The following is a 50784-nucleotide window of genomic DNA, read 5'->3' as shown; positions in this document are numbered from 1 at the left end:
AAGGTTGAGATAAGGAACGGAATAGATGGTTAAAAAACGATTAATTGTTAATCAATTTTGAACAAAAGGATAGATCTACCCTGTCGTGAGTTTTTATCGCCACCGCAAACAAGCCAGATCATGGTGACGTGCCATAAGTTCTTTACGATTCAATCCAAAATTCATTCCTGCGAAAAGTAATTTTTCCACATAAGAGACAAGCAAGTGGATCGACTTTAAAGACGTGTTGATACATGTTTCGCCAGGTGATTTTTTTAGCGGTTTTTTATCTTGCTGGGCTAAAGGATAAACAACCTCCGTTAACATTTTTCGCATCCGTGCTGATGGACTTAAAAAGCCGTAATAGCGGATCATGTGAAACCATTTTTCTGGCACATGAGACGCAAACAGGGTAATAAATTCATCGGATTTCATGACCAGGTCTTCCTGTTTTTTCGTGCGGTGGCTCTTATAGCGTAACGTGATGTTATCTTAGCCGGAATAATGTTTTAAGCGACTGAGCGAGACAGGGGTTTCTTTAGATAAAATCAGAGATAAAGGGTGACATGGGTAATATTGGAAAGAATATCAGAAAGATTAATATTCCACCCGCGCTTGTAGTGAGTGTTAAGTAATTGATTCCATGATGCTTTACTTCTTACTTCAGCTTTAAGCTCATCGGGAATGGTGAGCGTGTAATAATGTTTCTCAATAATGCCGTTATCGCCACATTGTCATAATGTTTTCGCGATAAAAAGCTGATATCCCGCCAGGTATTCTTTTTAGTCACGCCGGCTGTGGTTGAAAAATGAATATGCGGATGCCATTTTTGGTCTCGTCCCCAGGTATGGATGGCAGTGAAAACGCCCGGGTGATATTGAGGTCACGGCAGATGGTTAATATCACATCAGCGGCTAATCGATTCATTTCACCGAGAAGCCAACGGTTGGCACGAATAATAGGCCAATATTCACAAGGCATGGTAAAAGTGATGTGCTGTCAAGGAGCTTCGGGTAACCAAGCTAGCGTATTGTTAATCCATTGTAGGCAAGCTTTGACGCCACAATGTGGCAGCTTTGACTTTTGCAGGTAAATTTAACCCGTTTCTCAGAATTACATTGAGGGTCAGGACAGCGCCAAATTGACCACCCCATAAGCGAAGTGCCGCAAGCCATAATCTTTACCATGGTTTCCATCACAACAGTTCGGACACTATCAGGGGGTTGGCGATTAAGCCAATTGAGCCAGCGTTGACCAAATTTAAAAACATGACTAAAACGCGGTGACATAAAAGGGACCAAAAGATTGAGACAATAGGTATCGGGTTATACCAGTACTAACAAGCAATGAAAAGTCGTCGCCATAGACAACCATCTTGCTTGTCTCTTATGTGGGAAAAAATTATTTTTCGCAGGAATGAATTTTGGATTGAATCGTAAAGAACTTATGGCACGTCACCATGATCTGGCTTGTTTGCGGTGGCGATAAAAACTCACGACAGGGTAGATCTATCCTTTTGTTCAAAATTGATTAATAATTAATCGTTTTTTAACCATCTATTCCGTTCCTTATCTCAACCTTCAACATAATTTTGGCAAAATTTAGAAGAAAATAAAAAGGATTTCATCATGGCGCAGGTTAATGAGTAACCATTTCGGGTATTAATTTCTTATACATGAACAATTTTGAATCTTTTTTATTATGAATATTGTTATTTTCATTCTGCTCAACTAAAGATTGTATTCCTGCCATTGTTTCAACCATTTTGTCATTTTCCATCGCCTTTACTGCAGGAGATAGAGAAAAGAAAATAATGGAATATAAATGAAAAAATAAGAGAAAATAGGTAGTAATCTTATTACGATTTGTTTTTTTGTTAACATAACAAATTCCATGAAAGATTTAAAATATTCATCAAAAATAGATTCTCTATACCCTAACAAAATTAATTACAAACAATTTGAAATTTAATTATTCTTATTTTTAACAATGTAATACATATTTTAATAAAATTAATTATGTTGAATATAAAAATTTTACTTAAATAAGTCTCTAGCTTTAGATAATTTTAGTAATCTTAGATAAAACCCCACATTAAAAACAAATAACATTTTGTTATTTTATGTAAAAGTAAAATAAAATATTAAAATAATTCATATTTTAATGAATTGTTAAATGCAAAAATTTAAATATTTCTAATTTAAAAATTACTTATTATTAACCTGAGTTCGGGATAAGAAATAAAGTGAAAGTCTTGATATTCAAATAGTTGAATGCGCATATTTCGTTAAAATACTCTAACAATCTGGTTAAAGAGTAGAGCATTGTTAAACAATCATGGAAAATCTTACCGAACTTTATTGCCTGATGGATGATTTTTGTAAAGACTTCGAGCCCAAAATGCATGAAATTTTGCTGAATAACGGCAGTAAGCGTCGTAGACGGTCTATTCAACTTTCATTGGCTGAAATGATGACACCGGTTGTTTTGTTTCATCAACTCCGATTCAGCCAATTCAAGGTATTTTACCTCTATCATGTCCGTTTATATCCCAGGAAGGAATTTCCTAACTTGCCATCATATTCACGCTGCGTAGGGTTACTTCCGCGCAGTGCCTTAGCTTTCAACGGCACTGTTTGAGTCAATTAAGGGAAAGTGCACGGGTCTGTCGGTTGCCGATTCTACTCCGATAGCTGTGTGTGATAACTTACGGATTCGCCGGCATAAAGTCTTCGATGGGATAGCTGAACGAGGAAAAACCTCAACAGGTTGGTTCTTTGGTTTCAAACTTCATGTAATCACGACACGAGTTTCGCACAGGCATATAAAATTCCAGAAATGGCTTAAAAGCAATGGTTAATTTGCAAGTTACTAAAACGTATAAATTTGTTTAAATTACAATAAGTTGATTTTAATTTATAAGATTTTGTCTATTTATATATTATGCTGAATTAAACTTAAAAATAGAGCGTTTTTTATTGGTGCGAAACTCGTGACTGGAACGACTGGAAGCAGAAGGTAACGACAGGGGCATTGAGGCTCTGGCCCTGATATCACCTGTGGCCTGGCAGCATATTTTGCTGAACGGGCATTACACCTTCCAGAGCAACAATGATATTATTGACCTGGATGTGCTGGTTTCCGGACTAAAGCTGAAGTAACGTAAATTGCAGTGGTTGCTGCGTAGAATACATGAGAGGGCAATCAATTCTCGATGGTGCTGCGCCCGTTTGAAAAGATAGCGTTCTGGTGATGCCGGGAGACAGTTTGTCAGCCCGGCCAACAATAACCCGAAATGTCACTCTGCTGCATTCATAGCGTTAACGAAGCAACGTGTGATTTGCTGTGGACGAGTAATTGCCCCTCCGACCACCACCGCATGTGCGCCCAACTCAAGGCAATGTGCGGCCATTTCTGGTGTAGAGACATTACCTTCGGCAATCACAGGAACTTTAACAACGCTGATGACTTCCTTCAGAAATCTGAAATTCTCATCAGCCAGCTTCATACCTTTTGTCTCTTCTGTATAACCATGAAGCGTTGTGCCGATACAATCAAACCCCAGTATCTCCGCCTGATGAGCCTCCTCGACGGTGGCAATATCAGCCATCAGCAACAGCTCAGGGTAACGTGCACGAATAGCCGCAATCAATTCCGGTAGTTGCAGTTTCCCCGGGCGGGTATGGTGGGTTGCATCCATGGCGATCATCGGCGGGCAGGCTTCCATCAGCTCATCGACCTCCTGAAGTGTTGCTGTGATATACACGTCACTTCCAGGATAGTCACGTTTAAGGATAGCAATCACTGGCAGGTCGACAGTTTCCATAATTTTTCGGATATCCAGAAGACTGTTCGCCCTGATCCCTGCAGCCCCTCCCTCCAACGCGGCGACGGCCATGCGCGACATGATATATGGGCTATGGAGAGGCTCGCCTTCCAGAGCCTGACAAGAAACGATCAGTTTTCCTTTAATCTGAAGCAGCGTGGGTTGTTTCATAGTGCAAGTAATTCCTCAACTTCGTTTTTAATAATGGTAACGTGGGGACCGTAGATCACCTGAACGCCATTCCCGCGTATTACAACCGCGCGTGCACCGGTTGCTTTCAGCCCGTTTTCGTCCAGTTTAGTACCGTCAGAAAGCGTAATGCGCAAACGTGTAGCACAGCAGTCCAGCTCGACAATATTTTCCTTTCCGCCCAATGCTGTAATGATCAGCTGCGGGCGTTCTCCAGCTTCCACCATTGCACCTTCAACCGTTTCATCCTCACGCCCCGGCGTTTTAAAATTAAAACGTTTAATCAGCACCCTGAAGGTGAAGTAGTAGAGGAAGAACCACGGAATACCTATCATCGGTACATACAGCCAGTGAGTTTTCGCTTCTCCCTGCAGCACGCCAAACAACATGAAATCAATCAGGCCACCCGAGAACGTCTGTCCGATAGTGATGTGCAGTATGTGGGCAATCATGAAGGCCAGACCATCAAAGAGGGCATGAATCACATACAGCGCGGGGGCAATAAACAGGAATGAAAACTCAATGGGCTCTGTGATACCTGTAAGGAATGAAGTTAACGCTGCGGAAAGTAGCAGACCGGCAACGCGCTTGCGATTCTCAGGCTTTGCGGTGTGATACATCGCCAGGCAGGCGCCGACCAGACCAAACATCATGGTAATAAAGCGTCCGGACATAAAGCGCGATGTCCCGACGTAGAACTGCTGTACGGTAGGGTCGGCGAGCTGAGCAAAGAAAATACGCTGTGTGCCTTCAATCAGCTGGCCGTTGACAAGCTCGCTGCCACCAAGCGCGGTTGTCCAGAAAGGGAGATAAAAAATATGATGTAAGCCAAACGGACCCAGCATGCGCAGGATAAAACCGTACAGGAAGGTGCCAAGATAACCCGTGGCGTCTACCAGTCCACCGAGACCAAAAATCAGCTTCTGAAAATGTGGCCACAAGACTGTCATGGCTGCGCCAATCAGCATTGCTACCAGTGAGCTAATGATAGGGACAAATCGAGACCCGCCAAAAAAACCCAGGGACTGAGGGAGCGCAATTTTGTTATAGCGATTATGGAGCAGTGACGTGACAAGACCGACAACAACCCCACCGAATACCCCCGTTTCGAGAGTCTGGATCCCCAACGCCATACCCTGACCAACGGAACTCAGATTTGTTGCAACCAGTGCTCCGGTCAGCTTCAACAGCGCATTTATGGTGGCGTTCATCACCAGATAGGCGAGGAGTGAAGCCAGACCCGCGGTACCTTTGTCGCCTTTTGCCAGGCCGACAGCCACACCAACGGCAAAGAGGACGGCAAGATTCGCAAATGCCACCGAACCAGCACTGGCCATGATGGTAAATATGCCCTGCAACCAAGCGACATCCAGGAACGGATAAGCCTGAATGGTGTTAGGGTTAGAGAGTGCACCGCCAATACCCAGCAAGAGACCCGCTGCTGGCAGGACCGAAATCGGCAGCATAAATGATTTGCCGAATCGTTGCGCCTTTTCAAACCAGCCCTCTGAAGAGGTTCCACTGAAAAGTGACATTAAATTTTTCCTCTAAAATCTGTTGAGATAAAAATAATTACCACATTGCGATCGTGATAATAAAAATAATCACCACAACTGTGATCATGCTCACTCAATTTTAGAAGTTGCTGGCACAAAGGAGAGGCTTTACGCACACTATGTGTCATGCTTAAAAAGAACACCGGAAGAGCCGATGAAGGAAAATGAGAATATTTTGTTGCACTTGCGCCAGGGATTGTCTGTAGTGGCATACTAAATTTGGCCACCTAAGTTGAGGTGATATGCTTACCTCATAATTTTTATAGGTGCCGAAATGAGTAAAATAATTACTGCTGAATTTAAATGTGAAACCGCCAAATTAGTCCTTGACCAAAATTACACCTACCAGGAAGCCGCGAAAGGCATGAACGTCAGTCTTTCAGCGATTAGCCGGTGGGTAAGAGCCCTTCGTTTAGAACGTCAAGGGAAAACATCGCCTGGTCTGCCATTAACACCTGAACAAATTGAGTTCAGAGAAATGAAGAAAAAAATCCACCTGCTGGAAATGGAGAATGACATCTTAAAAAAGGCTACTGCGCTCTTAATGTCCGACTCACTGAAAAATTTTCGGTAGTTGAAAAGCTAAGAGTGCTTTATCCGGTGAAAACTTTGTGTCGTATTTTTAATGTTCACCGAAGCAGTTATCGCTATTGGTGTCGGCCTAAGGAGCCAGATATTGAGCGGACGATAAAACGTAGCCTAGTCAGCGAAGCGTGGAACGTTAGTGGCGGCTCTGCTGGTGCAAGGACTATCGCCACGATGGTTATAGCTAGGCGACTTAATTTTGATTACAGCATATGTATTAAAAACAGGTCATCGATAGTGCATCCTGTTTCCATCTTTTTACGTTTAGCTTGAGACCATTTATGTTCTATAGGATTTAAATCTGGTGAATACACAGGCAAATATTATATCTGGTGTCCTGCGTTTATAATTGCCTGTTCAATATTCTTACCTTTGTGAAAGCTAGCGTTGTCCATAAAAATAACAGAATTTTCAGGAAGTTCTGGGAGCAATATTTTTGTGATCCAAACATAAAAAACATCACGATTAATATTGCAATCAAATAATCCGATAGCAAAAAGGGTTGTTCCCAATAAAGCGCCAATAACATTTGTTCTTCCCTTAGCGCCCCCAGTTTTTCAGGCCAAAACAACGGTGACCTTTTGGGGAATAGCCGTGAGTTCGTGGAGTGTCATGTGAAAAACCACTTTCATCAATAAAAACAACAGATTTATCTTTTTTTTCATACTGTTGTCTTTTTTGCTGATGTGCCAGCCTGTCGCTTTCGTTGGTTTTTGGATGGAATAGAAAAATAGTTGCTGAATAGAGACTTGCATTTTTTGTCACGCTATAGACAATAAAAAGAGGTTTATAGCTAGGCGACTTAATTTTGATTACAGCATATGTATTAAAAACAGGTCATCGATAGTGCATCCTGTTTCCATCTTTTTACGTTTAGCTTGAGACCATTTATGTTCTATAGGATTTAAATCTGGTGAATACACAGGCAAATATTCTATCTGGTGTCCTGCGTTTATAATTGCCTGTTCAATATTCTTACCTTTGTGAAAGCTAGCGTTGTCCATAAAAATAACAGAATTTTCAGGAAGTTCTGGGAGCAATATTTTTGTGATCCAAACATAAAAAACATCACGATTAATATTGCAATCAAATAATCCGATAGCAAAAAGGGTTGTTCCCAATAAAGCGCCAATAACATTTGTTCTTCCCTTAGCACCCCAGTTTTTCAGGCCAAAACAACGGTGACCTTTTGGGGAATAGCCGTGAGTTCGTGGAGTGTCATGTGAAAAACCACTTTCATCAATAAAAACAACAGATTTATCTTTTTTTTCATACTGTTGTCTTTTTTGCTGATGTGCCAGCCTGTCGCTTTCGTTGGTTTTTGGATGGAATAGAGTTTTTTTTATAGGTTAATCCCAGCTTTTTAAGGGATTGCCAAATAGTCTTTTTACAAACACCGAATCGCTCTGCCCGTTCCTTTTGGTAAGCATCTGGATACTGTTCCACATCTTTTGCTAAAGCATTTTTATCGAGCTTCCTCTTACGTGGCGTTGAATTTTTTGGCTCTGGTCGTTTAAGCCAACGTACTAAAGACGCTTTTCCAATACGGAATTGTTTCGCAGTTTCTCGAATTGTTAAACCTTCGGCTTTCCTTACAGATATTACTTTACGTCGAAAATCAATTGTATAACTCATAACACACCTTGTAATCAAAATTAAGTCGCCTAGCTATAACTTAGAAAATAACGGTTTGAAATGATCAACAAAGAGCGGTTGTTACGAGATAATCGTTTATGTAAAGCAATCATTGGATTATCAGTCGAAGAATTGAAAAATTTAGCCGCTGAATTTTCAGCTTGTTATTTGATTTATCGGAAAAAGAATCGAAAAGATCACGAGCGGCAGATGGGTGCAGGGCAGAAAGGATTTATCCCAACCCCATTAGATAAACTGCTTTTTATTTTATTGTATTTAAAATGTTATCCGACCTATGATTTGCAAGGACTTCTTTTTGGTTTAGATAGAACACGGGTATGTCGCTGGGTAAAAATATTATTGCCGGTTTTAGAGATGACCTTGGGGCGAGAATGTGTTTTGCCCGCTCGTCAAATTCGCTCTGCTGAGGAATTTTTTCGCGCCTTTCCTGGAGTTAAAGACGTCTTTATTGATGGGACAGAGCGACCTGTCCAAAAGCCTAAGAATCTGCGTCGGCGAAAAAAAATGTATTCGGGAAAGAAAAGACAGACCACTCGAAAAGGGCTTATTATGACTGACGAAACGAGGAAAATTGGATTTATCCCCATGATCAAAAATGGGCGCCGTCACGATAAACGCTTACTCGATAAAGTCGATATAATTCGCCATATTCCCCCTGAGGTAACCATCTGGGCCGATACCGGTTTTCAAGGTATAGATAAACAGCATCCTAATACACAAATCCCAAAAAAAGGAACTCGAAAAAGACCTTTATCGCCTGAACAAAAACAAGAAAATAAAATAATCTCGGGCATCCGTATTACGGTTGAACACGCCATCGCGGGTATCAAGCGCCTCGGTTGTATGACCCAAATTTTACGGAATCGTAGACCCTTTATTGATGATACCTTTTTACTCCTTAGTGCCGGTCTTTGGAATTTCCATCTCAGAACAGCCTAAAATTTACTTCAATCACCGAAATACCCTTATTTCACTATTAAGCAACACGCTTATTATACCAGTCGTCAGTATAGGCAGGCATTGTGGCGTTATCAGATGATCCAAAGTATCAGTCGCAGAGGGAATTGTTGGGATAATAGTCCGATGGAACGATTCTTCCGTAGTCTGAAGACCGAATGGGTGCCAACGACTGGCTACCAAAGCTTTAGTACTGCTCAGTCAGCCATTATTCGCTACATAACCCACTACTATAGCGATATAAGACCTCACTGGTATAACGGTGGATTAACGCCAAACGAATCAGAGCGACTGTTCCGTGAACAGTCAGGTAGGGTGGCCAATTTTAGTTGACCACTACACATGTGCCAGAAAAATGGTTTCACATGATCCGCTATTACGACTTTTTAAGTCCATCAGCACGGATGCGAAAAATGTTAACGGAGGTTGTTTATCCTTTAGCCCAGCAAGATAAAAAACCCGCTAAAAAAGTCACCTGGCGAAACATGTATCAACACGTCTTTAAAGTCGATCCACTTGCTTGTCTCTTATGTGGGAAAAAATTACTTTTCGCAGGAATGAATTTTGGATTGAATCGTAAAGAACTTATGGCACGTCACCATGATCTGGCTTGTTTGCGGTGGCGATAAAAACTCACGATAGGGTAGATCTATCCTTTTGTTCAAAATTGATTAATAATTAATCGTTTTTTAACCATCTATTCCGTTCCTTATTATCTCAACCTTCAACATAATTTTGGCAAAATTTAGAAGAAAATAAAAAGGATTTCATCATGGCGCAGGTTAATGAGTAACCATTTCGGGTATTAATTTCTTATACATGAACAACATAAACGTCGTATATCTGAAAAAATAACCCTTTATCAACAAAATTGGCATGTAATCAAAAATGCTATTACTGAGCACATCCGTGTTTTATTGGCGTACCCAAATTAGTTTTGTGCGAAACTCGTGAATACTTTTTTTGAAGAAAAATATTATATAAATATAAATTTGATGATCACTGGCCTTTGACATTTTATTCAGAAGGTATATGAATAATTTTTAATTCTGTGGCTAACTTTATAGCATGTTTAGCATTATAAACTCCTAGTTTTTTTACTATATTGCTCATGTGAAATTTTATGGTGCCAGGTTTAATACCAAGTATCTTGGCAAGATCTTGGTATGATCTACCAATACTAACCCAATATAAAATCTCATTTTCTCTATGAGAAAGCACTGAGGATTTAAATTGACTACTATTTCTTTCTATTTCTTCATAAAGAGATAAAAATTTTTGATGTGTTTTGACAAGTAATTGTTGTAATTTTTCTTTATTATTATGTATGATATCTTCAATATTATTATCTGATTTTGTATGAAATATAGACAAAACCGCTAAATTAGCATTGTAATCATGAAGTGTGAATGTATGCCCTTTTTTGATATTATATTTTTCTGCTTTTTTGAAAATCTTCGGTAGTGCCATTTCTGAATATATCATGATTTTATCATCCCACTCGAAATCATCAACTCTTTCCATCGCATTTATAATTACAGGGTCGATAAGTTGGTAATTTCCTTTTATATAAAATTCAAACCAATCAGGATGATTGTTAATTATTATTACATTCATTGGATTGGTCTTATTCATAATTAAATAAGCATATTTAATATCGCCATATTTTTTTATTTCTTCTTCTAAATAATTCTTGATTTGTTTATTTATTAATTTATTTCCAAAAAATTTGATTTTCATTTTTATCTCTCAATTAATATTTTATAGTAAAACGACTTAATTTTGATTACATAATAAATATGAGTTATTCATTAGATTTTCGACGAAAAGTCCTTACGATCAAAAAAGACAAAGGCTTAAGCATTAGAGAAACCGCTAAGTGCTTTTGTATAGGTTCTGCAACTGTGTCACGCCGGATTAAGCAAATTGACCCTAAACCCGGTAGTTTTCCGTAAGACACGAGTTTCGCACAGGCATATAAAATTCCAGAAATGGCTTAAAAGCAATGGTTAATTTACAAGTTACTAAAACGTATAAATTTGTTTAAATTACAATAAGTTGCTTTTAATTTATAAGATTTTGTCTATTTATATATTATGCTGAATTAAACTTAAAAATAGAGCGTTTTTTTATTGGTGCGAAATTCGTGTAAGAGAAAGATTAATAAATTCCCATTAAAAAAAGATGTTGAACGATATCCAGATGCTTATCAAAAGCAAAAGGAGCGAGCGGTTCGCTTTGGTGTTTGTCAAAAAGCCATTTGGCAAGCCCTTAAAAATTATCTATTACCTATAAAAAAACATTCAGCCATCCTAAAGCAGATAAAAATCTACGAAAGTCTTTTTTCAAAAAATAGAAACTTATCAAGAATAAGAAAAGCCGCTCGTCTTCATTGATGAAAGTGGATTCTCTAATGATCTTCCTCGCAATCATGGTTATTTTCCGAAAGGCTAACCCTGTTATGGTTGTAAGGACTGGTTAACTAAAGGACGAACCAACGCCATTGGCGCTCTCCTAGGAACAACATTACTGACAGTAGCGTTATTTGACTGAAATATTAATAGTAATGTGTTTTATTCATGGATTACTCAACGCCTTATACCTGTTCTTTCACAAAAATCGGTGCTCTTTATGGATAATGTTAGTTTTCATAAACGTGAGGATATTTTACAAGCCATTGAAAAAGCAGGACATGAACGTAGCACGCTCCGCATGAGCGGCGCAGCTACGCTGCTTCGGGAATGTTAATGAGCTGAGTACTGTTTTATACTCTGCGAAAAGATACCCATAGGGTAATTTACTCAGATGTATATCCCACGTCCTGCTAAACTGCTTTTCACCATCGATGACGGCTGGAATAAATTCCTCGAAAAACACGGTGACAGCGTCAGTTCGTGGGCGCGTCTATCTGTCGAGCGTATGCTTGCCTGCGGCACTTGTTCCATGGGTGTCCGACGCTATTGTTGCGCTTCGCCTGATTATTCTCACAGCCGTTTTTTCTGCCAGAGCTGTAAATCAAAAGCCTGCAGTTCCTGCGGTGTTAAATCCACCGAGCAGTGGTTAGCGCAGCAGGTTTTTTGCCCGACTGCGACTGGCAACATATTACTTTCACCATCCCCATCTCCTTTGGCCTTTTTTCAACAATAACTGGCCGCTACTTAACGCCCTGTTTCGCGCCGCTTCCAGGGCTATGCTGCAGTGGGCGCGTAAACAGGGTAGTGAAATCGGTATCTTTTGTGCCTTGCACACTTATGGCAGACAGCTCAATCAACATCCGCATATCCATATCTCCGTCACACGGGGTGGTTTGGATAGTAAACATGGTGTATGGCGTGAGCTGTTCTTCAAAAAAGGAGCGCGAAGAAATTTGGCGAGTCGCTGTCATCAGGCTGCTGCGTCACAGTTATAACCTGATAAATCCTGGCCGACTTCCCAGTCTGGGGCATATCCGTGACCGCAAGCATGGCAGCGTTACTTAAAGGCGCAGTACGGGACGTTACTGGAAAGTGCACTTTGCCAAGAAAACGAAAGGGGTGTGGCATAGCGTAAAATACCTAGGTCGTTACCTTAAACGCCCACCGATATCTGCGTCAAAACTGCGGCATTACCGAAGGGGAGCGGTTGTCCATCATTACTATGACCACCGGACTGGGCAGCACCGGCAACAGACCCTGACGCAGGAAGAGATGATTAGGTGTTATATTAGCCATATTCCGGCGAGGCATTTTAAGATGGTGCGTTACTACAGTTTTTTGTCGAATCTACGAGTTTCGCACCAATAAAAAAACGCTCTATTTTTAAGTTTAATTCAGCATAATATATAAATAGACAAAATCTTATAAATTAAAAGCAACTCATTGTAATTTAAACAAATTTATACGTTTTAGTAACTTGCAAATTAACCATTGCTTTTAAGCCATTTCTGGAATTTTACATGCCTGTGCAAAACTCGTGGAATCGTAAAAGAGGCACATTATTGCCGAAGGTGTATAAGGCGCTGGAGATGACGGCGCGTAAAAAACCGGAGAAACCCGGGTTTGCCGTGCTAATGAAAGGGTTTCTGCGCACCGATCCGTACAAATGTATTCTGTGTGGCGACAGGCTACTTTTTACCAGCGCCCAGGCTGGCTGGCAAGCAACGGAATTGTTGTCAGAAAGACTAGATAACCTGGAGAAAAAACGAGGGTTACTTAGCCAAACCTAGGGTTAATGTCTCTAAAATTAGGGTGTTAGATGAAAAAAACACACTATCTGATGAAAATTCGACCTACAACAGTTCCAATAAACGGATTCTCTCTCCTTTTAGCAATAAGGGATGGCTTTTACTCCTCACTTTAAGAGCGATTCAATTTCCTAACCATGAACACCCATACTTCTGTGTTCTGCCTTCCAGACACTCTGGAAGAAATCCAAATTGTATCAACGAGACGAAAAACGACGTTGACGGTTAAAGAGCAAAATCCGCGTAAAAAATCAGGTAAAAATGAATTCGACAATTATCACAAATTGTTTTTTTTGTCAATAATTCAATCATTTTCAATGACTTATACAAAATCCATTATTAAAATAAAGTGATCTAAATCAATAACTTACGTTATTAAAAATCTTATTTTTTTGAAATTTCAAATTTGCAATCAAAAATCGCTATTTTGAAATTTTTCATGTATAAGAAATTAATGCGCGAAATGGTTACTAATAAACCTTTACCCTGATGAAATCATTTTTATTTTTTTAATTTCTCCAAAATTATTTTGAATGTTGGTTAGAGCCTACTGAATGCGGATACATTCAGTAGGCTTGCTTGTTTAATAAAAAAGCGATTCGGCTTTATTGCTATAGCTAGGCGACTTAATTTTGATTACAGCATATGTATTAAAAACAGGTCATCGATAGTGCATCCTGTTTCCATCTTTTTACGTTTAGCTTGAGACCATTTATGTTCTATAGGATTTAAATCTGGTGAATACACAGGCAAATATTCTATCTGGTGTCCTGCGTTTATAATTGCCTGTTCAATATTCTTACCTTTGTGAAAGCTAGCGTTGTCCATAAAAATAACAGAATTTTCAGGAAGTTCTGGGAGCAATATTTTTGTGATCCAAACATAAAAAACATCACGATTAATATTGCAATCAAATAATCCGATAGCAAAAAGGGTTGTTCCCAATAAAGCGCCAATAACATTTGTTCTTCCCTTAGCACCCCAGTTTTTCAGGCCAAAACAACGGTGACCTTTTGGGGAATAGCCGTGAGTTCGTGGAGTGTCATGTGAAAAACCACTTTCATCAATAAAAACAACAGATTTATCTTTTTTTTCATACTGTTGTCTTTTTTGCTGATGTGCCAGCCTGTCGCTTTCGTTGGTTTTTGGATGGAATAGAGTTTTTTTTATAGGTTAATCCCAGCTTTTTAAGGGATTGCCAAATAGTCTTTTTACAAACACCGAATCGCTCTGCCCGTTCCTTTTGGTAAGCATCTGGATACTGTTCCACATCTTTTGCTAAAGCATTTTTATCGAGCTTCCTCTTACGTGGCGTTGAATTTTTTGGCTCTGGTCGTTTAAGCCAACGTACTAAAGACGCTTTTCCAATACGGAATTGTTTCGCAGTTTCTCGAATTGTTAAACCTTCGGCTTTCCTTACAGATATTACTTTACGTCGAAAATCAATTGTATAACTCATAACACACCTTGTAATCAAAATTAAGTCGCCTAGCTATATATATTATGCTGAATTAAACTTAAAAATAGAGCGTTTTTTTATTGGTGCGAAACTTGTGTTGAAAAAGCCACCGGTATCAGGTTGCCGTTTGGCGCACTATGACGGAGGATCCAGTATCACTCTAAGTTTTTTTAACCATCGCACAAATCATCATGAAAATTTGGAATTGCCCCAACGTGAGTTAATTTTACGACTGATTAAACATATCTCGGAGAAACACTTCCGGATGATACGGTACTTTGATTTTCTGGCGAACCGAGCTGTGGGTGTAGTGGCATACTAAATTTGGTCACCTAAGTTGAGGTGATATGCTTACCTCATAATTTTTATAGGTGCCGAAATGAGTAAAATAATTACTGCTGAATTTAAATATGAAACCGCCAAATTAGTCCTTGACCAAAATTACACCTACCAGGAAGCCGCGAAAGGCATGAACGTCAGTCTTTCAGCGATTAGCCGGTGGGTAAGAGCCCTTCGTTTAGAACGTCAAGGGAAAACATCGCCTGGTCTGCCATTAACACCTGAACAAATTGAGTTCAGAGAAATGAAGAAAAAAATCCACCGGCTGGAAATGGAGAATGACATCTTAAAAAAGGCTACTGCGCTCTTAATGTCCGACTCACTGAAAAATTTTCGGTAGTTGAAAAGCTAAGAGTGCTTTATCCGGTGAAAACTTTGTGTCGTATTTTTAATGTTCACCGAAGCAGTTATCGCTATTGGTGTCGGCCTAAGGAGCCAGATATTGAGCGGACGATAAAACGTAGCCTAGTCAGCGAAGCGTGGAACGTTAGTGGCGGCTCTGCTGGCGCAAGGACTATCGCCACGATGGTTACCAATACACACAACGTGAAACTTGGGCGGTGGTTAGCGGGTAAGTTGATGAAAGAATTAATCATCGTCAGTTGCCAAGAGCGAAAACATAAATACAACCGCGGTGGAAATGAACGTATTGATATTCCAAATCTGCTCAATAGGCAGTTCGCTGTTACAAAGCCTGACCAGGTTTGGTGCGGCGATGTAACCTATATTTGGATAGGCTCACGATGGGCCTATCTGGCTGTGGTATTGGATTTGTTTGCCCGAAAACCGGTGGGCTGGGCAATGTCATTTGCACCAGACTCAGAATTAACCGCCAAAGCACTACAAATGGCTTGGGAACTACGTGGGCATCCCAAACAGGTGATGTTCCATAGTGATCAGGGAAGTCATTATACCAGTCGTCAGTATAGGCAGGCATTGTGGCGTTATCAGATGACCCAAAGTATCAGTCGCAGAGGGAATTGTTGGGATAATAGTCCGATGGAACGATTCTTCCGTAGTCTGAAGACCGAATGGGTGCCAACGACTGGCTACCAAAGCTTTAGTACTGCTCAGTCAGCCATTATTCGCTACATAACCCACTACTATAGCGATATAAGACCTCACTGGTATAACGGTGGATTAACGCCAAACGAATCAGAGCGACTGTTCCGTGAACAGTCAGGTAGGGTGGCCAATTTTAGTTGACCACTACATCTTCCTGTTTTTTCGTGCGGTGGCTCTTATAGCGTAACGTGATGTTATCTTCGCCGGAATAATATTTTAAGCGACTGAGCGAGACAGGGGGTTTCTTTAGATAAAATCCGAAATAAAGGGTGACATGGGTAATATTGGAAAGAATATCAGAAAGATTAATATTCCACCCGCGCTTGTCGTGAGTGTTAAATAATTGATTCCATGATGCTTTACTTCTTCCTTCAGCTTTAAGCTCATCGGGAATGGTGAACGTGTAATAATGTTTTCTCAATAATGCCCTTATCCGATATCGCCACATTGTCATAATGTTTTCGCGATAAAAGCTGATATCCCGCCAGCTGTGGTTGAAAAATAAACATGCGGATGCCATTTTTGGTCTCGTCCCCAGGTATGGATGGCAGTGAAAACGCCTGGGGTGATATTGAGGTCACGGCAGATGGTTAATATCACATCAGCGGCTAATTGATTCATTTCACCGAGAAGCCAACGGTTGGCGCGAATAATAGGCCAATATTCACAAGGCATGGTAAAAGTGATGTGCTGCCAAGGAACTTCGGGTAACCAAGCTAGCGCATTGTTAATCCATTGTAGGCAAGCTTTGACGCCACAATGTGGGCAGCTTTGACTTTTGCAGGTAGTGTTCAAAAATCTGTGTCATATCTTAAACTCAAAAAAAAGAGGTATGACATATGAGAAATCAATCATTTAATTTTGATGAAGCGTTGAAGCAATTACAATCAGGTAAAAAATTACTCGGTACGGATGGAATACTCACACCACTCATAAAACAGCTGACCGAAGCTGCCCTGCAGGCAGAAATAGAACACTACCTATCGACAACGTCAATCGATACGCGTAAAAATGGCTATAGCTAGGCGACTTAATTTTGATTACAAGGTGTGTTATGAGTTATACAATTGATTTTCGACGTAAAGTAATATCTGTAAGGAAAGCCGAAGGTTTAACAATTCGAGAAACTGCGAAACAATTCCGTATTGGAAAAGCGTCTTTAGTACGTTGGCTTAAACGACCAGAGCCAAAAAATTCAACGCCACGTAAGAGGAAGCTCGATAAAAATGCTTTAGCAAAAGATGTGGAACAGTATCCAGATGCTTACCAAAAGGAACGGGCAGAGCGATTCGGTGTTTGTAAAAAGACTATTTGGCAATCCCTTAAAAAGCTGGGATTAACCTATAAAAAAAACTCTATTCCATCCAAAAACCAACGAAAGCGACAGGCTGGCACATCAGCAAAAAAGACAACAGTATGAAAAAAAAGATAAATCTGTTGTTTTTATTGATGAAAGTGGTTTTTCACATGACACTCCACGAACTCACGGCTATTCCCCAAAAGGTCACCGTTGTTTTGGCCTGAAAAACTGGGGTGCTAAGGGAAGAACAAATGTTATTGGCGCTTTATTGGGAACAACCCTTTTTGCTATCGGATTATTTGATTGCAATATTAATCGTGATGTTTTTTATGTTTGGATCACAAAAATATTGCTCCCAGAACTTCCTGAAAATTCTGTTATTTTTATGGACAACGCTAGCTTTCACAAAGGTAAGAATATTGAACAGGCAATTATAAACGCAGGACACCAGATAGAATATTTGCCTGTGTATTCACCAGATTTAAATCCTATAGAACATATAATGGTCTCAAGCTAAACGTAAAAAGATGGAAACAGGATGCACTATCGATGACCTGTTTTTAATACATATGCTGTAATCAAAATTAAGTCGCCTAGCTATATACTCGAAAAACGGTTAAATCGACATCAGGTCAATTTGAACTGAAAACGCCCAGAGACAGGTCAGGTGCTTTTGAGCCTCAGCTCATTAAGAAAAATCAGACAAAATTATCAGAGGATTGTAGTGGCCAATTTTAGTTGACCACTACATGCGGACACTATCAGGGGGTTGGCGATTAAGCCAATTGAGCCAGCGTTGACCAAATTGAAAAACATGACTAAAACGCGGTGACATAAAAGGGACCAAAAGATTGAGACAATAGGTATCGGGTTATACCAGTACTAACAAGCAATGACAAGTCGTCGCCATAGGCGACCATCTTGAATCCTATCTAGAGTACAAAGTTTACAGAGCATATTATCAAACAGGCCGTTTTAATGCGACAGAACCGAAAAATTAACGTGGAACGTTTAACCCACCTTCAATGCCTTCGTGACTCCAAAGAACTTGCCATAATTGTATTCGTCTTGCTCTAAATGCTCCTGCACAGGAGTTTAAATAATAACTAAACATACGCTTAAAGCGTGGTGAATAGTTAGTTTTTAATTTAGGCCAAGTAGTTAGAAAATTTCTATACCAAGCCATTAATGTTTTATCATAGTCAGCCCCAAAGTTATGCCAATCTTCTAAGATAAATTTATCTTTACTCGATTTACCAATATCAATCATTGATGGTAGCGAACCATTGGGAAAAATATATTTATCCATCCAAGGATCAACGTTGAATCCATGACTATTAGAACCAATAGTATGAAGTAAAAAAAGCCCCTCTTGTTTGAGATTTCTTTTTATGACATCAAAGTAGGTTGAATAATTTTTAGCCCCTACATGTTCGAACATACCAACAGAAACGATCCGATCGAATTGATTATTATATAAATTGCGATAATCTTCTAATAATATTTTTACATCTAAACCTTTATTATGCTCTTGGAAAAACCTCTGTTGTTCTCTGGAAATGGTGATTCCAGTAACCGAAACGTTATAGTTTTTACTAGCAAAATTAGCCAAACCACCCCACCCACAACCAATATCCAATAGACGCATTCCGGGTTTTAGTTGCAATTTTTCACAAATTAATTCCAATTTTTTTTGTTGTGCTTGATTAAGGGTATTAGCATCTTTCCAGTAACCACAAGAATATTGCATATTGGGATCAAGTATATTAGTGAATAAATCATTACCTAAATCATAATGTTCTTTTCCAACGATATAAGCACGTTTTTTACTTTGTAAATTATACAATTTGGCAGCCATTATTCGTATTATATCGGTAAATTTTGCTGGGATTTTCTGATCTAACCTAGCACGTAATAAACGATAAAAAAATATATCTAAACGTTCACATTCCCACCAAACATCCATATAACTTTCACCTAAACCTATGGAACCTTGTTGTAATATGCGTTTAAAAAAATTATTATTTTTTACCTGAATATCATAAGGTTGATTGCCATTAATTTTAATGTTGGCACGTTCTAATAATTGACAAACTATTTTAAACCAATAATCAGTAGAAATATTTTGTTTTTTGATAGTCATATATTCTGTTCTGTCGCATTAATAGTGAATGATTAAATTTATGTTGGATGGTAAGTTTTACAGGCAACTAAAATCATAACATTGTGTTAAATCAATCTGGTTATTATTTTTTGTGATATTTAATTTTTTGCAAAGTTTACCCGGCCCATCTAAACACGAGTTTCGAACAAGCATATAAAATTCCAGAAAAAGCAAAGGTTAATTTGCAAGTTACTAAAACGTATAAATTTGTTTAAATTGCAATAAGTTACTTTTAATTTATAAGATTTTGTCTATTTATATATTATGCTGAATTAAACTTAAAAATAGAGCGTTTTTTTATTGGTGCGAAACTCGTGCTAAAGAAAGACGCATCGGTTTATGTAAATCGATGCCACGAATTAAAACTGCCGCTGGAAAACCTTCACGCTCGGTCACAATATTCAAGCAATGATACATGCCGTAAATAAGATAAACATAGGAAAATTCGGTAGCCCAAAACATAACCGCTGTTCGTGGTGTGCAACTTCTCGCGGCATGGCAGGCCGGATCATCCTGCCCTACATAAGCTTCAAATTCGTTGATAACCCCGTAATAGTCAGCAAACTTTAAAACTTTTCCAGGTGTAGTAGATCAGAATTGATCTGACAGTTACCGGTTATTTATACAGTATCTGTCAGGTTAAATTTGATTTAAATCTTTTTCTCTCCAAAGTTGTTTTCCCTCGTATAGCTAGGCGACTTAATTTTGATTACAGCATATGTATTAAAAACAGGTCATCGATAGTGCATCCTGTTTCCATCTTTTTACGTTTAGCTTGAGACCATTTATGTTCTATAGGATTTAAATCTGGTGAATACACAGGCAAATATTCTATCTGGTGTCCTGCGTTTATAATTGCCTGTTCAATATTCTTACCTTTGTGAAAGCTAGCGTTGTCCATAAAAATAACAGAATTTTCAGGAAGTTCTGGGAGCAATATTTTTGTGATCCAAACATAAAAAACATCACGATTAATATTGCAATCAAATAATCCGATAGCAAAAAGGGTTGTTCCCAATAAAGCGCCAATAACATTTGTTCTTCCCTTAGCACCCCAGTTTTTCAGGCCAAAACAACGGTGACCTTTTGGGGAATAGCCGTGAGTTCGTGGAGTGTCATGTGAAAAACCACTTTCATCAATAAAAACAACAGATTTATCTTTTTTTTCATACTGTTGTCTTTTTTGCTGATGTGCCAGCCTGTCGCTTTCGTTGGTTTTTGGATGGAATAGAGTTTTTTTTATAGGTTAATCCCAGCTTTTTAAGGGATTGCCAAATAGTCTTTTTACAAACACCGAATCGCTCTGCCCGTTCCTTTTGGTAAGCATCTGGATACTGTTCCACATCTTTTGCTAAAGCATTTTTATCGAGCTTCCTCTTACGTGGCGTTGAATTTTTTGGCTCTGGTCGTTTAAGCCAACGTACTAAAGACGCTTTTCCAATACGGAATTGTTTCGCAGTTTCTCGAATTGTTAAACCTTCGGCTTTCCTTACAGATATTACTTTACGTCGAAAATCAATTGTATAACTCATAACACACCTTGTAATCAAAATTAAGTCGCCTAGCTATATTGAGCAGATTTGGAATATCAATACGTTCATTTCCACCGCGGTTGTATTTATGTTTTCGCTCTTGGCAACTGACGATGATTAATTCTTTCATCAACTTACCCGCTAACCACCGCCCAAGTTTCACGTTGTGTGTATTGGTAACCATCGTGGCGATAGTCCTTGCGCCAGCAGAGCCGCCACTATAGCTAGGCGACTTAATTTTGATTACAAGGTGTGTTATGAGTTATACAATTGATTTTCGACGTAAAGTAATATCTGTAAGGAAAGCCGAAGGTTTAACAATTCGAGAAACTGCGAAACAATTCCGTATTGGAAAAGCGTCTTTAGTACGTTGGCTTAAACGACCAGAGCCAAAAAATTCAACGCCACGTAAGAGGAAGCTCGATAAAAATGCTTTAGCAAAAGATGTGGAACAGTATCCAGATGCTTACCAAAAGGAACGGGCAGAGCGATTCGGTGTTTGTAAAAAGACTATTTGGCAATCCCTTAAAAAGCTGGGATTAACCTATAAAAAAAACTCTATTCCATCCAAAAACCAACGAAAGCGACAGGCTGGCACATCAGCAAAAAAGACAACAGTATGAAAAAAAAGATAAATCTGTTGTTTTTATTGATGAAAGTGGTTTTTCACATGACACTCCACGAACTCACGGCTATTCCCCAAAAGGTCACCGTTGTTTTGGCCTGAAAAACTGGGGTGCTAAGGGAAGAACAAATGTTATTGGCGCTTTATTGGGAACAACCCTTTTTGCTATCGGATTATTTGATTGCAATATTAATCGTGATGTTTTTTATGTTTGGATCACAAAAATATTGCTCCCAGAACTTCCTGAAAATTCTGTTATTTTTATGGACAACGCTAGCTTTCACAAAGGTAAGAATATTGAACAGGCAATTATAAACGCAGGACACCAGATAGAATATTTGCCTGTGTATTCACCAGATTTAAATCCTATAGAACATAAATGGTCTCAAGCTAAACGTAAAAAGATGGAAACAGGATGCACTATCGATGACCTGTTTTTAATACATATGCTGTAATCAAAATTAAGTCGCCTAGCTATATCTGTAAGGAAAGCCGAAGGTTTAACAATTCGAGAAACTGCGAAACAATTCCGTATTGGAAAAGCGTCTTTAGTACGTTGGCTTAAACGACCAGAGCCAAAAAATTCAACGCCACGTAAGAGGAAGCTCGATAAAAATGCTTTAGCAAAAGATGTGGAACAGTATCCAGATGCTTACCAAAAGGAACGGGCAGAGCGATTCGGTGTTTGTAAAAAGACTATTTGGCAATCCCTTAAAAAGCTGGGATTAACCTATAAAAAAAACTCTATTCCATCCAAAAACCAACGAAAGCGACAGGCTGGCACATCAGCAAAAAAGACAACAGTATGAAAAAAAAGATAAATCTGTTGTTTTTATTGATGAAAGTGGTTTTTCACATGACACTCCACGAACTCACGGCTATTCCCCAAAAGGTCACCGTTGTTTTGGCCTGAAAAACTGGGGTGCTAAGGGAAGAACAAATGTTATTGGCGCTTTATTGGGAACAACCCTTTTTGCTATCGGATTATTTGATTGCAATATTAATCGTGATGTTTTTTATGTTTGGATCACAAAAATATTGCTCCCAGAACTTCCTGAAAATTCTGTTATTTTTATGGACAACGCTAGCTTTCACAAAGGTAAGAATATTGAACAGGCAATTATAAACGCAGGACACCAGATAGAATATTTGCCTGTGTATTCACCAGATTTAAATCCTATAGAACATAAATGGTCTCAAGCTAAACGTAAAAAGATGGAAACAGGATGCACTATCGATGACCTGTTTTTAATACATATACTGTAATCAAAATTAAGTCGCCTAGCTATAGGCAGTTCGCTGTTACCAAGCCTGACCAGGTTTGGTGCGGCGATGTAACCTATATTTGGACAGGCTCACGATGGGCCTATCTGGCTGTGGTATTGGATTTGTTTGCCCGAAAACCGGTGGGCTGGGCAATGTCATTTGCACCAGACTCAGAATTAACCGCCAAAGCACTACAAATGGCTTGGGAACTACGTGGGCATCCCAAACAGGTGATGTTCCATAGTGATCAGGGAAGTCATTATACCAGTCGTCAGTATAGGCAGGCATTGTGGCGTTATCAGATGACCCAAAGTATCAGTCGCAGAGGGAATTGTTGGGATAATAGTCCGATGGAACGATTCTTCCGTAGTCTGAAGACCGAATGGGTGCCAACGACTGGCTACCAAAGCTTTAGTACTGCTCAGTCAGCCATTATTCGCTACATAACCCACTACTATAGCGATATAAGACCTCACTGGTATAACGGTGGATTAACGCCAAACGAATCAGAGCGACTGTTCCGTGAACAGTCAGGTAGGGTGGCCAATTTTAGTTGACCACTACAAAGCGACTGAGCGAGACAGGGGGTTTCTTTAGATAAAATCCGACACGAGTTTCGCACCAATAAAAAAACGCTCTATTTTTAAGTTTAATTCAGCATAATATATAAATAGACAAAATCTTATAAATTAAAAGTAACTTATTGCAATTTAAACAAATTTATACGTTTTAGTAAATTGCAAATTAACCATTGCTTTTAAGCCATTTCTGGAATTTTATATGCCTGTGCGAAACTCGTGTACCCTAGAAAGTTTTAATCATCTCAGGTTTCATGCAGCACCCCCAACTCTATGGAGAATTCTGGCACGCTGACGAAGGGTTAAACTGCGCGAGGTTCGAGCAAATAACTCGATTATTTGATTTTGAGCTTCAATTATGCGCACACGGAAGGTACTATTTTGCATAGCTCAGTTCCTAGTTACTGTAGGTTTTGGGTTAGCTCTGTATTGGTGTATCAGCACTAATACAGAGCGACAGTTATCTATTAAATCTTATTAGTTAATAAATCTTCTTTTTTTAGTTTATCTATTGCTATTTTTATCAAGTCAGATCTTGTTATTTTGATAATCCCGTGCTTTGCTGCCAATAAAATTAAATCATCAATTTTTTTAATATGATTATCAGTTAGACTAACAGAAATAGCTCTATATTTTTTTTGCCTGACTCGTTTTACTATAGGAATTGATGTGGCACCATTAATAAAATCTTGTTCATTTTCAAACGTTCTTTTTTTCAAAGCAACACCTCTTTAGACAAGATCTCTATTTCACTTTTGGCTTTATTATTTTCACTCTCATGAACAAATAAACTATTTGCCCATGTATCTCGATAAATTTTTCTATCAAAGATTCTACTTTTTAATAAAAATAAATTAGGATATTCTAAAACATCAGCAGCTTGATGCGCTTCATCTATAAAAATATTGGTAGGACACATACTTAGCAATAAATAGCCTTTTAATCGTTCATTGTAATCTTTTGCTATTTTACACACTTCATCAATTTTAGGGACAGTATCTAAATCCATCTGGGATGGTCTTAATGGTGATATTAATATATCTGCTGACAATAAACCTGAACGGAGTTCTTGGCTATCTCTACCAGCACTATCTGCTATCACATAATCGTATCTTTTATCTAATTCTAATAATGTTTTTTTTATATTACCGGAGGCCGATACAACAGTTAATTGCTTCCTATTATCTCCCCTATCATTATACCATTTCATAATCGATTGCTGATCATCAGCATCAACTATAATCACTGATTTGCCTAATTGTGATAAATATCCTCCAATATTAACTGATAAAGTTGATTTTCCTACTCCACCTTTTTGTGAACCTATAAGCAATATCATACAATACCTTGTTAGCTTGTTAGCTTGTTAGCTTGTTAGCTTGTTAGCTTGTTAGCTTGTTAGCTTGTTAGCTTGTTAGCTTGTTAGCTTGTTAGCTTGTTAGCTTGTTAGCTTGTTAGCTTGTTAGCTTGTTAGCTTGTTAGCTTGTTAGCTTGTTAGCTTGTTAGCTTGTTAGCTTGTTAGCTTGTTAGCTTGTTAGCTTGTTAGCTTGTTAGCTTGTTAGCTTGTTAGCTTGTTAGCTTGTTAGCTTGTTAGCTTGTTAGCTTAACAATAATTAAATTTAATAAATTTGTCAAATTCATTAAGCTATTAATAAATATAGCTAGGCGACTTAATTTTGATTACAGCATATGTATTAAAAACAGGTCATCGATAGTGCATCCTGTTTCCATCTTTTTACGTTTAGCTTGAGACCATTTATGTTCTATAGGATTTAAATCTGGTGAATACACAGGCAAATATTCTATCTGGTGTCCTGCGTTTATAATTGCCTGTTCAATATTCTTACCTTTGTGAAAGCTAGCGTTGTCCATAAAAATAACAGAATTTTCAGGAAGTTCTGGGAGCAATATTTTTGTGATCCAAACATAAAAAACATCACGGTTAATATTGCAATCAAATAATCCGATAGCAAAAAGGGTTGTTCCCAATAAAGCGCCAATAACATTTGTTCTTCCCTTAGCACCCCAGTTTTTCAGGCCAAAACAACGGTGACCTTTTGGGGAATAGCCGTGAGTTCGTGGAGTGTCATGTGAAAAACCACTTTCATCAATAAAAACAACAGATTTATCTTTTTTTTCATACTGTTGTCTTTTTTGCTGATGTGCCAGCCTGTCGCTTTCGTTGGTTTTTGGATGGAATAGAGTTTTTTTTATAGGTTAATCCCAGCTTTTTAAGGGATTGCCAAATAGTCTTTTTACAAACACCGAATCGCTCTGCCCGTTCCTTTTGGTAAGCATCTGGATACTGTTCCACATCTTTTGCTAAAGCATTTTTATCGAGCTTCCTCTTACGTGGCGTTGAATTTTTTGGCTCTGGTCGTTTAAGCCAACGTACTAAAGACGCTTTTCCAATACGGAATTGTTTCGCAGTTTCTCGAATTGTTAAACCTTCGGCTTTCCTTACAGATATTACTTTACGTCGAAAATCAATTGTATAACTCATAACACACCTTGTAATCAAAATTAAGTCGCCTAGCTATATTACACGAGTTTCGCACCAATAAAAAAACGCTCTATTTTTAAGTTTAATTCAGCATAATATATAAATAAAATCTTATAAATTAAAAGTAACTTACTGTAATTTAAACAAATTTATACGTTTTAGTAACTTGCAAATTAACCATTACTTTTAAGCCATTTCTGGAATTTATATGGCTGTGCGAAACTTATGTATTAAAGAGATTATTTTTTAAGTAAAGTTTTTTTTATTTTATAAACTTCTCGTTTTCCGTTCTCCCGCCTACTAGATGATTCTGCTTGTGGAGTATTTTGATTGCGATTTTTGAAAGTTATTTTACCATTTGAAATGTCTAAAAAGATTTCATAGTCAGGAAGATCATTTTTCACACAAAGATTCTTAACTAATCGCTTAAATTCTCTTTTATTTGACGAACTACCAGTTTTTAGATGAAGTTTTTCTAAAGAGATTACAAATTCAGACTGGCTACCACAATGCTTGCGGGCTATTTCATACAAACGTCTATCTATAGCTTTACGAATACGGAAATAATCAGGACTGATTTGTAATACTCTAGTCTTAGTAATTGCATGAAAAAGCCAATCGGGTAAAGTAACCTCAATCATCCCAATTTCCAATTTACCTTTTTTTGTCTCTATAAATTCCCACTTATCAATCAAACCAAAATCAATTATTTTTTTATCTTCTTCAGAATAAATAATATTGGTTTGAATACGAGTACCGGATAATCGAGATAGTGCCTTTTTCAAATCTTCATAGGCTCGGCCACTTCTATCACGATTAGTCGTCACAAAAAAATCATACGGGGTAAAAGCGATAGTACGACTAATTGGCTTACCGCTATTAATCGCTTCTTGTAATTTAGAAATAACATAGATCCAAATATCCTTATCAAAAATAGTCGCTAATCCAAGTGAATTGGATCTTACTATCACAGTCACATTCCCATTCTTATATTCACGATCTTTAGTATCACCTGCTTTTAAAGCAAAAAAAGGATGTTCCATTGTCGCAATTTCATCACGAAATGTTGAAATATTAACTTCATCAGCGATAAAAAACTCTAATAGCTTATGTTTATAAGGACGTAGTGTATTCAAGTTGTATTTTCTCTTTATCTTTGTAAGATCAACCACAGCTTCTCTCCTAGAGTATTTAGGATTGCAAGTTAGAATCTGTTTGGTGCTTGCAACATCAAACAGATTTGTTTTTCGGCTTTTACACACAAAAAAAAAATCGGCTTTCACACGCAATATAACGGCTTTTACACGCAAATCAAGAAAACAAGCCTAATAAAGATACAAAAAATCTAAAATTTATGTGAATAAATCGAAATTTCATTCGGCTTTTACACACAAACTATCGGCTTTTACACACAAACTATCGGCTTTTACACACAAACCGTCGGCTTTTACACACAATAATTATTTTTTTCATTTTAAAAATCAAAAACCTATCTCTTATTCTTATGCCTTTAACTCTTTTAACTTATACATAACTAAATATAACTACGCGCGCGCGAGGCTTGTCTGTGGATAACTATTCTTCCAACAAAACCCTAAACCCCAAAATATGTTATATACTGAGTGACCGTATTTCTTTGTTACTAATGGTGATATTCCGCTTCCTCGTCTGCTCATTCGCTTCGCTCGGTCACAGACTTGCGGTGAGCGTAAGAGTTTTAATAAATTTTTAGGCGTTAAAAAGATTTTTTTGAGTTAATTAACGCTGAAGCATTGCACTATTCAGCTACTACAGCTAGCATTCATGGGTATTAATTTCTTATACATAAACCATCTCTATTTTTTTACTACGTGTTTTGGCAATTAGTGTATCATCAGCTATTAGTACACAAGGGCTTTTTTTGTCTATGGATGTTTCAACTAATCTTCATTGTATTAGTCTTAACTTAATCTGACAATTCTGATTTAAAAAAGAGCGTTACCGGTTTTAATTAACATCATTAGATAATTAAATAAAAGGTAATTCTATGTATCAAACAAATAATCCTATCATCAAACATAAAGTCGGGTTACTTAACTTCGCTGAAGAACTTAATAACGTCTCAAAAGCCTGTAAGATTATGGGGGTATCCCGAGATACGTTTTATCGCTACCAGGAACTTGTTAACGATGGTGGGATAAACGCTTTAATTAATCAAAATCGACCGGTGCCTTGTAGTGATCAACTAAAATTTCTCTGAACTCAATTTGTTCAGGTGTTAATGGCAGACCAGGCGATGTTTTCCCTTGACGTTCTAAACGAAGGGCTCTTACCCACCAGCTAATCGCTGAAAGACTGACGTTCATGCCTTTCGCGGCTTCCTGGTAGGTGTAATTTTGGTCAAGGACTAATTTGGCGGTTTCACATTTAAATTCAGCAGTAACTATTTTACTCATTTCGGCACCTATAAAAATTATGAGGTAAGCATATCACCTCAACTTAGGTGGCCAAATTTAGTATGCCACTACACCTAACGTAAAAATAGAGTAGACGAACAGATTGAAAGCGCTGTAGTTGAGTATGCGATTGAATACCCTGCACACGGTCAACACCGCAGTAGTAATGAACTAAGAAAAAAAGGCATTTTTGTTTCGGGGAGTGGCGTTCGCTCTATTTGGCAGCGCCATAATCTCGAAAATTTTACAAATCGCCTAAAAGCGCTTGAAGATAAAATCGCAACAGGAGGAATTATCCTGTCAGAATCACAAATCAGTGCTCTAGAAAAGAAAGCGCAAGATAATGAAGCCTGTGGTGAGATTAAAACAGCGCATCCAGATTATCTGGGTTCACAAGATACTTTTTATGTCGATCATTTAAAAGGCGTTAGTCGTGTTTATCAACAAACTTACATTGATACTTACAGTAAAGCCGTTCATTGTAAGCTTTATAGCTAGGCGACTTAATTTTGATTACAAGGTGTGTTATGAGTTATACAATTGATTTTCGACGTAAAGTAATATCTGTAAGGAAAGCCGAAGGTTTAACAATTCGAGAAACTGCGAAACAATTCCGTATTGGAAAAGCGTCTTCAGTACGTTGGCTTAAACGACCAGAGCCAAAAAATTCAACGCCACGTAAGAGGAAGCTCGATAAAAATGCTTTAGCAAAAGATGTGGAACAGTATCCAGATGCTTACCAAAAGAAACGGGCAGAGCGATTCGGTGTTTGTAAAAAGACTATTTGGCAATCCCTTAAAAAGCTGGGATTAACCTATAAAAAAAACTCTATTCCATCCAAAAACCAACGAAAGCGACAGGCTGGCACATCAGCAAAAAAGACAACAGTATGAAAAAAAAGATAAATCTGTTGTTTTTATTGATGAAAGTGGTTTTTCACATGACACTCCACGAACTCACGGCTATTCCCCAAAAGGTCACCGTTGTTTTGGCCTGAAAAACTGGGGTGCTAAGGGAAGAACAAATGTTATTGGCGCTTTATTGGGAACAACCCTTTTTGCTATCGGATTATTTGATTGCAATATTAATCGTGATGTTTTTTATGTTTGGATCACAAAAATATTGCTCCCAGAACTTCCTGAAAATTCTGTTATTTTTATGGACAACGCTAGCTTTCACAAAGGTAAGAATATTGAACAGGCAATTATAAACGCAGGACACCAGATAGAATATTTGCCTGTGTATTCACCAGATTTAAATCCTATAGAACATAAATGGTCTCAAGCTAAACGTAAAAAGATGGAAACAGGATGCACTATCGATGACCTGTTTTTAATACATATGCTGTAATCAAAATTAAGTCGCCTAGCTATACACAACAAAAAGCGCGATAACGGCGGCAGATTTATTAAATGACAAGGTTCTCCCTTTTTATTCCCAGCATGGGTTACCGGTGTTACGTATACTGACGGACAGAGGCAGTGAGTATTGTGGTAAAGTTGAACATCACGATTATCAACTTTATCTCGCTATCAATGATATCGATCATACAAAAACCAAAGTTCGTTCACCTCAAACTAATGGGATTTGTGAACGCTTTCATAAAACTGTATTACAAGAGTTCTATCAGGTGGCTTTTCGTAAAAAATCTATAGGGCTTTAGATGAATTACAAGCTGATTTAGATAAATGGTTAGCGGAATATAATAACCAACGCACTCATCAAGGAAAAATGTGTTGCGGTCGAACGCCTATGGCAACTTTACGCGATGGAAAACAATTTTGGAGAGAGAAAGATTTAAATCAAATTTAACCTGACAGGTACTGTATAAATAACCGGCAACTGTCAGATTAAGTCTGAGCTACCAAACAATGACAAGTCGCCGCCATAGGCGACCATCTTGAAAATTGATTAATAATTAATCGTTTTTTAACCATCTATTCCGTTCCTTATCTCAACCTTCAACATAATTTTGGCAAAATTTAGAAGAAAATAAAAAGGATTTCATTATGGTGCAGGTTAATGAGTAACCATTTCGGATATTAATTTCTTATACATGAACTTTGATACTTCTTTTTTGGAGATTGCGAAACTCGTGTATAAGAAATAATTTATATCTTTTTGTATTTTTGTTAATTTTTAATTAAGAAAAGATGAGTCAATTGTTTTTTATTACATAAGTAAAATAATACAGTTTAGATCTTTTTTTACCTATTTTTTTATCTTTTTTTAAAAAAATATATAAAAAATAATTTTTAATAAAAATAATTTAATAATGTATTTTTATATAAAATACCTGTATTTTCATGTTTATTATTTTAAAAAAGTGTTTCTGTTTTTTATAACGTTAAAAATTAATAAAACAGTCATAATAATTAATTTTATTATAAATATGCTTATTTAATGAAGTAAATTTATTGTTAATAGTTTATATAAAAAATAAAAACTTTTTAGAAATTATATATAATAAATTTTAAATATTTATTAAATTATTATAACTACGTTTATTTTTATAGTAATCAACATGGGTTTGTTGAATAATAGTGAATCATGCTGTATTACTATTTCATATTTAGTAGAAAATGCTTGTCGCCTCGGGTGCGCCGTTTTCTCATGAGATCTAAATTATTTTTTACTTTGCAGTGATCAGTCGTCTCACACTGGATTGGTAGCATAAAATCTATTTATTCAACAAAGCCGGTAGGTAATACTATGAATTTTTCTGAATTTCTTAAATTAATGAATGCTGATACCCATATAAATATTAGTTCAGCAATCCAAAATGGTGGTTGTACCATACGTTTCGATGATAGTATCGATATTAATTTAGAATATCATAATAATCATGTCTACCTTTTTTCAACGGTAATGCAAATTATGAAACCTCTTTCAGATAATTTTTTTGCTTCTATATTACAGATACATTTATTTGGCATAGCAACAAACCGCTGTTGGTTTGGATATGATGCAGGTGGCCAGCGTGTGATTTTATTTTGTTTAATAGATCTCAGCGTGCTATCAGCAGAATCGGCTTTGATGCACGTTGAGACACTAATAGAACAAACAGAGTACTGGCAGGAAAATTTACCAAAAATAAGCCAGATTACTCAAGAGCCTTCAAAGGAAGATATAATAAATAAACGTTTTAAAAATAATTTAATTATATGAACAAAATTTTAATTACTAGACTCTCCGCTAGTCTTTTAGTATATAGAATACTTAATAAGAGTAGTAAAATTAATGGGGTAGTTAAACGTATCACTGGGGGGGGAATTACCCGCAATAATCTGGCTAAACGCATTATTTCTGATTCTGTATCAATCTGTCAGCAATATGGTATCAATACCAAATTTTTCGGGAACCGCAGCGCAGAGATAATTAATCAGAGCAGGTCCGTTCTTTTTAGTAATACACAAGAACAAGTTAATAACGGTTTGACTTCCCTGGTTAATCTCCTTCTAAATTCTAGAGGCCCTAATACTGAAGGATGTATAAATAATGTAGCCATGGGAATAACAAAAATGTTAGGTCCCAACTTGAAAGATCATGCTCTTGAGCGTGTTTTGGTAGCTTTGACAAAATATGAAAATGGTGAAAATGTTCTAAAATTAGCTTTGGATAATGGTTTTTCTGGTATTTTCGGAGGGAAAATAATTTCCTCTACGCTTATGTCAGCGCTAAAACGGGCCATATTGAATCGCCCTGAATACCGCGATACCAACATTTTGCATAGTGGGGCTGCATGGAAATTATATGAGTTTTTAGAGAGCGATCCTAGCAAGCTGCCGCCAAAGCCAATATTGAATGAAACTATCAGTACTATCAGTAATGTAACATCGGTTATTTCTAATCTTGATAGTATTTATGATTATCTGCAATTACCTTACAGAGAACAAAAACTTTCATCAGTCTTTAATAATGAATGTTGGCCTATGAATTTAGAGATAAAGGAAGATATCTCACACAAGCATTTTGCTAAAATTATTATGATGGCTTATGCCAGCAATCAAGGGTGTGTTGTGGATAAAAACATTGACGCATTGCCTTCCGGAATACGTCAAATCTTGCAAGAAGAAAAAAAATCTATCAGAGATTTTTTGTCGAGGGTTACTGGATCAGAAATAAAAGTGGCGCAAAATTGGCATGGCGATATCGAATCGATTTCAATCGAGAAATCTATTTTTTATAATTCTTTTAGCCAATTACAGATGTTTATCGATAATGAGTTTTTGATTCAGGATCACAACCATGAGGAAGTTGCTCATCTGTTTACTGACGGAGAATTTATCAAGTCACCTACTGCTGGAATTAATCTTAGAATAAATAATAATCACCTGAGCTATGTCAGGTGGATTACCGACATGGGAAATCAGTTTGTTGCTCAGGCTCAAAATAGCTGGAGTGGTCAAACAGACCAAATAAAGTTAAAGAAACTACAGTTGGAAAAATTATCCTATATGGTGGATAATAACCCAAATAACCTACTGATATTAAGCAAATATTTAATCTCTGAAAAAATGAATAAGAGCTTCGAAAAACTGCTATTCAATCAATTTACCCACCAAAAACCAGATCTTATTTGTGTAGAAAATATTTGGATGAAAGTGGGAAAGCCGGAAGTTAGTTTCGAGGTAAGTAGACAACAAGGTATTGATGTTGATATATTTTTAAGATGGCCAATAGAGAAATTTGGTCCTTCTATCGGTGAGTTATCTCCACCTAATATTCAACTGCAACAAAATCATATATCACATAAGATTAACGTTAATATATTGTTTAATGAAGATGGATTGGAAAAACAAAAAATTAAAATTTTAAATACTGAAATTAAATTACAGGATAGAATGATGTTCCCTGAGATAGTAAGTGATACAGAAATCCCGACTGAACGGTTTTTGAATCTAAATATTTTAAAAAAATTATGTATGATGTGAATTAATTGAGACTAAATGGTTCTGTCGCATAAAAAATGTCTGTTTGATAAAATGAATATTTGAATATCGTTTTCAGATATGAGTTGTTTCCATGTGTATTGTTAAAAAATACCTTTAAACGTCTCCACTATCCCGTTGATGTCATTTTAGTTTGTTTAATGTATAAGAGATTAATACCCGAAATGGTTACTCATTAACCTGCACCATAATGAAATCCTTTTTATTTTCTTCTAAATTTTGCCAAAATTATGTTGAAGGTTGAGATAAGGAACGGAATAGATGGTTAAAAAACAATTAATTATTAATCAATTTTGAACAAAAGGATAGATCTACCCTATCGTGAGTTTTTATCGCCACCGCAAACAAGCCAGATCATGGTGACGTGCCATAAGTTCTTTACGATTCAATCCAAAATTCATTCCTGCGAAAAGTAATTTTTTCCCACATAAGAGACAAGCAAGTGGATCGACTTTAAAGACGTGTTGATATAGCTAGGAGACTTAATTTTGATTACAAGGTGTGTTATGAGTTATACAATTGATTTTCGACGTAAAGTAATATCTGTAAGGAAAGCCGAAGGTTTAACAATTCGAGAAACTGCGAAACAATTCCGTATTGGAAAAGCGTCTTTAGTACGTTGGCTTAAACGACCAGAGCCAAAAAATTCAACGCCACGTAAGAGGAAGCTCGATAAAAATGCTTTAGCAAAAGATGTGGAACAGTATCCAGATGCTTACCAAAAGGAACGGGCAGAGCGATTCGGTGTTTGTAAAAAGACTATTTGGCAATCCCTTAAAAAGCTGGGATTAACCTATAAAAAAAACTCTATTCCATCCAAAAACCAACGAAAGCGACATGCTGGCACATCAGCAAAAAAGACAACAGTATGAAAAAAAAGATAAATCTGTTGTTTTTATTGATGAAAGTGGTTTTTCACATGACACTCCACGAACTCACGGCTATTCCCCAAAAGGTCACCGTTGTTTTGGCCTGAAAAACTGGGGTGCTAAGGGAAGAACAAATGTTATTGGCGCTTTATTGGGAACAACCCTTTTTGCTATCGGATTATTTGATTGCAATATTAACCGTGATGTTTTTTATGTTTGGATCACAAAAATATTGCTCCCAGAACTTCCTGAAAATTCTGTTATTTTTATGGACAACGCTAGCTTTCACAAAGGTAAGAATATTGAACAGGCAATTATAAACGCAGGACACCAGATAGAATATTTGCCTGTGTATTCACCAGATTTAAATCCTATAGAACATAAATGGTCTCAAGCTAAACGTAAAAAGATGGAAACAGGATGCACTATCGATGACCTGTTTTTAATACATATGCTGTAATCAAAATTAAGTCGCCTAGCTATATCTTCGCCGGAATAATGTTTTAAGCGACTGAGCGAAACAGGGGGTTTCTTTAGATAAAATCAGAGATAAAGGGTGACATGGGTAATATTAGAAAGAATATCAGAAAGATTAATATTCCACCCGCGCTTGTAGTTAGTGTTAAGTAATTGATTCCATGATGCTTTACTTCTTCCTTCAGCTTTAAGCTCATCGGGAATGGTGAGCGTGTAATAATGTTTTCGCGATAAAAGCTGATATCCCGCCAGGTATTCTTTTTAGTCACCCCGCCGGCTGTGGCTGAAAAATGAATATGCGGATGCCATTTTTGGTCTCGTCCCCAGGTATGGATGGCAGTGAAAACGCCCGGGGTGATATTGAGGTCACGGCAGATGGTTAATATCACATCAGCGGCTAATCGATTCATTTCACCGAGAAGCCAACGGTTGGCGCGAATAATAGGCCAATATTCACAAGGCATGGTAGAAATGATGTGCTGCCAAGGAGCTTCGGGTAACCAAGCTAGCGTATTGTTAATCCATTGTAGGCAAGCTTTGACGCCACAATGTGGGCAGCTTCGACTTTTGCAGGTAAATTTAACCCGTTTCTCAGAATTACATTGAGGGTCAGGACAGCGCCAAATTGACCACCCCATAAGCGAAGTGCCGCTTTACCATGGTTTCCATCACAACAGTGCGGACCCTATCAGGGGGTTGGCGATTAAGCCAATTGAGCCAGCGTTGACCAAATTGAAAAACATGACTAAAACGCGGTGACATAAAAGGGACCAAAAAATTGAGACAATAGGTATCGGGTTATACCAGTACTAACAAGCAATGACAAGTCGTCGCCATAGGCGACCATCTTGATCTACTCTATTTTTACGTTAGGTACCCGTCGATTTTGATTAATTAAGGCATCGATCCCACCATCGTTAAGAACAAGCACGCTCCGCGTGAGCGGCGCAGCTACGTTCACTTAGGTTACTTATACTACGTAGTACTGATATATTTAAACAATTCGTCACCAAAATTAATTTTTTTATTTACCAATGATTCTGCATAGCTATTATAAGGTAATATTCTGTTCAAAATAGAGTTATGTGTCGGATAGGTATCCTACTATTAAACGGAAAGGTTAGTTAGTGCAAAATTCCTGTTGCTGCTTGCTAGCATCCGTATGTGTAGCAATCGCAAGATAATTTGATTATGACTCATAATATTTGTTGAGGTATTGTTATGTTTTATCGTACAGATTACCTTGATCGTTTACTTCATCATTCGTATGTACTGCAATTGAGCGGTGAAAGCTATCGACTGAAATATAAGCGTTGCTCAGGAGTAATAATCGAGTAAAACAGTGGAGCGCACTTTTCGGTGATCGTTGACAATAATAAATATATTACATTTATAAACAAATTAATAAACTTTCATTGGGTTATAATAAAGTGCAATAAAGCAATAATAAGTTATTGAACACTGAATTTGTTCATATATCTTTTTATTTTATCTAAAACCAGGTTAATAAATTGTTTGAAATGAATATGAAAATAATAAATGATAGTTTGAATGTTAATCTTTATCATTCAAATAAAGAAAAAACAAATAGTGTAGAATTTAATAAAGTTAGATTAACTGTAAATCATGGTAAACCACCAAAAAAATCTTATCAAGCTTATGAAAAAATCATTTCTCTGAACAAATTAATAAAAAATAAATTTAAAACAAACCGTTCAATTCATGATATCTACGACTATCAGCGTAATTTAATAGATGCCGCTATCCTAGCTTTGAATAAGATGGGCGAAGATAGCTCTATACTAATTTCGCTATCCAATCAATTGGATGCTTCAAAATTTAAGGAAAATAGAGCCGCAACAGATAAAGAAATAGAAATTGCTAAACAATTACGTAATAATCTTGTTAACTTAATATCTAAGAGTTTTTTACGAAATAAACATTCTTCTTTTGAAGCTAAAAAATTAGCCAATATCACTTTTAAAGAAGCATTAATTGACCACCTAAATAACAAAAACTGGCGTACCATAAAAAATAATATTATTTATGCTGGAAAAATTTACTTAAGTAAACAGCAACCAGCAAGTAAAATGAAATTAGGAAAAGACGATATTTTCCCGATATCTTATTCTGATAAAGGTATTTGCTCTTCTTCAACAAAAGAAACTTATCATGCAACTAATTTATGGAAATCATCAATCAGTATAAAAGAGAATGGTATTAATAAAACGCTTTTTGAAGGTATACGTCACGGTGTTTTGTCACCTTATGAATTGCCGGAAAATTCGTATGAAAGAACCCTTGGAGCTAGAAATCGAGGCAGAGAAGTAGTTACAGCAGCGCTTTTTTCTCAGCCACATATCCTTGATAAAGCCTTAAAAGGCGAGCCAGTTAAATTGCGGTTAGTATCTACTTCTTTATTAACCAATAGTAAGATAGGTAATGAAAAAAAAATGCTACGTGATCAGATTAAAGTATGGGAGGCGCTTAGTAATCAGCAAATAATGACTTTAAAAATTAGAGACAAGCAAGGTCAAATACAAAATGTGAAGGTTAATTTAGAGGTATCTGCTTTTAATTTTGGAGTAAACGAATTAGCACTAAAATTTGGCTTGGGTAATTCAGCCTCTGATTTTTATAACTCTATTGCAATGCAAAAATTATTAGGTGATGATTTGGAACCAAATTCAACTCCTGGAGGTTGGGTTGGTGAATATTTAAAAGGAAACCCAGACAATGTAGATAAAGTCCTGGAGTTAAGCAAACAAATAAAGACTATATGGAAAAATAAATGGCATCATGTTGATGAAGGTGAACCTTATAAAGCATCAAAACGCATTGCTATGCTTGCATATGAAATTAAAGCGGTTCCATGTTGGAATTGTAAAAGTGGAAAAGATAGGACTGGAATGCTAGATTCAGAGATAAAACAAGAGGTTATTTCCTATAATCAGAGAATAAAACTTAGTAAACCAGGATCACCTTATGGTGGAATAAATAATGAATTAATGAAAGAGGTTTTCACCAAAAGTGGTAACCAAGAAATACAGTATTGTAATACTGGAGCAAAAGGTAATAAAGTCATCAAAAATATACCATTAAGTTTTTTAAACCTTTCATATGAAAAACGTATTGATGATAAAAATGTATTAAATAGCTTAAAAGGTCTTTCTAGTTTATTTAAAGGTTGATGAAATTATGCAAAATTTACTATCATTTTTGTATGATTACTTTGGTCTAGAATTAGATAATGAAGGGCCTGTATTATCTATAAATAATGATCTATCTATTTACTTTGATATATCAAACGGAGTAATAGAGATAATCTGCCCTTTAATGAGGGTAACTAATGACCCAGAATTATTAATCCAAATTTTAAAAATAAACTATTATTCTAATGTGATATTATCTACGGATTTAGATGCTTCAGTGATATTAGCAATTTACCGTATACCAGAAGAAAGTTCAGAATCAGATATGTTGTCAGCTTTGGAATTGATAATTAATTTTGCTATAAAATTTCAACAAGACTTTTTCTACGATAAAAAAACAATTTTTAAAAATGAAATAAGTGATAGAAAATATTTATTTCATCCTAAAAATATATAGTTTTTATTTAAATTTTCCCTTTGATGTATAAGAAATTAATACCCGAAATGGTTACTCATTAACCTGCGCCATGATGAAATCCTTTTTATTTTCTTCTAAATTTTGCCAAAATTATGTTGAAGGTTGAGATAAGGAACGGAATAATAGATGGTTAAAAAACGATTAATTATTAATCAATTTTAAACAAAAGGATAGATCTACCCTGTCGTGAGTTTTTATCGCCACCGCAAACAAGCCAGATCATGGTGACGTGCCATAAGTTCTTTACGATTCAATCCAAAATTCATTCCTGCGAAAAGTAATTTTTTCCCACATAAGAGACAAGCAAGTGGATCGACTTTAAAGACGTGTTGATACATGTTTCGCCAGGTGACTTTTTTAGCGGGTTTTTTATCTTGCTGGGCTAAAGGATAAACAACCTCCGTTAACACTTTTCGCATCCGTGCTCATGGACTTAAAAAGCCGTAATAGCGGATCATGTGAAACCATTTTTCTGGCACATGAGACGCAAACCGGGTAATAAATTCATCGGATTTCATGACCAATCTTTGTAGTGGCATACTAAATTTGGCCACCTAAGTTGAGGTGATATGCTTACCTCATAATTTTTATATAGCTAGGCGACTTAATTTTGATTACAGCATATGTATTAAAAACAGGTCATCGATAGTGCATCCTGTTTCCATCTTTTTACGTTTAGCTTGAGACCATTTATGTTCTATAGGATTTAAATCCGGTGAATACACAGGCAAATATTCTATCTGGTGTCCTGCGTTTATAATTGCCTGTTCAATATTCTTACCTTTGTGAAAGCTAGCGTTGTCCATAAAAATAACAGAATTTTCAGGAAGTTCTGGGAGCAATATTTTTGTGATCCAAACATAAAAAACATCACGATTAATATTGCAATCAAATAATCCGATAGCAAAAAGGGTTGTTCCCAATAAAGCGCCAATATAGCTAGGCGACTTAATTTTGATTACAAGGTGTGTTATGAGTTATACAATTGATTTTCGACGTAAAGTAATATCTGTAAGGAAAGCCGAAGGTTTAACAATTCGAGAAACTGCGAAACAATTCCGTATTGGAAAAGCGTCTTTAGTACGTTGGCTTAAACGACCAGAGCCAAAAAATTCAACGCCACGTAAGAGGAAGCTCGATAAAAATGCTTTAGCAAAAGATGTGGAACAGTATCCAGATGCTTACCAAAAGGAACGGGCAGAGCGATTCGGTGTTTGTAAAAAGACTATTTGGCAATCCCTTAAAAAGCTGGGATTAACCTATAAAAAAAACTCTATTCCATCCAAAAACCAACGAAAGCGACAGGCTGGCACATCAGCAAAAAAGACAACAGTATGAAAAAAAAGATAAATCTGTTGTTTTTATTGATGAAAGTGGTTTTTCACATGACACTCCACGAACTCACGGCTATTCCCCAAAAGGTCACCGTTGTTTTGGCCTGAAAAACTGGGGTGCTAAGGGAAGAACAAATGTTATTGGCGCTTTATTGGGAACAACCCTTTTTGCTATCGGATTATTTGATTGCAATATTAATCGTGATGTTTTTTATGTTTGGATCACAAAAATATTGCTCCCAGAACTTCCTGAAAATTCTGTTATTTTTATGGACAACGCTAGCTTTCACAAAGGTAAGAATATTGAACAGGCAATTATAAACGCAGGACACCAGATAGAATATTTGCCTGTGTATTCACCAGATTTAAATCCTATAGAACATAAATGGTCTCAAGCTAAACGTAAAAAGATGGAAACAGGATGCACTATCGATGACCTGTTTTTAATACATATGCTGTAATCAAAATTAAGTCGCCTAGCTATATTACGGCTTTTTAAGTCCATCAGCACGGATGCGAAAAGTGTTAACGGAGGTTGTTTATCCTTTAGCCCAGCAAGATAAAAAACCCGCTAAAAAAGTCACCTGGCGAAACATGTATCAACACGTCTTTAAAGTCGATCCACTTGCTTGTCTCTTATGTGGGAAAAAATTACTTTTCGCAGGAATGAATTTTGGATTGAATCGTAAAGAACTTATGGCACGTCACCATGATCTGGCTTGTTTGCGGTGGCGATAAAAACTCACGACAGGGTAGATCTATCCTTTTGTTTAAAATTGATTAATAATTAATCGTTTTTTAACCATCTATTATTCCGTTCCTTATCTCAACCTTCAACATAATTTTGGCAAAATTTAGAAGAAAATAAAAAGGATTTCATCATGGCGCAGGTTAATGAGTAACCATTTCGGGTATTAATTTCTTATATATCAAGAACAAATTCAATCGTTACAATCAAGAGCAAATTATGGCGAAAAGAAAGCTAAATTAGCAAAAGAATTTGGCGTATCACGCGAGACTATTTATCGTTATTTACGGATGGGTTAGACCTGTGGTAGCAGTCTATGAACATCAGGTCGTGGTTTTTGAGATGCTTGCCAAAGTTCATATTGAGCTTGCATTTCGATCCACATTTCAGCACTTGTACCAATTGAGCTTTCTAGTCTTAAAGCCATATCAGCAGAAATGCCTGAATTGCCATTTAAGATGCGAGAAAGAGCAACTCTAGTAACACCTAATGCTTTTGCTGCCTCAGTAATTGAAACGTGGCTTAAATATTCACGTAAAACGATTCCTGGATGAGAAGGGTTATACATTCTAGTCATAATTACCTCAATGATAGTCTTGATAATCGACAAGGATCACGTCTTCGTCTTCAAATTTAAAAGTTAATCTCCAGTTTCCATTAACAGATATTGCCCAGCGACCTTTTAACGTCTCTCCTTTTAGTGGGTGCAACTTCCAACTTGGTGCTGACATATCCGAAGGTTTTTTTGCAACGTTTAAGGCGGTTAATTGAACACGTAATTTTACAGCGTGTTTAGCTTGAATCCCTGAAGTTACTCCTGTTTTAAAGAAACGCTCTAGCCCTTTGTGACGAAAGTTTTTTATCATAAACTTACCTTGCGTACTGTATATATATACTATACAAAAAGATGATATAAAAATCAATATAACTACCCTAAGTTAACTTGAGTTCGAGATAAGCGATAGTTGCGAGAAAATAAAAATAGCCGATTTATGAAAAATATTTTAAAATCAATAAGATAAAAAAGCAGGAAAATTCTTAGTGATAGCAGGTTAAAAAAGAAGCTATTTTTCTACTAAAATCATGAAAAAAACCAAAATTAATACTGTTTTATGTAATAATTTTAAGTTAACTATTTGAATATACGATAAAAAATTAGGATCCTTATCCCGAACTCAGGTTAAGTTAAATAGAGGCGATTTTTCGCAAGTTCTCCTATGCCATTACCATTCCCTTTTGATTTCAAAAATCCTGATTATGTTCATGTATAAAAAATTAATACCCGAAATGGTTACTCATTAACCTGCGCCAGGATGAAATCCTTTTTATTTTCTTCTAAATTTTGCCAAAATTATGTTGAAGGTTGAGATATAGCTAGGCGACTTAATTTTGATTACAGCATATGTATTAAAAACAGGTCATCGATAGTGCATCCTGTTTCCATCTTTTTACGTTTAGCTTGAGACCATTTATGTTCTATAGGATTTAAATCTGGTGAATACACAGGCAAATATTCTATCTGGTGTCCTGCGTTTATAATTGCCTGTTCAATATTCTTACCTTTGTGAAAGCTAGCGTTGTCCATAAAAATAACAGAATTTTCAGGAAGTTCTGGGAGCAATATTTTTGTGATCCAAACATAAAAAACATCACGATTAATATTGCAATCAAATAATCCGATAGCAAAAAGGGTTGTTCCCAATAAAGCGCCAATAACATTTGTTCTTCCCTTAGCACCCCCAGTTTTTCAGGCCAAAACAACGGTGACCTTTTGGGGAATAGCAGTGAGTTCGTGGAGTGTCATGTGAAAAACCACTTTCATCAATAAAAACAACAGATTTATCTTTTTTTTCATACTGTTGTCTTTTTTGCTGATGTGCCAGCCTGTCGCTTTCGTTGGTTTTTGGATGGAATAGAGTTTTTTTATAGGTTAATCCCAGCTTTTTAAGGGATTGCCAAATAGTCTTTTTACAAACACCGAATCGCTCTGCCCGTTCCTTTTGGTAAGCATCTGGATACTGTTCCACATCTTTTGCTAAAGCATTTTTATCGAGCTTCCTCTTACGTGGCGTTGAATTTTTTGGCTCTGGTCGTTTAAGCCAACGTACTAAAGACGCTTTTCCAATACGGAATTGTTTCGCAGTTTCTCGAATTGTTAAACCTTCGGCTTTCCTTACAGATATTACTTTACGTCGAAAATCAATTGTATAACTCATAACACACCTTGTAATCAAAATTAAGTCGCCTAGCTATAAGGAACGGAATAGATGGTTAAAAAACGATTAATTATTAATCAATTTTGAACAAAAGGATAGATCTACCCTGTCGTGAGTTTTTATCGCCACCGCAAACAAGCCAGATCATGGTGACGCGCCATAAGTTCTTTACGATTCAATCCAAAATTCATTCCTGCGAAAAGTAATTTTTTCCCACATAAGAGACAAGCAAGTGGATCGACTTTAAAGACGTGTTGATACATGTTTCGCCAGGTGACTTTTTTAGCGGGTTTTTTATCTTGCTGGGCTAAAGGATAAACAACCTCCGTTAACATTTTTCGCATCTGTGCTGATGGACTTAAAAAGCCGTAATAGCGGATCATGTGAAACCATTTTTCTGGCACATGAGACGCAAATTGTAGTGGTCAACTAAAATTGGCCACTACATAGCCTTGTATTTTCCCGTAATAGTTGCGTGATTTCCAGTGTTTTTGCTGCTATCATTTTATGGTTTTTGTTCACATATACCGCTGGAGTTTCACTAAATTAGACAGCAACGGCGGCGCAGTTTCTTTATTTTCTACCGCACGCAGCAGCTACCACATTAACCATCTAACTACCAACAAATTAACCTTTTTACATTAATGTGACAGACCTCCTTTTTGCACTGGTAGCAAAACCAGCGGTAGGCAAGTCATGTTCAGGTAATTGGCTCGAAATGGAGCCAATTACCTTAGAAATTAATTTTACACGTAAGCCGCGATCCGATCGTTTAATGCGTCGCTGATTTTGTTCACGATAGGGATTATGCTTTCCTTGTTCCTCATGTTGCGTTCAATATTAATGTTGAAAATATCCGTGATCGTACTGATTTTTCCTCCGAGCAAGCAGACTCGGTCTGAAAGCATAACCGCTTCCTCAACGCTATGTGTCACCAGAAGCATAGAACGCGTCTTAATGACGCGATTTTCCCAAAGCTCAATAAGGTCTTGGCGAAGTTTATTACCGGTAAAAATATCCAACGCTGAGAACGGTTCATCCATAAGTAAAAGTTCCGGTTCTACTGCTAAAGCGCGTGCAAACCCTACTCGCTGGCGCATTCCACCTGAAAGCTCGCGTGGGTGCTCTTTTTCGTAACCAGAAAGTCCTATCAGATCAATCATATCCATTGTTTTCTTACCCACCTCATCCATCGAGAGTCCTTGTGTCTGAAGTCCAAAGGCCACGTTATCAAACACGTTTAACCAAGGGAAAAGTGCAAAGTACTGAAAGACCATGCTGGTGTTTTTACAGGGGCCATTAATCGGGAGATCACAGCAGACAATCGAGCCAAAATCGGGTTCGATAAGCCCTGCAATCATTCTTAAAAGCGTTGATTTGCCGGAACCGGAACGTCCGAGCAGTGCAACGATTTCATTCTCTTTTATCTCAAGGTTAATATTGTCCAGCACAATCACTTTTTGTTTACGGTTCTTATTAAACGATTTTGAGACGTTCTTAACTTCTAAAACCACTTTTGAATGTTTCATAATGGGTCCTGAAATCTTTTTTTATCAATAACTAATCAAACTTAAAACGGTTCTCTGCAAAGAGGTAAAGGGGTCGCCATACAAAAATAATGCAGAGCAGAACCATGAAGCTCATAGCTAGACATCCCAGCGCTTCTTGCGGATTTTGGCCAGCATCACTGGCAATAGAAATAAAGGCACCAAGTCCATGTGTTTGTAACGTGATTTTTCCCCAACTAAGCACCTCTGCGGCAATAGCGGTATTCCATGCTCCTCCTGCTGCAGAAATTATCCCAGTGACAATATAAGGAAAGATGGCTGGAAGCGTGAATTTCGTCCACCACAAACCTCCCCTAAGATGAAATATCTTACTTACTTCCACCATCTGACTTGGGATCATTGACGTTCCGGCAATCACGTTAAATAGCACGTACCATTGCGTCCCTAACATAATCATCGGAATTGTCCAACTTCCCAAATCCTGGTGCCACGTCACAATAATAAAGGCGATCAAAGGATAAAAGACGTTTGCGGGCACTGCGGCTAGGACCTGAATAATCGGCTGGAAAAAGCGAACAAGTTTAGGCTGCAAGCCAATCCATACGCCCAAGGGTGTAAATATTACGACGCTTAGCACCATGGCGGCAATAACTCGTACGGCGGTTAAACTCATCCAGCCCGGAAGTGAGGCAAAATATTCCTTGGGAATAAAAAGCCACAGCTGATGTCCGTAATAAATACAGCCGACGACAATAGCCAAATACCACAGGCTGGACCACAGCCAGTTCATTTGGCTAAAAAAGCCAAAGAAGCGATGTAATTTTAATCCATACCATGGTTTGGGGAGAACAAATAACCAGAATATAGATAACCATTTACAAGCGCGTCTTAAGTTCTGTCCGATCAGTGACTGATTCAAGCAATGATAGAACCATGAGCTGGGCACCATTTTGTTACTAACATCCTCATATTTAAACTGATGGGCATAGCGTACCAGCGGGCGGAACAGAAGCTGATCGAAGATAACAATAGTGGTGATAAGAGCTAATATTCCCTGAACGACCCCTGATAGGTTACTGTCCTGTAGCGCAATACCAATATAAGAGCCGACCCCAGGTAAATTTGCATTACCATCCCCTACTGTCAGCATCTCTGAAGCAATCAACGCAAACCAAGCCGCTGACTGCGAAACCATTGTATTCCACAACAATCCAGAGAACGAATAGATGAACCCAAGGCGCCAGAATTTTTGCCACGGATTATAGTGGAATGCTTTAGTGGCTTCTACAAGTTCACTAGGAACAACTCTGAGCGTCTGATATAGTGTCAGCATCATATTCCAAGCTTGGGCTGTAAAAATTGCAAAAATAGCTAGCCCTTCAAGTCCCATAACGCTGTGCGGATAGAGCCCGATAAAAAAAGCTGTCGTGAAGGTTAGGAATCCGACTAAAGGTATAGACTCCATAAAATTCACGAAGGGTAAAATGACTCTTCTCATGGGAGCGTATTTTGCGGCCAGCACAGCAAATATGATCGAAAACAGCATTGAGAAAAAAAGCCCAATAATCAATCGCATTGTTGTGCGTAATGCATAGTAAGGCAGTAAATAATAGTCCACACTAAGTTCTGGTAAATCATGTCCGTTAAATGGACCATGCATTTCCTGCCAGCCATAGACAAATAAGACAATAATTGCCACAAGAATAACGCCGACAACTATATCGTTAAGCACAGAATTTTTTTTGTATTTATGTTTTATCAAAGTATGCATAATAAGATTCTCAGCTCATTAACAAACCTTCAAAAGGTGAAATTTATCGAAAGCAATAAATATGCAAAATTAGATTTATAAATTCTAAAATAGCCATATAAGCAAATCATTAGTCAGCAGGAATAACCTGTTTATTATGATTCATTGCTAATCAAGGCATTAGTGTGCTGATATAATCTTCAACGACACGGTGTCTTTTTTGTGTCAATTTTTGCATGAACCTTCTGGTGAAAACTCTCCACTCAGTTGGCTTTGAATTAAATAAGATTTGAGATGGACGTCTTGCTGGCTGGTTCGAATCATTCAACATTGAAAAATTGATAGTGTTGTTTGAATCATTAGAAAACATGTAGTGGTTTGTTATGAGTAGCATATTAGACCTTACCTATGTGCATAAAATGAAAAGTCAATAAACGATAGTTTTATCGCAACTGCCTCGACTACCTCCATTGAATACACCTAGATTCAATGCAGATAGTCAGCCTGTTATTGTTACTCTCGATGGAGGTTCATCAGAAATTTTATGAATCATAAATATTCTCCTATTCACTGTTATTTAGCGATTGCTAAAATGATCTTTGGAAGCGACAAAAAATCCCTATATAAATATCATGAAGATTTAAATTTACTTACTATATGCAGTATAAATATGCAAAAAAGTATGGTTTAGAAAATTCCTTGTCTTAATTCAAGGTAATCTGTACGATAGAACATAACAATACCTCAACAAATATTATGAGCATAATCAAATTATCTTGCGATTGCTACACACACGGATGCTAGCAAGCAGCAACAGGAATTTTGTACTAACTAACCTTTCTGTTTAATATAGGATACCTATCCGACACATAACTCTATTTTGAACAGAATATTGCCTTATAATAGCTATGCGGAATCATTGGTAAATAAAAAAATTAATTTTGGTGACGAATTGTTTAAATATATCAGTACTACGTAGTGTAAGTAACCTAAGTTCAAGATAAACCTTATTTAATTAGGCCTGATGGATGTGTTTCTGCCACAGGTAACTGTAGTTTAGATGCTATCAAGCAATATGCAACTAGTCCAGCTAATAAATTCACTACGAAGTTAATAGGAGAACAATGACGCGAGATGGCTTTGTCGAAACAACTATGTTCGACAGGCTTTATTTTCTTCTTAATATTCATTATATATATTAGTCTTAACTTAATCTGACGATTCTGATTTAAAAAAGAGAGTTACCGGTTTTAATTAACATCATTAGATAATAAAAGGTAATTCTATGTATCAAACAAATCATCCTATCATCAAACATAAAGTCGGGTTACTTAATCTTGCTGAAGAGCTTCATAACGTATCAAAAGCCTGTAAGATTATAGGGGTATCTCGAGATACTTTCTATCGCTATCAAGAGCTTGTTAACGATGGTGGGATCGATGCCTTAATTAATCAAAATCGACGGGTACCTAACGTAAAAAATAGAGCAGATGAACAGATTGAAAGCGCTGTAGTTGAGTATGCGATTGAATACCCTGCATACGAACAACACCGCAGTAGTAATGAACTAAGAAAAAAAGGAATTTTTGTTTCGGGAAGTGGTGTTCGTTCTATTTGGCTACATCATCATCTTGATGTATAAGAAATTAATACCCGAAATGGTTACTCATTAACCTGCGCCATGATGAAATCCTTTTTATTTTCTTCTAAATTTTGCCAAAATTATGTTGAAGGTTGAGATAAGGAACGGAATAGATGGTTAAAAAACGATTAATTGTTAATCAATTTTGAACAAAAGGATAGATCTACCCTGTCGTGAGTTTTTATCGCCACCGCAAACAAGCCAGATCATGGTGACGTGCCATAAGTTCTTTACGATTCAATCCAAAATTCATTCCTGCGAAAAGTAATTTTTCCCACATAAGAGACAAGCAAGTGGATCGACTTTAAAGACGTGTTGATACATGTTTCGCCAGGTGATTTTTTTAGCGGGTTTTTTATCTTGCTGGGCTAAAGGATAAACAACCTCCGTTAACATTTTTCGCATCCGTGCTGATGGACTTAAAAAGCCGTAATAGCGGATCATGTGAAACCATTTTTCTGGCACATGAGACGCAAACAGGGTAATAAATTCATCGGATTTCATGACCAGGTCTTCCTGTTTTTTCGTGCGGTGGCTCTTATAGCGTAACGTGATGTTATCTTAGCCGGAATAATGTTTTAAGCGACTGAGCGAGACAGGGGGTTTCTTTAGATAAAATCAGAGATAAAGGGTGACATGGGTAATATTGGAAAGAATATCAGAAAGATTAATATTCCACCCGCGCTTGTAGTGAGTGTTAAGTAATTGATTCCATGATGCTTTACTTCTTACTTCAGCTTTAAGCTCATCGGGAATGGTGAGCGTGTAATAATGTTTTCTCAATAATGCCGTTATCGCCACATTGTCATAATGTTTTCGCGATAAAAGCTGATATCCCGCCAGGTATTCTTTTTAGTCACGCCGGCTGTGGTTGAAAAATGAATATGCGGATGCCATTTTTGGTCTCGTCCCCAGGTATGGATGGCAGTGAAAACGCCCGGGTGATATTGAGGTCACGGCAGATGGTTAATATCACATCAGCGGCTAATCGATTCATTTCACCGAGAAGCCAACGGTTGGCACGAATAATAGGCCAATATTCACAAGGCATGGTAAAAGTGATGTGCTGTCAAGGAGCTTCGGGTAACCAAGCTAGCGTATTGTTAATCCATTGTAGGCAAGCTTTGACGCCACAATGTGGGCAGCTTTGACTTTTGCAGGTAAATTTAACCCGTTTCTCAGAATTACATTGAGGGTCAGGACAGCGCCAAATTGACCACCCCATAAGCGAAGTGCCGCAAGCCATAATCTTTACCATGGTTTCCATCACAACAGTTCGGACACTATCAGGGGGTTGGCGATTAAGCCAATTGAGCCAGCGTTGACCAAATTTAAAAACATGACTAAAACGCGGTGACATAAAAGGGACCAAAAGATTGAGACAATAGGTATCGGGTTATACCAGTACTAACAAGCAATGAAAAGTCGTCGCCATAGACAACCATCTTGCTTGTCTCTTATGTGGGAAAAAATTATTTTTCGCAGGAATGAATTTTGGATTGAATCGTAAAGAACTTATGGCACGTCACCATGATCTGGCTTGTTTGCGGTGGCGATAAAAACTCACGACAGGGTAGATCTATCCTTTTGTTCAAAATTGATTAATAATTAATCGTTTTTTAACCATCTATTCCGTTCCTTATCTCAACCTTCAACATAATTTTGGCAAAATTTAGAAGAAAATAAAAAGGATTTCATCATGGCGCAGGTTAATGAGTAACCATTTCGGGTATTAATTTCTTATACATGAACAATTTTGAATCTTTTTTATTATGAATATTGTTATTTTCATTCTGCTCAACTAAAGATTGTATTCCTGCCATTGTTTCAACCATTTTGTCATTTTCCATCGCCTTTACTGCAGGAGATAGAGAAAAGAAAATAATGGAATATAAATGAAAAAATAAGAGAAAATAGGTAGTAATCTTATTACGATTTGTTTTTTTGTTAACATAACAAATTCCATGAAAGATTTAAAATATTCATCAAAAATAGATTCTCTATACCCTAACAAAATTAATTACAAACAATTTGAAATTTAATTATTCTTATTTTTAACAATGTAATACATATTTTAATAAAATTAATTATGTTGAATATAAAAATTTTACTTAAATAAGTCTCTAGCTTTAGATAATTTTAGTAATCTTAGATAAAACCCCACATTAAAAACAAATAACATTTTGTTATTTTATGTAAAAGTAAAATAAAATATTAAAATAATTCATATTTTAATGAATTGTTAAATGCAAAAATTTAAATATTTCTAATTTAAAAAATTACTTATTATTAACCTGAGTTCGGGATAAGAAATAAAGTGAAAGTCTTGATATTCAAATAGTTGAATGCGCATATTTCGTTAAAATACTCTAACAATCTGGTTAAAGAGTAGAGCATTGTTAAACAATCATGGAAAATCTTACCGAACTTTATTGCCTGATGGATGATTTTTGTAAAGACTTCGAGCCCAAAATGCATGAAATTTTGCTGAATAACGGCAGTAAGCGTCGTAGACGGTCTATTCAACTTTCATTGGCTGAAATGATGACACCGGTTGTTTTGTTTCATCAACTCCGATTCAGCCAATTCAAGGTATTTTACCTCTATCATGTCCGTTTATATCCCAGGAAGGAATTTCCTAACTTGCCATCATATTCACGCTGCGTAGGGTTACTTCCGCGCAGTGCCTTAGCTTTCAACGGCACTGTTTGAGTCAATTAAGGGAAAGTGCACGGGTCTGTCGGTTGCCGATTCTACTCCGATAGCTGTGTGTGATAACTTACGGATTCGCCGGCATAAAGTCTTCGATGGGATAGCTGAACGAGGAAAAACCTCAACAGGTTGGTTCTTTGGTTTCAAACTTCATGTAATCACGACACGAGTTTCGCACAGGCATATAAAATTCCAGAAATGGCTTAAAAGCAATGGTTAATTTGCAAGTTACTAAAACGTATAAATTTGTTTAAATTACAATAAGTTGATTTTAATTTATAAGATTTTGTCTATTTATATATTATGCTGAATTAAACTTAAAAATAGAGCGTTTTTTATTGGTGCGAAACTCGTGACTGGAACGACTGGAAGCAGAAGGTAACGACAGGGCATTGAGGCTCTGGCCCTGATATCACCTGTGGCCTGGCAGCATATTTTGCTGAACGGGCATTACACCTTCCAGAGCAACAATGATATTATTGACCTGGATGTGCTGGTTTCCGGACTAAAGCTGAAGTAACGTAAATTGCAGTGGTTGCTGCGTAGAATACATGAGAGGGCAATCAATTCTCGATGGTGCTGCGCCCGTTTGAAAAGATAGCGTTCTGGTGATGCCGGGAGACAGTTTGTCAGCCCGGCCAACAATAACCCGAAATGTCACTCTGCTGCATTCATAGCGTTAACGAAGCAACGTGTGATTTGCTGTGGAC

Annotated in this window: 56 protein-coding genes and 23 pseudogenes; 39 read left to right on the top strand and 40 right to left on the bottom strand. The window is 37.1% G+C overall.

What is annotated here, in order from left to right:
* Window positions 1-93 precede the first annotated feature (93 nt).
* A pseudogene (locus tag AYJ55_RS30035) lies at window positions 94-1268 on the bottom strand (IS91 family transposase).
* Between the two features lie 349 nt (window positions 1269-1617).
* Window positions 1618-1758, bottom strand: coding sequence for a hypothetical protein (locus tag AYJ55_RS31220; protein WP_187153353.1), 141 nt, complete (start codon window positions 1756-1758; stop codon window positions 1618-1620).
* Window positions 1759-2316: 558 nt separating this feature from the next.
* On the opposite strand from AYJ55_RS31220, the pseudogene AYJ55_RS30030 reads away from it, so the two are divergent.
* Window positions 2317-2779: pseudogene (locus AYJ55_RS30030) on the top strand (transposase); the annotation flags it as partial.
* A 498-nt stretch (window positions 2780-3277) separates the two neighbouring features.
* On the opposite strand, the gene AYJ55_RS21725 reads toward AYJ55_RS30030, so the two are convergent.
* From AYJ55_RS21725 to AYJ55_RS21715, 3 genes are read right to left on the bottom strand one after another with little or no spacing between them, the layout of a single operon-like run.
* On the bottom strand, window positions 3278-3976 hold the full coding sequence (locus tag AYJ55_RS21725; protein WP_063657894.1) for an N-acetylmannosamine-6-phosphate 2-epimerase: 699 nt from the start codon (window positions 3974-3976) through the stop codon (window positions 3278-3280).
* Window positions 3973-5529 carry a PTS transporter subunit EIIC gene (locus AYJ55_RS21720; RefSeq protein WP_063657892.1) on the bottom strand — a complete coding sequence of 519 codons (1557 nt, stop codon included), beginning with the start codon at window positions 5527-5529 and terminating at the stop codon, window positions 3973-3975. The genes AYJ55_RS21725 and AYJ55_RS21720 overlap by 4 nt, the downstream gene beginning before the upstream one ends.
* Window positions 5529-5777: a hypothetical protein gene (locus tag AYJ55_RS21715; protein ID WP_187153357.1), complete on the bottom strand. Its 249-nt coding sequence runs from the start codon at window positions 5775-5777 to the stop codon at window positions 5529-5531. Before AYJ55_RS21715 ends, AYJ55_RS21720 begins: the two co-directional genes overlap by 1 nt.
* 47 nt (window positions 5778-5824) lie before the next feature.
* On the opposite strand from AYJ55_RS21715, the pseudogene AYJ55_RS33960 reads away from it, so the two are divergent.
* A pseudogene (locus tag AYJ55_RS33960) lies at window positions 5825-6324 on the top strand (transposase); the annotation flags it as partial.
* A gap of 14 nt (window positions 6325-6338) precedes the next feature.
* Here AYJ55_RS33960 and AYJ55_RS35250 read toward each other — a convergent pair.
* The 4 genes and pseudogenes from AYJ55_RS35250 to AYJ55_RS21690 all read right to left on the bottom strand — a co-directional run bounded on the left by AYJ55_RS35250 (window position 6339) and on the right by AYJ55_RS21690 (window position 7770).
* Window positions 6339-6647, bottom strand: a pseudogene (locus tag AYJ55_RS35250) (transposase).
* Window positions 6648-6692: 45 nt separating this feature from the next.
* A complete protein-coding gene (locus tag AYJ55_RS31215; RefSeq protein ID WP_187153358.1) occupies window positions 6693-6890 on the bottom strand; it encodes a hypothetical protein in 198 nt (65 codons plus the stop codon).
* 57 nt (window positions 6891-6947) lie between these two features.
* Window positions 6948-7436: an IS630 family transposase gene (locus AYJ55_RS21695; protein ID WP_063653499.1), complete on the bottom strand. Its 489-nt coding sequence runs from the start codon at window positions 7434-7436 to the stop codon at window positions 6948-6950.
* Complete coding sequence (locus AYJ55_RS21690) at window positions 7405-7770, bottom strand: IS630 transposase-related protein (protein WP_063653415.1); 366 nt, start codon at window positions 7768-7770, stop codon at window positions 7405-7407. The genes AYJ55_RS21695 and AYJ55_RS21690 overlap by 32 nt, the downstream gene beginning before the upstream one ends.
* A 60-nt stretch (window positions 7771-7830) precedes the next feature.
* Here AYJ55_RS21690 and AYJ55_RS21685 point away from each other — a divergent pair, with 60 nt between their 5' ends.
* The 4 genes and pseudogenes from AYJ55_RS21685 to AYJ55_RS36495 all read left to right on the top strand — a co-directional run.
* Window positions 7831-8730, top strand: a complete 900-nt coding sequence (locus tag AYJ55_RS21685) for a transposase family protein (protein WP_063653812.1) — start codon at window positions 7831-7833, stop codon at window positions 8728-8730.
* Between the two features lie 48 nt (window positions 8731-8778).
* Window positions 8779-9081, top strand: a pseudogene (locus tag AYJ55_RS21680) (integrase core domain-containing protein); the annotation flags it as partial.
* A complete protein-coding gene (locus tag AYJ55_RS21675; RefSeq protein ID WP_063657884.1) occupies window positions 9078-9377 on the top strand; it encodes a hypothetical protein in 300 nt (99 codons plus the stop codon). The pseudogene AYJ55_RS21680 and the gene AYJ55_RS21675, both read left to right, overlap by 4 nt.
* Before the next feature lie 192 nt (window positions 9378-9569).
* Window positions 9570-9683: pseudogene (locus AYJ55_RS36495) on the top strand (IS701 family transposase); the annotation flags it as partial.
* A gap of 82 nt (window positions 9684-9765) precedes the next feature.
* Here AYJ55_RS36495 and AYJ55_RS21670 read toward each other — a convergent pair.
* Entirely contained in the window at window positions 9766-10488 is a 723-nt protein-coding gene (locus tag AYJ55_RS21670) for a helix-turn-helix transcriptional regulator (protein ID WP_063657882.1), read from the bottom strand.
* A 395-nt stretch (window positions 10489-10883) separates the two neighbouring features.
* Here AYJ55_RS21670 and AYJ55_RS21665 point away from each other — a divergent pair, with 395 nt between their 5' ends.
* The 4 genes and pseudogenes from AYJ55_RS21665 to AYJ55_RS21655 all read left to right on the top strand — a co-directional run bounded on the left by AYJ55_RS21665 (window position 10884) and on the right by AYJ55_RS21655 (window position 12952).
* Window positions 10884-11144, top strand: coding sequence for an IS630 transposase-related protein (locus AYJ55_RS21665; RefSeq protein WP_063657880.1), 261 nt, complete (start codon window positions 10884-10886; stop codon window positions 11142-11144).
* Window positions 11145-11304: 160 nt separating this feature from the next.
* Entirely contained in the window at window positions 11305-11496 is a 192-nt protein-coding gene (locus AYJ55_RS36490) for a transposase (RefSeq protein WP_162505815.1), read from the top strand.
* Between the two features lie 57 nt (window positions 11497-11553).
* Window positions 11554-12509: pseudogene (locus AYJ55_RS36485) on the top strand (IS91 family transposase); the annotation flags it as partial.
* Window positions 12510-12751: 242 nt separating this feature from the next.
* On the top strand, window positions 12752-12952 hold the full coding sequence (locus AYJ55_RS21655) for a hypothetical protein (RefSeq protein WP_063657878.1): 201 nt from the start codon (window positions 12752-12754) through the stop codon (window positions 12950-12952).
* Between the two features lie 654 nt (window positions 12953-13606).
* On the opposite strand, the gene AYJ55_RS21650 is transcribed toward AYJ55_RS21655, so the two are convergent.
* Both AYJ55_RS21650 and AYJ55_RS21645 read right to left on the bottom strand, forming a co-directional pair.
* Window positions 13607-14095, bottom strand: coding sequence for an IS630 family transposase (locus tag AYJ55_RS21650; RefSeq protein WP_063653499.1), 489 nt, complete (start codon window positions 14093-14095; stop codon window positions 13607-13609).
* Window positions 14064-14429 (bottom strand): IS630 transposase-related protein, encoded by a 366-nt coding sequence (locus AYJ55_RS21645; protein ID WP_063653415.1) that lies wholly within the window; start codon window positions 14427-14429, stop codon window positions 14064-14066. The genes AYJ55_RS21650 and AYJ55_RS21645 overlap by 32 nt, the downstream gene beginning before the upstream one ends.
* Before the next feature lie 94 nt (window positions 14430-14523).
* On the opposite strand from AYJ55_RS21645, the gene AYJ55_RS36480 reads away from it, so the two are divergent.
* Entirely contained in the window at window positions 14524-14751 is a 228-nt protein-coding gene (locus tag AYJ55_RS36480) for a transposase (protein ID WP_074168192.1), read from the top strand.
* 57 nt (window positions 14752-14808) lie between these two features.
* Window positions 14809-15974, top strand: a protein-coding gene (locus tag AYJ55_RS21635) for an IS3 family transposase (protein WP_245677517.1) whose coding sequence is annotated in 2 segments (ribosomal slippage) — window positions 14809-15052 and window positions 15052-15974 — 1167 coding nt in all. Because the reading frame shifts where the segments join, the coding sequence is not laid out codon by codon here.
* Here AYJ55_RS21635 and AYJ55_RS36475 read toward each other — a convergent pair.
* Both AYJ55_RS36475 and AYJ55_RS36470 read right to left on the bottom strand, forming a co-directional pair.
* On the bottom strand, window positions 15967-16281 hold the full coding sequence (locus AYJ55_RS36475) for a transposase (protein WP_425393835.1): 315 nt from the start codon (window positions 16279-16281) through the stop codon (window positions 15967-15969). The genes AYJ55_RS21635 and AYJ55_RS36475 overlap by 8 nt on opposite strands.
* A gap of 23 nt (window positions 16282-16304) precedes the next feature.
* A pseudogene (locus tag AYJ55_RS36470) lies at window positions 16305-16628 on the bottom strand (transposase zinc-binding domain-containing protein); the annotation flags it as partial.
* Window positions 16629-16672: 44 nt separating this feature from the next.
* Between AYJ55_RS36470 and AYJ55_RS21620 the strand changes: the two are divergent.
* The 4 genes and pseudogenes from AYJ55_RS21620 to AYJ55_RS27280 all read left to right on the top strand — a co-directional run.
* Window positions 16673-16849, top strand: a pseudogene (locus tag AYJ55_RS21620) (IS256 family transposase); the annotation flags it as partial.
* A 38-nt stretch (window positions 16850-16887) separates the two neighbouring features.
* Window positions 16888-17253 (top strand): IS630 transposase-related protein, encoded by a 366-nt coding sequence (locus AYJ55_RS21615; protein ID WP_063653415.1) that lies wholly within the window; start codon window positions 16888-16890, stop codon window positions 17251-17253.
* Window positions 17177-17650 carry an IS630 family transposase gene (locus AYJ55_RS21610; RefSeq protein ID WP_342668200.1) on the top strand — a complete coding sequence of 158 codons (474 nt, stop codon included), beginning with the start codon at window positions 17177-17179 and terminating at the stop codon, window positions 17648-17650. Before AYJ55_RS21615 ends, AYJ55_RS21610 begins: the two co-directional genes overlap by 77 nt.
* Window positions 17651-17736: 86 nt before the next feature.
* Window positions 17737-17853, top strand: a pseudogene (locus AYJ55_RS27280) (transposase); the annotation flags it as partial.
* A gap of 277 nt (window positions 17854-18130) precedes the next feature.
* Here the strand turns inward: AYJ55_RS27280 and cfa are convergent.
* The 5 genes and pseudogenes from cfa to AYJ55_RS29995 all read right to left on the bottom strand — a co-directional run.
* Window positions 18131-19276, bottom strand: coding sequence for a cyclopropane fatty acyl phospholipid synthase (gene cfa / locus AYJ55_RS21605; protein ID WP_063657868.1), 1146 nt, complete (start codon window positions 19274-19276; stop codon window positions 18131-18133).
* A 318-nt stretch (window positions 19277-19594) separates the two neighbouring features.
* Window positions 19595-19843, bottom strand: a pseudogene (locus AYJ55_RS21600) (DNA-3-methyladenine glycosylase); the annotation flags it as partial.
* A 163-nt stretch (window positions 19844-20006) separates the two neighbouring features.
* On the bottom strand, window positions 20007-20495 hold the full coding sequence (locus AYJ55_RS21595; protein WP_063653499.1) for an IS630 family transposase: 489 nt from the start codon (window positions 20493-20495) through the stop codon (window positions 20007-20009).
* Window positions 20464-20829, bottom strand: coding sequence for an IS630 transposase-related protein (locus tag AYJ55_RS21590; protein ID WP_063653415.1), 366 nt, complete (start codon window positions 20827-20829; stop codon window positions 20464-20466). The genes AYJ55_RS21595 and AYJ55_RS21590 overlap by 32 nt, the downstream gene beginning before the upstream one ends.
* 40 nt (window positions 20830-20869) lie before the next feature.
* Window positions 20870-21049 (bottom strand): annotated as a pseudogene (locus AYJ55_RS29995) (IS3 family transposase); the annotation flags it as partial.
* Between the two features lie 37 nt (window positions 21050-21086).
* Between AYJ55_RS29995 and AYJ55_RS21580 the strand changes: the two are divergent.
* The 5 genes and pseudogenes from AYJ55_RS21580 to AYJ55_RS21565 form a co-directional block, all read left to right on the top strand.
* Window positions 21087-21452, top strand: a complete 366-nt coding sequence (locus AYJ55_RS21580) for an IS630 transposase-related protein (RefSeq protein WP_063653415.1) — start codon at window positions 21087-21089, stop codon at window positions 21450-21452.
* Window positions 21376-21909 carry an IS630 family transposase gene (locus tag AYJ55_RS21575; RefSeq protein ID WP_162505291.1) on the top strand — a complete coding sequence of 178 codons (534 nt, stop codon included), beginning with the start codon at window positions 21376-21378 and terminating at the stop codon, window positions 21907-21909. Before AYJ55_RS21580 ends, AYJ55_RS21575 begins: the two co-directional genes overlap by 77 nt.
* Before the next feature lie 21 nt (window positions 21910-21930).
* On the top strand, window positions 21931-22263 hold the full coding sequence (locus AYJ55_RS27275; RefSeq protein WP_063654496.1) for an IS630 transposase-related protein: 333 nt from the start codon (window positions 21931-21933) through the stop codon (window positions 22261-22263).
* Complete coding sequence (locus tag AYJ55_RS21570) at window positions 22187-22720, top strand: IS630 family transposase (protein WP_342668199.1); 534 nt, start codon at window positions 22187-22189, stop codon at window positions 22718-22720. Before AYJ55_RS27275 ends, AYJ55_RS21570 begins: the two co-directional genes overlap by 77 nt.
* 23 nt (window positions 22721-22743) lie before the next feature.
* Window positions 22744-23277 (top strand): annotated as a pseudogene (locus tag AYJ55_RS21565) (IS3 family transposase); the annotation flags it as partial.
* Window positions 23278-23765: 488 nt separating this feature from the next.
* On the opposite strand, the gene AYJ55_RS21560 reads toward AYJ55_RS21565, so the two are convergent.
* The 6 genes and pseudogenes from AYJ55_RS21560 to AYJ55_RS36465 form a co-directional block, all read right to left on the bottom strand.
* On the bottom strand, window positions 23766-24017 hold the full coding sequence (locus AYJ55_RS21560) for a hypothetical protein (protein ID WP_063657863.1): 252 nt from the start codon (window positions 24015-24017) through the stop codon (window positions 23766-23768).
* Entirely contained in the window at window positions 24014-24637 is a 624-nt protein-coding gene (locus tag AYJ55_RS21555) for a division plane positioning ATPase MipZ (protein ID WP_063657861.1), read from the bottom strand. Before AYJ55_RS21555 ends, AYJ55_RS21560 begins: the two co-directional genes overlap by 4 nt.
* A gap of 341 nt (window positions 24638-24978) precedes the next feature.
* The gene (locus AYJ55_RS21550) at window positions 24979-25467 is read right to left on the bottom strand and encodes an IS630 family transposase (protein ID WP_063653499.1); all 489 of its coding nucleotides are present in this window, start codon (window positions 25465-25467) and stop codon (window positions 24979-24981) included.
* A complete protein-coding gene (locus tag AYJ55_RS21545) occupies window positions 25436-25801 on the bottom strand; it encodes an IS630 transposase-related protein (protein ID WP_063653415.1) in 366 nt (121 codons plus the stop codon). Before AYJ55_RS21545 ends, AYJ55_RS21550 begins: the two co-directional genes overlap by 32 nt.
* Before the next feature lie 239 nt (window positions 25802-26040).
* Window positions 26041-27084, bottom strand: coding sequence for a replication initiator protein A (locus AYJ55_RS21540; RefSeq protein WP_342668198.1), 1044 nt, complete (start codon window positions 27082-27084; stop codon window positions 26041-26043).
* Window positions 27085-27625: 541 nt separating this feature from the next.
* Window positions 27626-27727, bottom strand: a pseudogene (locus AYJ55_RS36465) (IS701 family transposase); the annotation flags it as partial.
* A gap of 100 nt (window positions 27728-27827) precedes the next feature.
* Between AYJ55_RS36465 and AYJ55_RS27270 the strand changes: the two are divergent.
* Window positions 27828-28040 carry a helix-turn-helix domain-containing protein gene (locus tag AYJ55_RS27270; RefSeq protein WP_074168190.1) on the top strand — a complete coding sequence of 71 codons (213 nt, stop codon included), beginning with the start codon at window positions 27828-27830 and terminating at the stop codon, window positions 28038-28040.
* Here the strand turns inward: AYJ55_RS27270 and AYJ55_RS21535 are convergent.
* Window positions 28030-28236 (bottom strand): annotated as a pseudogene (locus AYJ55_RS21535) (transposase); the annotation flags it as partial. The gene AYJ55_RS27270 and the pseudogene AYJ55_RS21535 sit on opposite strands and share 11 nt — an antisense overlap.
* Window positions 28237-28317: 81 nt before the next feature.
* On the opposite strand from AYJ55_RS21535, the pseudogene AYJ55_RS27265 reads away from it, so the two are divergent.
* The 8 genes and pseudogenes from AYJ55_RS27265 to AYJ55_RS21500 all read left to right on the top strand — a co-directional run.
* Window positions 28318-28731, top strand: a pseudogene (locus AYJ55_RS27265) (transposase family protein); the annotation flags it as partial.
* A gap of 32 nt (window positions 28732-28763) precedes the next feature.
* On the top strand, window positions 28764-29129 hold the full coding sequence (locus tag AYJ55_RS21530) for an IS630 transposase-related protein (protein WP_063657857.1): 366 nt from the start codon (window positions 28764-28766) through the stop codon (window positions 29127-29129).
* A complete protein-coding gene (locus tag AYJ55_RS21525; protein WP_162505291.1) occupies window positions 29053-29586 on the top strand; it encodes an IS630 family transposase in 534 nt (177 codons plus the stop codon). Before AYJ55_RS21530 ends, AYJ55_RS21525 begins: the two co-directional genes overlap by 77 nt.
* A 19-nt stretch (window positions 29587-29605) precedes the next feature.
* Window positions 29606-30048 (top strand): annotated as a pseudogene (locus AYJ55_RS21520) (integrase core domain-containing protein); the annotation flags it as partial.
* A 927-nt stretch (window positions 30049-30975) separates the two neighbouring features.
* Window positions 30976-31404, top strand: a complete 429-nt coding sequence (locus AYJ55_RS21515) for a type III secretion system chaperone (protein WP_187153356.1) — start codon at window positions 30976-30978, stop codon at window positions 31402-31404.
* Complete coding sequence (locus AYJ55_RS21510; protein WP_063657854.1) at window positions 31401-33170, top strand: hypothetical protein; 1770 nt, start codon at window positions 31401-31403, stop codon at window positions 33168-33170. The genes AYJ55_RS21515 and AYJ55_RS21510 overlap by 4 nt, the downstream gene beginning before the upstream one ends.
* A gap of 524 nt (window positions 33171-33694) precedes the next feature.
* Window positions 33695-34060, top strand: coding sequence for an IS630 transposase-related protein (locus AYJ55_RS21505; protein ID WP_063654078.1), 366 nt, complete (start codon window positions 33695-33697; stop codon window positions 34058-34060).
* Window positions 34026-34517: an IS630 family transposase gene (locus tag AYJ55_RS21500; RefSeq protein WP_162505806.1), complete on the top strand. Its 492-nt coding sequence runs from the start codon at window positions 34026-34028 to the stop codon at window positions 34515-34517. The genes AYJ55_RS21505 and AYJ55_RS21500 overlap by 35 nt, the downstream gene beginning before the upstream one ends.
* A gap of 73 nt (window positions 34518-34590) precedes the next feature.
* On the opposite strand, the gene AYJ55_RS21495 is transcribed toward AYJ55_RS21500, so the two are convergent.
* Both AYJ55_RS21495 and AYJ55_RS36460 read right to left on the bottom strand, forming a co-directional pair.
* The gene (locus tag AYJ55_RS21495; RefSeq protein WP_245677516.1) at window positions 34591-34998 is read right to left on the bottom strand and encodes a transposase; all 408 of its coding nucleotides are present in this window, start codon (window positions 34996-34998) and stop codon (window positions 34591-34593) included.
* A 9-nt stretch (window positions 34999-35007) separates the two neighbouring features.
* Window positions 35008-35172 (bottom strand): annotated as a pseudogene (locus tag AYJ55_RS36460) (transposase zinc-binding domain-containing protein); the annotation flags it as partial.
* Between the two features lie 604 nt (window positions 35173-35776).
* Between AYJ55_RS36460 and AYJ55_RS27260 the strand changes: the two are divergent.
* The 3 genes and pseudogenes from AYJ55_RS27260 to AYJ55_RS21485 form a co-directional block, all read left to right on the top strand.
* Window positions 35777-35872 (top strand): annotated as a pseudogene (locus AYJ55_RS27260) (ATP-binding protein); the annotation flags it as partial.
* Between the two features lie 182 nt (window positions 35873-36054).
* Window positions 36055-37725 (top strand): type III secretion system effector inositol phosphate phosphatase, encoded by a 1671-nt coding sequence (locus tag AYJ55_RS21490; RefSeq protein WP_187153355.1) that lies wholly within the window; start codon window positions 36055-36057, stop codon window positions 37723-37725.
* Between the two features lie 7 nt (window positions 37726-37732).
* Window positions 37733-38143 carry a type III secretion system chaperone family protein gene (locus AYJ55_RS21485; protein ID WP_063657850.1) on the top strand — a complete coding sequence of 137 codons (411 nt, stop codon included), beginning with the start codon at window positions 37733-37735 and terminating at the stop codon, window positions 38141-38143.
* 215 nt (window positions 38144-38358) lie between these two features.
* Here the strand turns inward: AYJ55_RS21485 and AYJ55_RS21480 are convergent, their stop codons facing one another.
* From AYJ55_RS21480 to AYJ55_RS21475, 3 genes are all read right to left on the bottom strand, one after another.
* Window positions 38359-38583 (bottom strand): hypothetical protein, encoded by a 225-nt coding sequence (locus tag AYJ55_RS21480; RefSeq protein WP_063657846.1) that lies wholly within the window; start codon window positions 38581-38583, stop codon window positions 38359-38361.
* Window positions 38584-38589: 6 nt separating this feature from the next.
* Entirely contained in the window at window positions 38590-38682 is a 93-nt protein-coding gene (locus AYJ55_RS27255) for a transposase (RefSeq protein ID WP_187153354.1), read from the bottom strand.
* Window positions 38683-38778: 96 nt separating this feature from the next.
* A complete protein-coding gene (locus AYJ55_RS21475; RefSeq protein WP_063657841.1) occupies window positions 38779-39099 on the bottom strand; it encodes a transposase in 321 nt (106 codons plus the stop codon).
* 37 nt (window positions 39100-39136) lie between these two features.
* On the opposite strand from AYJ55_RS21475, the gene AYJ55_RS21470 reads away from it, so the two are divergent.
* The 4 genes from AYJ55_RS21470 to AYJ55_RS27250 all read left to right on the top strand — a co-directional run bounded on the left by AYJ55_RS21470 (window position 39137) and on the right by AYJ55_RS27250 (window position 40545).
* Window positions 39137-39502 (top strand): IS630 transposase-related protein, encoded by a 366-nt coding sequence (locus AYJ55_RS21470; protein ID WP_063653415.1) that lies wholly within the window; start codon window positions 39137-39139, stop codon window positions 39500-39502.
* Window positions 39426-39959, top strand: coding sequence for an IS630 family transposase (locus AYJ55_RS21465; RefSeq protein WP_162505291.1), 534 nt, complete (start codon window positions 39426-39428; stop codon window positions 39957-39959). Before AYJ55_RS21470 ends, AYJ55_RS21465 begins: the two co-directional genes overlap by 77 nt.
* 52 nt (window positions 39960-40011) lie before the next feature.
* A complete protein-coding gene (locus AYJ55_RS21460; protein WP_063657846.1) occupies window positions 40012-40236 on the top strand; it encodes a hypothetical protein in 225 nt (74 codons plus the stop codon).
* A gap of 186 nt (window positions 40237-40422) precedes the next feature.
* Window positions 40423-40545 carry a helix-turn-helix domain-containing protein gene (locus AYJ55_RS27250; RefSeq protein WP_162505811.1) on the top strand — a complete coding sequence of 41 codons (123 nt, stop codon included), beginning with the start codon at window positions 40423-40425 and terminating at the stop codon, window positions 40543-40545.
* Here the strand turns inward: AYJ55_RS27250 and AYJ55_RS21455 are convergent.
* The 7 genes and pseudogenes from AYJ55_RS21455 to AYJ55_RS21425 all read right to left on the bottom strand — a co-directional run bounded on the left by AYJ55_RS21455 (window position 40542) and on the right by AYJ55_RS21425 (window position 45702).
* Window positions 40542-40823 (bottom strand): HigA family addiction module antitoxin, encoded by a 282-nt coding sequence (locus AYJ55_RS21455; RefSeq protein ID WP_063657845.1) that lies wholly within the window; start codon window positions 40821-40823, stop codon window positions 40542-40544. The genes AYJ55_RS27250 and AYJ55_RS21455 overlap by 4 nt on opposite strands.
* Before the next feature lie 7 nt (window positions 40824-40830).
* Window positions 40831-41112 carry a type II toxin-antitoxin system RelE/ParE family toxin gene (locus AYJ55_RS21450; RefSeq protein ID WP_063657843.1) on the bottom strand — a complete coding sequence of 94 codons (282 nt, stop codon included), beginning with the start codon at window positions 41110-41112 and terminating at the stop codon, window positions 40831-40833.
* A gap of 527 nt (window positions 41113-41639) precedes the next feature.
* A complete protein-coding gene (locus tag AYJ55_RS32260; protein ID WP_063653413.1) occupies window positions 41640-41948 on the bottom strand; it encodes a transposase in 309 nt (102 codons plus the stop codon).
* Window positions 41949-41976: 28 nt separating this feature from the next.
* A complete protein-coding gene (locus tag AYJ55_RS32255; RefSeq protein ID WP_063657839.1) occupies window positions 41977-42462 on the bottom strand; it encodes an IS630 transposase-related protein in 486 nt (161 codons plus the stop codon).
* A gap of 119 nt (window positions 42463-42581) precedes the next feature.
* A pseudogene (locus AYJ55_RS21435) lies at window positions 42582-42875 on the bottom strand (IS91 family transposase); the annotation flags it as partial.
* Between the two features lie 333 nt (window positions 42876-43208).
* Complete coding sequence (locus tag AYJ55_RS21430; RefSeq protein WP_063657836.1) at window positions 43209-43991, bottom strand: ABC transporter ATP-binding protein; 783 nt, start codon at window positions 43989-43991, stop codon at window positions 43209-43211.
* 31 nt (window positions 43992-44022) lie between these two features.
* On the bottom strand, window positions 44023-45702 hold the full coding sequence (locus AYJ55_RS21425; RefSeq protein WP_245677515.1) for an ABC transporter permease: 1680 nt from the start codon (window positions 45700-45702) through the stop codon (window positions 44023-44025).
* A 1303-nt stretch (window positions 45703-47005) separates the two neighbouring features.
* Between AYJ55_RS21425 and AYJ55_RS21420 the strand changes: the two are divergent.
* A pseudogene (locus AYJ55_RS21420) lies at window positions 47006-47356 on the top strand (helix-turn-helix domain-containing protein); the annotation flags it as partial.
* A gap of 187 nt (window positions 47357-47543) precedes the next feature.
* Here the strand turns inward: AYJ55_RS21420 and AYJ55_RS29985 are convergent.
* Window positions 47544-48722: pseudogene (locus AYJ55_RS29985) on the bottom strand (IS91 family transposase).
* Window positions 48723-49071: 349 nt separating this feature from the next.
* Window positions 49072-49212, bottom strand: a complete 141-nt coding sequence (locus AYJ55_RS31210; RefSeq protein ID WP_187153353.1) for a hypothetical protein — start codon at window positions 49210-49212, stop codon at window positions 49072-49074.
* 559 nt (window positions 49213-49771) lie between these two features.
* On the opposite strand from AYJ55_RS31210, the pseudogene AYJ55_RS29980 reads away from it, so the two are divergent.
* Window positions 49772-50234 (top strand): annotated as a pseudogene (locus tag AYJ55_RS29980) (transposase); the annotation flags it as partial.
* Between the last annotated feature and the right edge of the window lie 550 nt (window positions 50235-50784).

The organism is Candidatus Arsenophonus triatominarum (assembly GCF_001640365.1).
GTDB lineage: Bacteria > Pseudomonadota > Gammaproteobacteria > Enterobacterales > Enterobacteriaceae > Arsenophonus > Arsenophonus triatominarum.
Note: the sequence above shows the minus strand (reverse complement) of the source record. Positions and strands in the feature narration are given on the sequence as shown.

Bases quoted from the DNA above. Each gene is read 5' to 3' on its own strand.
- AYJ55_RS31220 (WP_187153353.1), bottom strand. From the start codon at position 1,758: ATGGAAAATGACAAAATGGTTGAAACAATGGCAGGAATACAATCTTTA.
- AYJ55_RS21725 (WP_063657894.1), bottom strand. From the start codon at position 3,976: ATGAAACAACCCACGCTGCTTCAGATTAAAGGAAAACTGATCGTTTCT.
- AYJ55_RS21720 (WP_063657892.1), bottom strand. From the start codon at position 5,529: ATGTCACTTTTCAGTGGAACCTCTTCAGAGGGCTGGTTTGAAAAGGCG.
- AYJ55_RS31215 (WP_187153358.1), bottom strand. From the start codon at position 6,890: ATGCAAGTCTCTATTCAGCAACTATTTTTCTATTCCATCCAAAAACCA.
- AYJ55_RS21690 (WP_063653415.1), bottom strand. From the start codon at position 7,770: ATGAGTTATACAATTGATTTTCGACGTAAAGTAATATCTGTAAGGAAA.
- AYJ55_RS21685 (WP_063653812.1), top strand. From the start codon at position 7,831: ATGATCAACAAAGAGCGGTTGTTACGAGATAATCGTTTATGTAAAGCA.
- AYJ55_RS21670 (WP_063657882.1), bottom strand. From the start codon at position 10,488: ATGAAAATCAAATTTTTTGGAAATAAATTAATAAATAAACAAATCAAG.
- AYJ55_RS21655 (WP_063657878.1), top strand. From the start codon at position 12,752: ATGACGGCGCGTAAAAAACCGGAGAAACCCGGGTTTGCCGTGCTAATG.
- AYJ55_RS21645 (WP_063653415.1), bottom strand. From the start codon at position 14,429: ATGAGTTATACAATTGATTTTCGACGTAAAGTAATATCTGTAAGGAAA.
- AYJ55_RS36475 (WP_425393835.1), bottom strand. From the start codon at position 16,281: ATGTGGCGATATCGGATAAGGGCATTATTGAGAAAACATTATTACACG.
- AYJ55_RS21615 (WP_063653415.1), top strand. From the start codon at position 16,888: ATGAGTTATACAATTGATTTTCGACGTAAAGTAATATCTGTAAGGAAA.
- cfa (WP_063657868.1), bottom strand. From the start codon at position 19,276: ATGACTATCAAAAAACAAAATATTTCTACTGATTATTGGTTTAAAATA.
- AYJ55_RS21590 (WP_063653415.1), bottom strand. From the start codon at position 20,829: ATGAGTTATACAATTGATTTTCGACGTAAAGTAATATCTGTAAGGAAA.
- AYJ55_RS21580 (WP_063653415.1), top strand. From the start codon at position 21,087: ATGAGTTATACAATTGATTTTCGACGTAAAGTAATATCTGTAAGGAAA.
- AYJ55_RS21555 (WP_063657861.1), bottom strand. From the start codon at position 24,637: ATGATATTGCTTATAGGTTCACAAAAAGGTGGAGTAGGAAAATCAACT.
- AYJ55_RS21545 (WP_063653415.1), bottom strand. From the start codon at position 25,801: ATGAGTTATACAATTGATTTTCGACGTAAAGTAATATCTGTAAGGAAA.
- AYJ55_RS27270 (WP_074168190.1), top strand. From the start codon at position 27,828: ATGTATCAAACAAATAATCCTATCATCAAACATAAAGTCGGGTTACTT.
- AYJ55_RS21530 (WP_063657857.1), top strand. From the start codon at position 28,764: ATGAGTTATACAATTGATTTTCGACGTAAAGTAATATCTGTAAGGAAA.
- AYJ55_RS21515 (WP_187153356.1), top strand. From the start codon at position 30,976: ATGAATGCTGATACCCATATAAATATTAGTTCAGCAATCCAAAATGGT.
- AYJ55_RS21510 (WP_063657854.1), top strand. From the start codon at position 31,401: ATGAACAAAATTTTAATTACTAGACTCTCCGCTAGTCTTTTAGTATAT.
- AYJ55_RS21505 (WP_063654078.1), top strand. From the start codon at position 33,695: ATGAGTTATACAATTGATTTTCGACGTAAAGTAATATCTGTAAGGAAA.
- AYJ55_RS21500 (WP_162505806.1), top strand. From the start codon at position 34,026: ATGCTGGCACATCAGCAAAAAAGACAACAGTATGAAAAAAAAGATAAA.
- AYJ55_RS21495 (WP_245677516.1), bottom strand. From the start codon at position 34,998: ATGCCTTGTGAATATTGGCCTATTATTCGCGCCAACCGTTGGCTTCTC.
- AYJ55_RS21490 (WP_187153355.1), top strand. From the start codon at position 36,055: ATGAATATGAAAATAATAAATGATAGTTTGAATGTTAATCTTTATCAT.
- AYJ55_RS21485 (WP_063657850.1), top strand. From the start codon at position 37,733: ATGCAAAATTTACTATCATTTTTGTATGATTACTTTGGTCTAGAATTA.
- AYJ55_RS21480 (WP_063657846.1), bottom strand. From the start codon at position 38,583: ATGCGAAAAGTGTTAACGGAGGTTGTTTATCCTTTAGCCCAGCAAGAT.
- AYJ55_RS27255 (WP_187153354.1), bottom strand. From the start codon at position 38,682: ATGAAATCCGATGAATTTATTACCCGGTTTGCGTCTCATGTGCCAGAA.
- AYJ55_RS21470 (WP_063653415.1), top strand. From the start codon at position 39,137: ATGAGTTATACAATTGATTTTCGACGTAAAGTAATATCTGTAAGGAAA.
- AYJ55_RS21460 (WP_063657846.1), top strand. From the start codon at position 40,012: ATGCGAAAAGTGTTAACGGAGGTTGTTTATCCTTTAGCCCAGCAAGAT.
- AYJ55_RS21455 (WP_063657845.1), bottom strand. From the start codon at position 40,823: ATGACTAGAATGTATAACCCTTCTCATCCAGGAATCGTTTTACGTGAA.
- AYJ55_RS21450 (WP_063657843.1), bottom strand. From the start codon at position 41,112: ATGATAAAAAACTTTCGTCACAAAGGGCTAGAGCGTTTCTTTAAAACA.
- AYJ55_RS32255 (WP_063657839.1), bottom strand. From the start codon at position 42,462: ATGAGTTATACAATTGATTTTCGACGTAAAGTAATATCTGTAAGGAAA.
- AYJ55_RS21430 (WP_063657836.1), bottom strand. From the start codon at position 43,991: ATGAAACATTCAAAAGTGGTTTTAGAAGTTAAGAACGTCTCAAAATCG.
- AYJ55_RS31210 (WP_187153353.1), bottom strand. From the start codon at position 49,212: ATGGAAAATGACAAAATGGTTGAAACAATGGCAGGAATACAATCTTTA.